Genomic DNA, 57,074 nt, shown 5'->3' on the forward strand with positions numbered 1-57,074 from the left:
ACCAGCAGGTCAGACACCCGAAGGCGTCGACAAACGAGGCGACCTTCCCCACCAGGCATCCTCACGCGGCCGACGACCACCACGCAAGACGTGAGCCATTGACAAGGCAACGCCGATAGGGAATCAGCGGAGGGAGTCCTGCCAGGCGGCGTGGAGGTCGGCGAAGTCGCCGCCGGAGGCGAGCAGTGCCGCCGGCGTCCCGTCCTGGGCGATCCGCCCGCCCGCCATCACCAGCACCCGGTCGGCGATGGCGACCGTGGAGAGCCGGTGGGCGATGATCAGCGCCGTGCGGTCGGCCAGCACCGTCTCCAGCGCCGCCTGCACCGCCCGCTCGGAGGGGATGTCGAGGCTCGACGTGGCCTCGTCGAGCAGCACCACCGCGGGATCGGCCAGCACCACCCGGGCCAGCGACACCAGCTGCCGCTGTCCCGCGGACAGCCGGCCGCCGCGCTTGCGCACGTCCGTGTCGAGCCCCTCCGGCAGGTCGTGCACGAAGTCCGCCCCGACGGCGTCGACGGCCGCGGCGATCTCCGCGCGGGAGGCACCGGGCCGGCCCATCGCGACGTTCTCCGCCAGCGAGCCGGAGAAGAGGAACGGCTCCTGGGTGACCATGACCAGCGCCCGGCGCAGGTCGGCGTCGGCGAGGTCGCGCAGGTCCACGCCGTCGAGGCGCACCGCACCCTGCACGGGGTCGTGGAACCGCGCGGCGAGCTTGGCCAGCGTGGTCTTGCCCGCCCCGGTCTCGCCGACCAGCGCGATCGTCTGCCCGGCCGGCACGGTGAGCGAGAGCTCGGGCAGCACGAGCCGCTCGGGCGCGCGCGGATAGGCGAAGGTGACCCGGTCGAAGGTCAGCTCGCCGCGCACCGGGGACGGCAGGGCGCGCGGGTGCGCCGGCTCCGGCACCCCGATCGGCGTCTCCAGCACCGAGGCCAGCTTCTCCAGCGCCGCGGCCGCCGACTGGTAGGCGTTGAGGAACTGCGCGAGCTGGTCGAGCGGGTCGTAGAAGCGGCGCAGGTAGAGCAGGAACGCGGTCAGCGCACCGAGCTCGAGCGCCCCGGAGGTGACCCGCAGCGCGCCGAGCAGCAGCACCAGGGCCAGCGTCAGGTTGCCCACGGCGCGCACGCACGCCACGAACCAGGACAGCGTGAGCAGGGCCGCGGCGTTGGCGTCGCGGTACCGGTGGTTGAGCTGCTCCATGATCGACTCGTTGCGGGCCTCGCGGCGGTAGGCCTGCACCGCGCGGATGCCGTTCATCGACTCGACGAACTGGACGATCACCCGCGCCACCCAGGTGCGCGTGAGCCGGTAGCTCGCCCGCGAGCGGCGCTGGAACCAGCGGGTGAGCAGGGCCAGCGGCACGAACCCGGCCAGCACCACGCCGGCGAGCACCGGGTCGATCAGCAGCAGCAGGACGGTGATCCCGGCCAGCGAGAGCAGCGCGCCCAGCAGGCCGTCGAGCCCCTGCTGGAGCAGGTCGTCGATCGACTCCAGGTCGCTGGTCAGCCGGGAGATCAACCGGCCGGAGGTGTACGACTCGTGCCACTCGAGGGCGAGCCGCTGCGCGTGCCGGAACACCCGGGCACGCAGCTCGAGCAGCACGTCCTGGCCGAGCCGCCCGGACAGCAGCAGGAAGGCCGCCCGCAGCCCGGCCGACCCCAAGCCGCAGGCGGCGTAGCCGGTGACGGCCCAGGCCAGCGGGGCCGGACGGCCGTCGAGGGCGGCGGGCACACCGGTGTCCACGGCCAGCGCGACGAGCAGCGGCCCGGTGAGCGTGACCGCGTTCTCCGCGACCAGGATCAGCAGCGCGAGCGCGACGGCCCACCGGCGGGGACGCAGCAGGTCGGCGACGAGCCGGCGGGCGCTGCGGGCCAGCCGCAGGCCGGCGGCGCGGGTGACCTCCTCGCTGTCGTCGCCGACCCCGCGCCACCCGACATCGGCGGCGGGGTCCGTCGGGGTGCTCATGCCGCACCCACCCGGTCGGCGTCCGGGCTGCTCAGCAGGTCCCGGTAGGTCGCGTTCGTGGCGAGCAGCGCGCGGTGCGTCCCGACGGCGATGACCCGGCCGCCCTCCAGGAGCGCGACCCGGTCGGCCAGTTGCACGGTGGACGGGCGGTGGGCCACCACCAGCGCCGTCACCCCGCCGAGCACGCTGCGCAGGGCGACCTCGACCTCGGCCTCGGTGTGCACGTCGAGGGCCGAGAGGGGGTCGTCGAGCACCAGGACCGGCGGGCGGCCGAGCACGGCGCGCGCCAGCGCGAGCCGCTGCCGCTGGCCGCCGGACAGGGACAGACCCTGCTCGCCGATGCGCGTCGCCAGGCCCCAGGGCAGCGCCTCGACGAACCGAGCGGCCCCGGCGATCCGGAGGGCCTCCCGGACGCCGTCGTCGCTCGCGTCGGGCAGGCCCAGGGCGACGTTCTCCCGGACGCTCGCCGAGATCAGCACCGGGTCCTCGAAGGCCGTGGCGACGGCGGTCCGCAGGTCGGCGAGCCGGAGCCGCCGGACGTCGACGCCGTCGAGCAGCACGGCACCGCCGGTGACGTCGGCGAGCCGGCCGACCAGCGAGGTCAGCACGGTCTTGCCCGAGCCGGTGGCGCCGACCAGGGCCATCGTCTCGCCGGGCTCGACGACGAGGTCCACGCCGCGCAGCACCTCGGACGTGGCCCCCTCGTGCCGGAACCGGACGCCGCGGAACTCGATCCGGCCGCGGACCGGACCGAGCTCGACCGGATCGGGCGGGTCGACGATCGCCGGCGCGACGTCCCGGACCTCCCAGTACCGCCGGGTCGCCGCGGCGGCGTTCCCGGCCTCGGTGAGCAGCCAGCCCAGCGAGGCGATCGGCCAGTACAGATAGGTCATGATCGTCACGGCGGCGACCAGGGTGCCGACCGTCAGCGCGCCCGTGGCCACACCCCACGCGCTGATCGCGAGGATGATCGCGATCGCGGCCTCGGGCAGCAGCACGAGCACGCACCACAGGGCCGCCTGCAGCCGCACCTTGCGCAGCTCCGTGCCCCGCAGCCCGCGGGCGCCCGTGAGGAAGCGCTCGGTGATCTGCCGGCCGCGGCCGAGCGCGCGCAGCACCCGGACGCCGAGTGCGGACTCCTCGACCGTCGTCGCGAGGTCGCCGTCCTGGTCCTGGGCCAGCCGCGCGACCACGGAGTAGCGGCGCTCCAGCCGCAGCGTCAGCGCGACGAGCGGCACGGCGACGACCAGGACCGCCACCCCCAGCAGCCACGACAGCGCACCCAGGATCGCGATCCCGACCAGTGCGGTGATCGTGTTGACGACGAGGAACACCCCGGCGAACGCCAGGAACCGGCGGATCGTGGACAGGTCCTGCACGGCCCGGGAGAGCAGCTGGCCCGACGGCCACCGGTCGTGGAAGGCGATCGGCAGCCGCTGGAGGTGCGCATAGAGGTCGGCGCGCATGTCGGCCTCGATGCGGGTGGTCGGGCGCGCGACGATCCGGCGGCGCACGAGCAGCAGGAGGGCCTCGACGAGGCCCAGCGCGAGGACGCCGCCGACCAGCCAGGGCAGCGGCGAGAGGTCGCCGCGCGCGATCGGCCCGTCGACGATCCGCCGGGTGACCAGCGGGACGACCAGCGCGGCGAGGGTGGCGCCGAGCGCCGCGGCGCCCGAGCCGAGCAGGGCACGGCGGTGCGGGCGGACGTAGGGGGCGAGGCGGCGCAGCGCGGCCAGGGTCGCCGCGGGCCGGATCGCGGCCCCCGTCGGCTCGGTCGTGGGAGGGTCCTGCGCCTGCACGGTGTCGGGAGAGGCAGGCATGGTCTCGTCCACGCTACGAAGTCGCCGGCTCCGGCGCATCCGAGTTGCGGCGGGTTCGCCGCGGGCTGACGCATCGATCACCACCCGACCGTGCGCCCTGAACCGCGGTCGAGGTCAAGGCGCGAGGCCACGCATGCGGGTGTCCGTGGCGGCCCCGTGTAGTAGACCTGTGGGCGGAGACCCCAGCGGAAGGACCAGCGTGGACCTCAAGATCGGTTACAAGGCCTCGGCGGAGCAGTTCGGGCCCCGTGACCTGGTGGAGTACGCGGTGCGGGCCGAGGAGGTGGGCCTGGACAGCGTGTGGGTGTCGGACCACTTCCTGCCGTGGCGGCACGAGGGCGGGCACGCCCCGTCGGCCCTGACGTGGATGGCGGCGGTGGGGGAGCGCACCCGGCGGGTGCGGATCGGCACGAGCGTGACCACGCCGACGTTCCGGTACAACCCGGCGGTGATGGCGCAGACCTTCGCCACCATGGCGCTGCTCTACGACAACCGGATCATCCTCGGCGCGGGCACCGGCGAGGCGCTCAACGAGATCGCGGTGTCGGGCATGGAGTGGCCGGAGTTCAAGGAGCGCTTCGCCCGGCTGCGCGAGGCGGTGCGGCTGATGCGGGCGCTGTGGACCGACACGAACGTCGACTTCGAGGGCGACTACTACCGGCTGGTCAACGCCTCGATCTACGACCGGCCGGACAAGCCGGTGCCGGTCTACATCGCCGCCGGCGGGCCGGTGGTGGCGCGCTACGCGGGCCGCTCCGGGGAGGGCTTCATCTGCACCTCGGGCAAGGGCATGGACCTCTACACCGAGAAGCTGATCCCGGCGGTGAAGGAGGGCGCGGAGAAGGAGTCGCGCTCCTTCGACGACATCGACCGGACGATCGAGATCAAGCTGTCCTACGACCGGGACGCGGACGCCGCGCTCGAGAACACCCGGTTCTGGGCGCCGCTGTCGCTGACCGCCGAGCAGAAGCACACGGTGGACTCGGCCGAGGAGATGGAGCGGCTGGCCGACGAGCTGCCCATCGAGCAGGTCGCCAAGCGGTGGATCGTGGCGAACGACCCGGACGAGGCCGTCGCGCAGATCAAGCCCTACCTCGACGCCGGGCTCAACCACCTCGTGTTCCACGGCCCCGGCCACGACCAGGAGCGGTTCCTCACCCAGTTCGCCGAGGACGTCGTCCCGAAGCTGCGCGCGCTGGCCTGAACCCGTGCGAGCGGGCCGGTGTCGGCCGCCTCACCCGGGGCGATCGTTCCCTCCGGTCAGAGCTGACCGTTAGCCTGCCGGGGTCGACGGGGACGCACCCCGGGTGAGGAGCGGTGGGATGAGCGGTGCGAGCGGGAGCCCGGTGGTGGCGCAGGACGGGCGGGTGCTGCGCTGCCGGGTGACGGCGGGCAAGGCGGGCGCGCTCGACGGCCCGGCCATGGCCGAGGTCGCCGAGGCGCTGCGCGGTCTCGGCACCGCCGAGGAGGCGGCCGAGCGCGGCGTCGGCGCGGTCCAGCTGGCCCACGACGGCGGCAACTTCTGCGCCGGCGGGGACGTCCGGTCCTTCGCGGCGGCGGAGGACCGCGGCGCGTTCGTCCGCGAGGTCGCCGACCTGTTCCACGAGATGCTCGAGGCGTACGTCCGGTGCGCCGTCCCGACCGTGGCCGGCGTGCAGGGCTGGGCCGCCGGGGCGGGGATGAGCATCGTGCTGGCCACGGACGTCGTGGTCGTCGGGGCCTCCACGCGGGTCCGGCCCGCCTACCCCGCGATCGGGTTCTCGCCCGACGGCGGCATGAGCTGGACCCTGCCGCGGATCGTCGGGCTCGGCCGGGCCCGGCACATCCTGCTGACCGACCAGGTGCTCGGCGCCGAGGACATGCTGTCGCTCGGCATCGCGTCCGTGCTGGTCGACGACACCGAGCTGGCGGCCGAGGCAGAGGCCACGGCCTACCGGCTGGCCCAGGGCCCCACCGCGGCGCTCGGCCGGATCAAGCGGCTGCTGGCCGGGACGTTCGACCACGACCTGCGCACCCACCTCGACGCCGAGGCCGCCTCGATCTCGGCCAGCGCGGCCGGGCCGGAGGGCGCCGAGGGGCTGACCGCGTTCGGGGAGAAGCGGGCACCGCGCTTCCACGGCTGACCCGCGTACCGCGCCGCCGACGCGCGTCACCGCGCGGGCGGCGGGCGTCCCGGTTTGCCGCGAGCGGGCCCGGGGGATACCAGGCGAGGCGACCGGACCCGGTGCGCCAGAGTCGATCCCCGGGGGCACTCCGCTCGTGAACGTGCACGGCCCGCAGCGCGGCGTCCCCGCCGCACCGACCGCCGCGTCGACCGGCGGCGCGTCGACCGCCGCGTCGACCGGCGGCGCGCCGACCGGTGCGGATGCGGCGGTCGCCGGCCGGCCGATGCGCGTGGTGCCGGACGAGCTGCGCATCGTCCGCACGGCGGTGCCCGACGAGCTCTCCGGCATCCGCACCGCGGTGTCCCGCTGGGGCCGGCGCGCGGGCCTGTCCGCCGACGTCCTCGTCGATCTGCTGCTCGCGGTCGGCGAGGCCGCGGCCAACGCCGTCGACCACGCGTACCGCGGCGGCCCGCCCGGCCCCGTCGAGGTCGACCTGCAGCTGCGCCGCCGGCGCACGGGCAGCGTCGTCGCCGCGCGGATCTGCGACCAGGGGCGTTGGCGCCCGGCCTCCGCGGGTGCGGTCCGGGACCGCGGCCGCGGGCTGCCGATGATCCGGGCGCTCGCCGCGCACCTCGAGGTGATCGCGACCGGCCGCGGCACCGAGGTCTGCCTCGAGCTCGCGCTCGGCGACTGACCGCCTCACCGACCCGGCAACGCTCGGGACCGACCGTTTCACCGACCCAAGCGACGGGGAGCGCTCGGGGAATCCGTCCGCCCCCGAGAACGCCGGAACCCCGGCCGCGGGCGACCGGGGTTCCGGAGCGGGTCCGTCGGGAGACCGACTCAGCGGCCGGGCACCGAGCCGCCGGCGACCAGGCGGCGCGGGGCGCCCGGCGTGGCCGGACGGGCGGCGCGCAGGCCGGGCAGGACCACCGCGGAGCGCTGCACCGGGCGGCGGAACCCACCCATCGCGGGCCGCATCGGCCAGGTGCCGGCGGGCGGGAACAGGCCCTCGAGGCCCGCGCTCTCCGGGCCGACGCTGGTGCGCAGCAGCTCCTGGAACGCGTCGTACTGGGCGACCGCCTCGACGACGTCGCCCTTCGCCAGCAGCGCCTCGATCAGGGCCCGGCGCGCGCTCTCCCGGCTGGGGGCGGCGGCGACGGCGATCCCGGCGGTCTGCACGGCGTCGGCGAACAGGCCGGCCGCGGTGAGCTTGAGGGAGACCTCCTCCAGCGCGGCGAGCCGGAGCTGGCGGAAGCGCTCCCGCTCGACGGCGATCCACGGGGAGGTCCAGGCGGGCAGGACGTCCTCGGTCAGCAGGTCGACCGCGGGACGCTCGGTGAGCCGGCCGCCGCCGGAGAAGGCGCGGACCAGCAGCATCGCGTCGGACAGGTCGACCTCGACCTCGTCGGCGAGCGCCAGCGGGGCGTCCTCGTCGGTCGGGTCGCCCACGAGCAGCCCGGGTACGTCGATCGCGCCCACCGCCTCGGCGAGCAGCCGGTGGGCGGCCTCGGCCGGGACGCCCGGCCACAGGTCGGCGGCGAGGCCCGCGCGGCGCTGCGGCCGGCGGTGCACCGCCAGGTACGCGACGACGCGGCGGGAGTCCACGCCCAACGGCACTGTGGTGCCGTCCGAGGTGAGACCGAACGAGCCGAGCACCGTGATGCGGTGGCTCGGACACTCCGTGAGGGATCGGCGGTGACCGTCAGACATGGTTATCCCGACTTGTGGTGGTGCTCGACTGGTGACCGTGGGCAGGCCTCGTGGGCGCCGTGCCGCCGAACAGTGTTCTCCCGACGGCCCGGATTGCCAAGGGGCTGTTTCGTCACAGTTACGATCTGCGAGTACCCAATTGACAAACCGCAGGTACAGCCGTAGTGGTGACGCCCGTCGCGATCTTAACGCACCCCTCGGAACACGATCGACGGGGTCCGGCGCTCGTGATCAGGGCGCCCGGCGGTCAGGGTGTCGCGTGCAACCGGACGTGCGTGCCCGCGCGGTCCTGCCACACGTGCAGCAGGTCGCACAGCTGCCGGGCGATCCACACCCCGCGTCCGCGCGGTTCCGCCGGGTGCGGGGCGGTCAGACCCGGCAGCGGCTCGTGCAGGTCGCCGGTGTCGTGCACCTCGCAGACCAGCCCGCCCGTCGTCGCCCACAGCTGGATCTCCGCCTGCGGCGCCCCGTGCTCGACGGCGTTCGTGGCGATCTCGTTGACGGCCAGCACCAGGTCCTCGGACCGGACCGGGTCGAAGCCCAGCGCCGGCGCGAGCCGCGCGACCATCCGCCGGACCTCGTGCAGCTGCCAGGAGTTGTACCGGTAGGTGACGTCCGGCGGGCCCAGGACCAGCGGCGCGGCGCGCTCCCGCCCGCGCAGGACCTCCAGCGGGCAGCGGTGCTCGGGGTTCGCCCGCGGGACACCGCCCTCGAGCACGTACGGGTGGTTGGCCCGGGCGCCCTCGAGCACCTCCAGGTGCAGGGGCCAGGCGGGGTAGAGGCAGACGAGGTCCACGGGCAGGTCCGCCAGCGAGACGTTGAGCGCGGCGTCGAGCTCGGTCCAGTACCCGCCGTCGACGCCGTCCTGCGCCGGGTCGTGCCCGCACAGGACGGTCACGCCGGCGTCGCTCTGCACGAGCGAGCGCAGCTCCCGGGCCCAGGTCGCGGCCGTGGTCTGCCCCGAGCCGCCGGACGGGCCGTACGGCGCCGAGAGCGCGACCACGCCCGCGTGCCCGACCGCCTCGAACACCGCCGTCTCGACGGCGGGCGGCACGGCGACGGCGAGCTGCTCGCCGCGGCGCACGGTGGCCCGGGCGAACGCGACGGTGCGGGCGAGCTGGTCCGCGGGCCCGTCGTGGAACTCCACGGCGTGCCGCAGCCGGGTGTGCGCGGGGACGCGGGACTCGACCTTCACGTGCCGGCCCCCTCGGTCGCGGGCTCGCGCGGGGCACCACCGTCCGCACCGCCGTCACCGTTCGAGCTCCCGGCACTCCCGGCACCGTCGACGAAGCCGGACGACCGGGCCGGGTCGGGCTCCTCCGGCCGGTCCTGCGGCGCCTCCGCGACCCGCCGCTCGCGCGGCTCGTCCGGCACCCCGCGCAACCTGGCCGGGGGCTGGCGGGCCTCCCGGACCACCAGCTGGGTGGCGAACGGCGCACCGCACCGGTCCAGCACCCGCTGGACGCCGGGCCGGACGTCACCGAGCACGAGCCGGTGGCTGCTCGGGAACTCCTCCGCCGCGTGCACCAGGGCGACGGCTCCGGCGACGTCGAGGAACCGCAGCGACGCCAGGTTCAGCTCGATGTCCGTGGGCGCGTCGGCGGACCGCAGCGCCCGGTCGAGCGTGTCCGTGATCAGCTTGTGGATCACGGGGCGGTTGCTGTGGTCCGCCTCGCCCGCCAGGCGCACCGCCGTGAGCCCGGTCTGGGTGATCCGCAGCAGGCCGTCGTCGTAGGCGGCGGGGGAGCTGAGCTCCTCGCGGTGCGCCGCGCGCATCCGCTCGATCTGCTCCTGCGTGTAGTGCGCGTGGTCGTAGAGGCACAGTGCGGCCAGCCGACGCTCCCGGACGACGTCGTCGAGGGCGGCGTCGTAGGCCGTCATCGGGATGCCGGCGGGCGCCTCGGCGCCGTAGCTCATCTGGCCGGTCATCCGGAAGCCCGACCAGCCCTGCGCCACGGACCCGTCGACGTAGGAGTGCAGCAGCGCCCGGACGTCCGCGACCGGCGAGCGGAAGGCCCCGCGCGTGACGTCCGCGGGCACCACCTGCAGCTGCCCGCTGCGGAGGGTGGCGGCGACCGGCATCCGGTCCTCGGTCAGCCGCTCCAGCACCTGCTCGGCGGTGCCGTCGTCGAAGTAGACGACCTTCTCGTTGCGCCGCAGGCCACCGGAGAGGAAGCGGGCGGTGAGCTCCCAGAGCTGCTCGTCGCTGACCGGCACGGCGCAGGCGTGATCGCCGGACGCCAGATCCTCTGCCGCTCGCACGCTCATGTCTCTCACTCGCTGCTCGTGACCAGGTCGCCACCCTACGGCCGCGACCGGGGGTCAACCGTCCCGCGATCGGGGGTACCCGCGCCGAACCGACACGACACCGCGACGAACGGCCCGGCCGGCGGTCGTGATCACGGGACCAGCGGCGGGACCTGCGCAGCGACCAGGTGGGGACCGGGTTCGGCGGCGGCCCGGCGCAGCGCGTCGGCCAGCTCCTCCGCCGTCGCGGCCCGGACGGCGGGGACACCCATCCCGGTGGCGAGGGCGACGAAGTCCAGCCGCGGCGCGCCGAGGTCGAGCAGCGACCGGGCGGGGGAGTCGGCGGGGAGCGACGCACCGACGCCGAGCAGCTCGCCGCGCAGGATCGCGTAGGCGCCGTTGTCGTAGATCACCGTGGTGACGTCCAGGTTCTCCCGCGCGTGCGTCCACAGCGCGGAGATCGTGTACATCGCGCTGCCGTCCGCCTGCAGGCACCAGACGGGCCGGTCCGGACACGCGACGGCGGCCCCGGTGGCCGCGGGGAGACCGAACCCGATCGCGCCGCCGGTCAGGGTGAGCCAGTCGTGCCGCGGCGAGCCGGCCGTGGCCTGCGGCAGCGAGGCACCCGAGGTCACCGACTCGTCGACGACGATCGCGCCCTCGGGCAGCAGGGCGCCGACGACCTCGGCGGCGGACTGCACGGTCAGCGGGCCGGAGGGCAGCGCGGGGCGGGCGGCCCCGGCGCGCGGCACGTCCGTGACGTCCCCGGCGACCAGGTCGGCCAGGGCCTCCAGGGCGACCGCCCCGGCCGCGCCGATCTCGGCGACGCGGTGCACGGTGGCGCCCTCGGGCACCAGGTCGCCGCGCTTGCCGGGGTAGCCGAAGAAGGTCACGGGCGAGGCGGCGCCGACCAGCACCAGGTGCGCCGTGCCGGCCAGCTGCTTGCGCGCGACGTCGCCCGGGTAGGCGAGCCGGCTGATCGGCGGCACCCCGGCGCCGCGCTCCATCCGCGTGGGGAAGCACTCGGCGAGCACCCGGGCGCCGGTCGCCGCCGCGATCCGGTGGGCCGCGACCAGGCCGCGCTCCCGCAGGCCGGTGCCGCCCACGAGCAGGGTGCAGGGCTCGCCGGACCAGAGCGCCTTGGCCGCCGACTCCAGGCCGTCGGCGTCGAGCGCCCCGCGGCCCGGCTCGGCGGGCGGCGCGACGACGCCGGGCGCGAGCCCGGGTGCCGAGGTCCAGGCGACGTCGGCCGGGACGAGCAGGGTGGAGACGGCCGGGGGCGGGCCGAACGCCGCGGCCACGGCGTCGGCGGTGTCGCCGCCCAGGTCGGTGGTGGCGAGGCTGCGGTGCACGCGGGCCGACACGGTGCCGGCCAGCGCGTCGACGTCCGACTCGAGCGGGGCGTCGAGCGGCTTGTGGTCCAGCGCGTGGTCGCCGACGACGTTGACCACCGGCGTGCCCGCCCGCCGCGCGTTGTGCAGGTTCGCGGTGCCGTTGGCCAGGCCGGGCCCGAGGTGCAGCAACGTGGCCGCCGGCTTGTCCGCCATCCTCGCGTAGCCGTCCGCGGCACCGGTCGCGACGCCCTCGAACAGCGTCAGCACGGCGTGCATCCGCGGCTCGGCGTCGAGCGCCGCGACCAGGTGCATCTCGGACGTGCCGGGGTTGGCGAAGCAGACGTCGACGCCGGCGTCGACCAGGGTGCGCAGCAGCACCTGCGCGCCCGTGCTCTCCCCGGTGCTGCCGGCTTCCGGTGCGGGTCCTGTCTCGGGTCCTGCCATGCCGCGACGCTACCCGGCGGTCACGCCGGGTTCGTGGTCACCGCCACCTCGGTGTGCGGGTTGCCCTTGATGGTCTGCAGGACCACGCAGTAGCGCTCGGTGAGCTTGATCAGGCTCGCGACCTGCTCCTCGTCGGCAGTGGTGTCGAGCGCGAAGGACAGCCGGACGTCCCGGAACCCGACCGGCGCCGCCTTGTCGACGCCGAGCGTGCCGCGGAAGTCCAGGTCCCCCTCGGCGTGCACGGTGCCGGAGACCTCCAGACCCATCGACGTCGCGACGGCGCGCAGGGTGACCCCGGCGCAGGCGACCAGCGCCTCGAGGAGCATGTCGCCCGAGCAGAGCTGGGTGCCGTCACCGCCCGTGGCCGGGTGCAGGCCCGCCTCCGCCAGCGCGGTCGCGGTGCGCACCCGGCACGCGACCCCGGTGCCGTCGAGCTCGCCGTCCGCGTGCAGCGTGACCACGGCGGACTCCGGGTCCTCCTTGTACTGCTCCTTGAGCGGGGCCTGCACGTCTCGCAGCCGGGTGGCGTCCATGTGGCCATCGTCGCCCGTGGGCGGGCGGATCTCCACCGGTACCCTCCCCGTCGTGAGAGGGGTGATCGGGCAGGAGCGCGTGCTCACCGTCCCCAACCTGCTCAGCGTGCTGCGGCTCGCCGGGGTCCCGCTGTTCCTCTGGCTCCTGCTCGGGCCGCACGCGGACGGCTGGGCGATCCTCGTCCTCGCCGTCGGCGGGGTCACCGACTGGGCGGACGGCAAGCTGGCCCGGCTGCTGAACCAGTACTCCCGGCTGGGCGAGCTCCTCGACCCCGCGGTCGACCGGCTCTACATCCTCTCGGCGCTGGTCGCGCTGGGGGTGCGCGAGATCGTGCCGTGGTGGGTCGTGGTCGTGCTCGTGGCCCGCGACCTCGTGCTCGGGGTCTGCGTGTCGGTGCTGCGCCGGTACGGCTACGGCCCGTTCCCGGTCGTCTACCTGGGCAAGGCGGCGACCTTCCTGCTGCTCTACGCCTTCCCGATCCTGCTGCTGGGCACCCGGACCGGGTTCTGGGGCGAGCTCGCGCGACCGTTCGGGTACGCCTTCGCGGCCTGGGGCGTGGCCCTCTACCTGTGGTCCGGGCTGCTCTACCTCACGCAGTTCGTGCTGGCGATGCGCGCGGGCCCGGTCCGCTCTGACCGATCACGGCCCGAGGTCTAGGCTGCGCAGCGTGACTGCCGAACGGACCGCCACGCCGGACGACCTGCGGTACACCGAGGCCCACGAGTGGGTCCGGGTCCTCGACGGGAACCGGGTGCGGGTCGGCGTCACCGACCACGCCCAGGAGCAGCTCGGGGACGTCGTGTTCGTGCAGCTCCCGACGGTGGGCGACACCTTCGCGCAGGGCGACGCGCTCGGCGAGGTGGAGTCGACCAAGTCCGTCTCGGACATCTACGCGCCGCTCGCGGGCGAGGTCGTCGCCGTGAACTCGGCCCTCGAGGACAGCCCGGAGCTGATCAACTCCGCGGCCTACGGCGAGGGCTGGATCGTCGAGCTGCAGCTCGGCGACACCGGAGCCGACGAGGTCGCGGGCCTGCTCGACGCGAGCGCCTACCGGCAGCTCGTCGAGGGCGCCTGAGAGCCGTCCCCCGGCCCCCGCGCACGGCCCCGGCACGATAGGTTCGGGCGGTCGTGCCGAGGCGGCCCGCACGACAGCAAACCCCCGCGGCGCCGGAGCGGCGCGGCCGGGACCGCACCACGCAGGAGGAGACCCCGAGGTGACCACGAACGACGGGCCCGGCGTCCCGCCGGAGCGTTCCCCGGAGACCACGTCGGTCTTCCGGGCGGACTTCCTGGCCGACGTCGAGCCGCCGGCCCGGGAGCAGCCGGTCTCGGGGGTCGACGCACTGCCTCCCGGCTCGGCGCTGCTGGTCGTGCGCCGCGGCCCGAACGCCGGATCGCGCTTCCTGCTGGACCGGCCGACCACGAGCGCGGGCCGGCATCCCGACAGCGACATCTTCCTCGACGACGTCACCGTCTCCCGGCGGCACGCGGAGTTCCGCCGCGACTCCGGCGAGTTCGTCGTCGTCGACGTCGGCAGCCTCAACGGGACCTACGTCAACCGGGAGCCCGTCGACACGGCCGTCCTCGCCAACGGCGACGAGGTCCAGATCGGCAAGTTCCGGCTCGTCTTCCTCACCGGGCCCGAGCCCGGGGCGGAGGGCTGACCGGGCGCGGGGGCGTTGCGGGGCGGAAAAGTCCGCGCCGACGCCCGTCCGGAGGCGCGCGAAGCACGGATCGCGCGTGTAGCGTCGAGCATGTCGGACCCCAGGGTGAGGAGGCGGGCGCATGAGCGAGATGCGCGTCGTGGGAGTCAGGGTCGAACTGCCCGCCAACCAGCCCATCCTCCTGTTGCGGGAGACGCAGGGCGACCGCTACCTGCCGATCTGGATCGGCTCGGTGGAGGCCACCGCGATCGCGCTCGAGCAGCAGGGGGTCAAGCCCGCCCGTCCGCTGACCCACGACCTGCTCAAGGACGTGATCGGTGCGCTCGGGCGGCGGCTGGAGCAGGTGCGGATCACCGATCTTCAGGAGGGCACGTTCTACGCCGAGCTGATCTTCGACGGCGGGATCAAGGTGTCCGCGCGGCCGAGTGACTCGGTGGCGCTCGCGCTCCGCATCGGGGTGCCGATCCACGCCGACGAGAGCGTGCTCTCCGAGGCCGGGCTGGTCATCCCGGACGAGCAGGAGGACGAGGTCGAGAAGTTCCGCGAGTTCCTCGACTCCGTCTCGCCCGAGGACTTCCGGGGAGCCCAGCCGGGCTGATCCGGGGTTCGTCAGGGGTCGCGGGCCGGTGCGGAATCGCCGGTCGCGGCCGTCGGAAGGGCCCCGGTGGGGCGTCCGCCCTCATCCGGGGTACGGCCGATCGCCGACACGCCCGGGTGAGCAGGGTGTGCGGCGGCGTGGCGCGTTGACCGTCGGCGTCCGCGCGCTTACCGTCGGCTCCGTCAGCAGGTGAGTGGTCGTCGGGACAGGAGGTCCCGACCGGCGGAGGGAGTGCCGTGGACGGGTCGTCGTCGTCCGACGGGCCCGAGCAGGGCGAGCTCTTCCCGGACCCGCTGGTCGGAGAAGGCCTCGACGGCCTGCCGGACCAGCTCGTCGGGTTCCGTGGCCCCACCGCCTGCCAGGTCGTCGGCATCACCTACCGGCAGCTGGACTACTGGGCCCGCACCGGGCTCGTCGTCCCGTCGATCCGCGGGGCCGCGGGCTCCGGGTCGCAGCGCCTCTACTCGTTCAAGGACGTCCTGGTCCTCAAGGTCGTCAAGCGCCTGCTCGACGCCGGGGTGTCCCTGCAGAACATCCGCGTCGCGGTCGAGCACCTGCGCCGCCGCGGGATCAGGGATCTGGCCCAGATCACGCTGTTCTCCGACGGCACGACGGTCTACGAGTGCACCTCGCCCGAGGAGGTCGTCGACCTGCTGCAGGGCGGCCAGGGCGTGTTCGGCATCGCCGTCTCCGGCGCGATGCGGGAGATCAGCGGGTCGATCAAGGACTTCCCGGTGGAGCGTGCCGATGGCGGCTCGGTCGACGAGGCCCCGGAGGACGAGCTCTCCCGCCGCCGCGCCCGCCGCGCCATCAGCTGACGCACCGGGCGCGGCCCGTGCCGGGGTGTCGGCCCACCATCCCCGAGGTCAGGCGGCGGGGCGGAAGGGGTCGTGCTCCGCGAGGAGCTTCTCCAGCCGCGCCTGGTCCACCCGGTTGACCACCGTCAGGCGTTCCTGCTTGTCCCGCACGGTCTTGGCGAGGGTGAACGCCGAGGTCGTCACGTAGAGGACCGCGACGGCGAGGAAGGCGCGCACCCAGGGGTCGGCGGGCAGGTAGATCACGCCGACCGTCACCGCGGCGAGCGAGACGACGAAGGACGCGACCGCCTGCAGGTGGAAGGCCGCGGTGGTGGACGGGACGGGGGCGGGATTGCGGTCGGCGCTGCTCATGCGCCGAGTCTGGCGGTGATCCCGGCCCGGTTCCTCGGTGGAACTACGGGTCCGGGGCTACCCTTGGCGGGTAGTCGCCGATCCCGCGCGGGAGAGACCCGGCCGAACTCGGGCCGGGCGCCGAAGGAGCAACTCCTCCCCGGAACCTCTCAGGCACCCGAGACCGCGCGGGGCAGACGCCTCTGGAAAGCGACGCCGGCGTGCCGGCGTCCGCCGACGGGGAAAGCCCGGCCGCCCGGCCGGGTGAATCTCTCAGGCACCCGGCATCCGGGTGGGGACAGAGGGGGAGGGCAGCACGACCCGCATGCCGTCCTGCCCGCCGCCCGAAAGGTCGTCGCCGTGACCGACGCGTCCGCCCCGTCCACCGGTTCCCCCTCCCTGGCCGAGCTCGAGGCGGGGGTGCCCTTCGCCGACCGGCACGTCGGGCCGCGGCCGGCCGAGCTGGAGCGCATGCTCGCCGCGATCGGGGTCGGCTCGCTGGAGGAGCTGGCTGACCGCGCGCTGCCGCCGAGCATCCGGGACTCCGGCGAGGTGCCGACGAGCATCCCCGCGCCCGCGTCCGAGACCGGGATGTTGGCCGAGCTGCGGGAGCTCGCCGACCGCAACACGGTGACCGTCTCGATGATCGGGCTGGGCTACGCGGGCACGGTCACCCCGCCGGTGATCCGCCGGCACGTCCTGGAGAACCCCGCCTGGTACACGGCGTACACGCCCTATCAGCCGGAGATCAGCCAGGGCCGGCTGGAGGCGCTGCTGGCCTTCCAGACCATGGTCGCCGACCTGACGGGGCTGCCCGTGGCCGGTGCCTCGCTGCTGGACGAGGCGACCGCGGCCGCGGAGGCCATGACCCTGCTGCGGCGCGCGGGCAAGGCGAAGAGCTCCCGCTTCGTGGTCGACGCCGACACCTTCCCGCAGACGATCGACGTCCTGCGCACCCGTGCCGAGCCGCTCGGCATCGAGCTCGTGGTCGCCGACCTGGCCGAGGGCCTGCCCGAGGGCGAGCTGTTCGGCCTCCTGCTCTCGTACCCGGGCGCGTCCGGCCGGATCACCGACCCCCGGGCGGTGATCGAGGAGACCCACGCCCGCGGCGGCCTGGTCGCGGTGGCCGCGGACCTGCTCGGGCTCACCCTGCTCACCCCGCCCGGCGAGCTCGGGGCGGATGCCGCGGTGGGCACCACGCAGCGCTTCGGCGTCCCGCTCGGGTTCGGCGGGCCGCACGCCGGCTACCTGTCGGTGCGCCAGCAGTTCGCCCGCCAGCTGCCGGGCCGCCTCGTCGGCGTGTCCCGGGACGCCGACGGCAACCCGGCCCTCCGGCTCGCCCTGCAGACCCGGGAGCAGCACATCCGGCGGGAGAAGGCGACGTCGAACATCTGCACCGCGCAGGTGCTGCTCGCCGTCGTCGCCGCCTGCTACGCCGTCTACCACGGCCCCGAGGGGCTGACCCGGATCGCCCGGCGCACCCACCGGATGGCCGCGGTGCTCGCGACGGGGCTGCGCGCGGGCGGCGTCGAGATCGCGCACGACGCGTTCTTCGACACCGTGGTCGCGCGCGTGCCGGGGCGAGCGGACGCGATCGCCGACGCCGCGCACGCCGCCGGGATCTCCGTGCGCCGGATCTCCGCCGACGAGCTGGGTCTGGCCTGCTCGGAGCTGACCACGACCGCGCACCTGCGGACCCTGTGGGAGGCGTTCGGCGTGGCGGCGGAGGTCGCCGAGCTCGACGCGGCCACCCCCGACGCCCTGCCCACCGGCCTGCACCGGGAGTCGGGGTTCCTCACCCACCCGACCTTCCACCAGCACCGCTCCGAGACCGCCCTCATGCGCTGGCTGCGCCGCCTCGCCGACGCCGACCTCGCGCTCGACCGCACGATGATCCCGCTGGGCTCCTGCACCATGAAGCTCAACGCGACGGCGGAGATGGAGCCGATCACCTGGCCGGAGTTCGCCGAGCTGCACCCGTTCGCCCCGGAGCAGGACTCGGAGGGCACCCGGGAGATGATCACGCAGCTCGAGCGGTGGCTCGCCGAGCTCACCGGGTACGCCGCCGTCTCGGTGCAGCCCAACGCCGGCAGCCAGGGCGAGCTCGCCGGGCTGCTCGCCATCGCCGCCTACCACCGCTCGCGCGGCGAGGCGGAGCGCAACGTCTGCCTGATCCCGTCGAGCGCCCACGGCACCAACGCCGCGTCGGCGGTCATGGCGGGGATGCGCGTGGTCGTCGTGGCCACGGACCCGGCCGGCAACGTCGACCTCGGCGACCTGCGCGCGAAGATCGCGGAGCACGGGGCGGCGCTCGCGGCGCTGATGATCACGTACCCGTCGACGCACGGCGTGTACGAGGCCGAGGTCCGCGAGGTCTGCGCCGCGGTGCACGAGGCGGGCGGCCAGGTCTACGTCGACGGGGCCAACCTCAACGCCCTGCTCGGGCTGGCGCGGCCGGGCGCGTTCGGCGGCGACGTCAGCCACCTGAACCTGCACAAGACCTTCTGCATCCCGCACGGCGGCGGTGGGCCGGGCGTCGGGCCGGTGGCCGTGGCCGAGCACCTCGCGCCGTTCCTCCCGGGCCGCGGCTCCGGCGAGCACGCCGTGGGCCCGGTGTCGGCGGCGCCGTACGGCAGCCCCGGCGTGCTGCCGATCTCGTGGGCGTACATCCGGATGATGGGCATCGAGGGGCTGCGGCGGGCCACGCTCACCGCGGTCGCCGCGGCGAACTACGTCGCCGCCCGGCTCGGTGAGCACTACCCGGTGCTCTACGCGGGCCGCGACGGCGCGGTGGCCCACGAGTGCATCCTCGACCTGCGCGGGATCACCAAGGAGTCCGGCGTGACGGTCGACGACGTCGCCAAGCGCCTCGCCGACTACGGCCTGCACGCCCCGACCATGTCGTTCCCGGTCGCCGGCACCCTGATGGTGGAGCCGACCGAGAGCGAGGACCTCGCCGAGATCGACCGGTTCGTCGACGCCATGATCGGGATCCGGGACGAGATCCGCCGCGTGCAGGCGGGGGAGTGGCCGGTGGACGACAACCCGCTGCGCGGGGCGCCGCACACCGCGGCCTGCCTGGTCGACAAGTGGGATCACCCGTACCCGCGCGACCTCGCCGCCTACCCGACGGGCGCGACGCCCGGGGTGCACGACCGCAAGGTGTGGCCGCCGGTCCGGCGGATCGACCAGGCGCACGGCGACCGCAACCTCGTCTGCTCCTGCCCGCCGATCGAGGCCTACTCGTCCTGACCTGGGCCGGGCGAACGGCGCTCTCGCTCACTAGGGATGAGCGAGGGTGCCGTTCGTGCAGGTCACGGGAGGGTGAGCGAGCGGCGCTCTCGCTCACTAGGTATGAGCGAGAGTGCCGTTCACCGGGTTCGTGAGGGCGGTGCAGAGGTCCAGGAGGCGGGTGCGGAGCGGGGCGGCGCGCTCGGCGAAGGCCTGCTGGGCGCGGGCGTACTCGGCGCGGCCCTCGGGTGTCTCGATCCGGATGGGCGCGTAGCCGCGGTCGGCGAGGTCGTAGGGGCTGGCGCGCATGTCGAGCTCCCGCACCTCGGCGGCGAGCGCGAAGCAGTCGCCCAGCAGCTCCGCCGGGGCGGCCGGGAGCAGCTTGTACGCCCACTTGTAGAGGTCCATGGTCGCGTGCAGGCAGCCCGGCTGCTCCAGCGCGACCTGGTCCTCGCGGGCCGGCTGGAGCCGGTTGAGCGGGCGCGCGGCCGCCGTGAAGAAGCGGAAGGCGTCGTGGTGCGTGCAGGTCACCGGCAGCGACTCGACGACGGTGTCCGTGCCGGCCGGGCCGAGCCGCAGCGGCACCGCACCGTGGCGGGGCCGCTCGGTGCGGTAGACCATCGCCCACTCGTGCAGGCCGAAGCAGCCGTACCGGGCGGGCCGGGCGGTCGTCGCCGCGACCAGCCCGTGCACGAACCCGGCCGTGCGGTGCAGGCGGTCGGGCAGCAGCGCGGGATCGAGGACCACCCCCGGGCCGTCGGGCCGGTAGCCGGGCCGGTCGGCGAACTCCCGGACCTCCCCGAGCAGCCGGACACCGGGACCGGGCTGCCACTGCTCGAGCCGGGCGGGCCGCAGCGAGTAGTAGGTGAAGAGGAAGTCCTGCACGGGGTGCGGCTCGCGGCGGCGCCGGCGTTCGCGGTGCGGGAGGGTCCAGCGCTCCATCCGGGCGCGGTGGGCGGCCGCGCGGGTGCGCCACTCCTCCTCGCGCAGCTCCTCGGTCACCACGTGGGGATCAGGCGCCGCTGGTGTGGGTGGCGTCGCGGACCGTGCCGACGTAGTGCTCGATGAGGTCCTCCATCGCCACCATGCCGACCGTGCCGCCGCGCCGGTCGACGGCGCGGGCGAGGTGGGCGCGGGTGGTCCGCAGGGCGGCCACGGCCTCGTCGAGCCGGGCGTCGGCGGGCACCTCGGGCAGCCCCCGGACCCGGCCCAGGGGGATGACGGCGTCGGGATCGTCGATCACGTCGAGCACGTCCTTGACGTGCAGGTATCCGGTGAAGCGGCCGTCCGGGGCGCGCAGCGGGAACCGCGAGAACCCGGTCTTCTCCACGGCGCGCTGGACGTCGCCGACCCGCGGCCGGACCGGCAGCGACACCAGCTCCTCCGACGGCACCAGCACGTCCCCGACGGTGGCCTCGGCGTTGCGCAGGGTGCGGGAGATCCGGGTGGACTCCTCGTCGTCGAGCAGGCCCTCGCGGCGGGAGTCGGCGATCATCTCCGACAGCTCGCCTGAGGTGAACGCGGTCTCCAGCTCGTCCTTCGGCTCGATCCGCAGCAGCCGCAGGGTCAGGTTGGCCATGTGGTTGAACAGGTCGATGAAGGGCCGCATCACCGTGGTGAACAGCAGGAACGGCGGCACCAGCAGGATCGCCGCGCGCTCCGGGCCCGCGATCGAGATGTTCTTCGGCACCATCTCGCCGAGCAGGATGTGCGCCACCGAGACCAGCGCGAGGGAGAGCGCGAACGCGATCGGGTGCAGCGCGGCCTCCGGCAGCCCCACCCACTTCAGCGGTGCCTCGATGAAATGCGCGACCGCGGGCTCGCCGAGCCGGCCGAGCAGCAGCGAGGCGATCGTGATTCCGAGCTGGGAGGCCGCGAGCATGCGGGCGAGGTCGGCGCTCGCGCGCAACACCGTGCGGGCGCCCGCGACGCCATTGGCCGCCATCGCCTCCAGCCGGTCCTTGCGGGCGCTGATCAGCGCGAACTCGGCCATCACGAAGAACGCGTTCGCCCCGAGCAGGAGAATTGCCGCGAGGACGGCGAGGAGGTCGCTAGCCACGGGTCACCGCCTCGGGGGCCAGGCGCGCGAGCCGCAGCTCGGCCACGCGGTTGCGGTCGCGGCGCATCACGGTGACCCGCCAGCCGTCGACCGAGACGTCGTCGCCGACGTCCGGGATCCGGCCCAGCTTCTCCAGCACCATTCCCGCCAGGGTCTCGTAGTCGCCCTCGGGCATGTGGAAGCCGGTGGCCTCGACGACCTCGTCACCGCGCATCAGCCCGGAGACGAGCCAGCTGTCCCGGCCGAGCGGGCGCACCCGGGCCTGTTCGGCCCGGTCGTGCTCGTCCCGGACGTCGCCGACGATCTCCTCGATCAGGTCCTCGAGGGTCACCAGCCCCGCCGTGCCGCCGTACTCGTCGACGACGACGGCGGTCTGCAGCCCGGACTCGCGCAGCCGGGAGAGCAGCTCGTCGCCGTCGAGGGAGGCGGGCACGATCTCCGCGGGCTGGACGAGCTCGCGGACGGGGGTGCTCGCCCGGGCACCGGGCTCGACCCCGAAGGCCTGCTTGACGTGCACGAGGCCGAGCACGGCGTCGGGGTCGCCGTCGTGGACCGGGAAGCGGGAGTGGCCGCTGCGCCGGGCGAGGGCGACGAGGTCGGCGACCGAGTCGGCGGCGTCGAGCGTGTCGACCCGCACGCGCGGGGTCATCAGGTCCTCGGCGACCCGGTCGGTGAACCGCAACGACCGGTCGAGCAGCGCCGCGGTGCCCTCGTCGATCGTGCCGTGCTCGGCGCTGGACCGGACCAGCGAGCTGAGCTCGTGCGGCGACCGGGCCGACCGCAGCTCCTCGGCGGGTTCGACGCCCAGCCGGCGGACGATCGCGTTGGCCGAGCTGTTGAGCAGGTCGATCAGCCACCGGAAGGCACGGGCGAAGGAGCTCTGCAACCAGACGACGGCGCGCGCGGTCTCGAGCGGCTTGGCGATCGCGATGTTCTTGGGCACCAGCTCGCCGAACACCATCGACAGCGTGGTGGCGATGACCAGCGAGGCGATCGTGGCCGCACCGGCCGAGACGGCCTCGGAGACACCGACGGCCTCCAGGCCCGGTCGGATGAGCTCGGCGATGGCGGGCTCGGCGATGTAACCGGTGGCCAGCGTGGTGACCGTGATGCCCAGCTGGCTGCCGGAGAGCTGGAAGGACAGCGTGCGGTGTGCGCGCTGCACCGCCCGGGCCCGCCGGTCGCCGACCGCCGCGACGTGCGAGTCGACCTGGCTGCGCTCCAGCGCGGTCAGCGAGAACTCCGACGCGACCGACACCGCGGTGCCCAGCGTGAGGGCGACGACGGCCAGCAGGCCGAGCAGGGGGAGGACGACGGTCACCGGCACCACCGGTGACGATGACGCTCGGGCACGGGGTGGCGTCCCCGGGGTCGGTGCAGCCGGGCCGGGCCCGGCTCGCTACTGCCTGACGGTCCTGCGGACGCGGACGGCAACGGGACTCCTGTCGGGCTCGGGTGCACGCGCCTCGGACGGCGGTACCGGCGGCGCTCGACCGAGTCTAGGGCGACCGGTGCCGTCCCGCGCCCGACGGTGGCCGGAGCGGCGCCCGGTTCCTCCGTACGGACGCGCGCCCGTGCTCCGCCACCGGGCCTATGCGGCCCGGACGACGACCTCCCGCGCGCCCCGGACCTGCCGGATCCGCTCCGCCTCGGCGTCGACCGCCCCGTTCTCCGCCCGCGACAACGGGCGGAAGGCGTCGACGGTGATCTCCAGCACGCGGCCCCGCGCCCGGGTGCGCCAGACCCCCACGATGTCCCCGTCGACGGCCACGACGCCGGGCGGCCCGAGCGCCTTCCACACGATCGAGCGGTGCTCCTTCGCGGGCACCAGCACCTCCCGGTCCCGGCCCTGCAGGTACGGGTCGGAGGGCGGCAGCAGCCGGACGGTCCCGGCCGGGTCGGGTGCCGGCCCCGCGAGCTCGTCGAGCAGCGCGGGCGGGCAGAGCGCGGCCCGCCCGTCGACGGTCACGGGCACGAGGTCCACCGGCAGGGCCGGCCGCGCGGCGGACACGGAGGTGCCGAGGAACCCGGCGACGTCGGCGGCCGAGGCGGGGGCGAAGAGGTCCAGGTAGGCGGTGACGACCGGGGCGGGCCCGGCGTCGTCGTCCGCGGGCGGGCCGGGCCAGCCCGGGATCGCCTCCAGGACCACGGGTTTCGTGCTCGGCCGCAGCCGCGCCCCGGCCGGCAGACCCGCGAGTCGCAGCAGCTGCTCGCCGACGTGGTGCACCCCGCACGGCCCGCACCACGGGGACAGCCGCTCGGGGACGATCCGGGTCACCTCGGTGCTCAGCTCGCCCTTGACCAGCGGGCCGCCGGCGAGCACGGCCCCGACGGCCTCGGCGACGGTGCGGATCGCGCCGCGGGCGGCCGCGCCCACCGCCGCCAGCCGGGCGCGCTGCCAGCCGAGCCGCGCCGCGGCGTCGGCGTCCGAGACGGGCCAGCAGGCCGCCGCGAGCATGGGCAGGTCCTCGTCCGGGTGCAGGTGCGGGGCGCCGCGGTGGGACCACACCACGCTCGCGTCCGCCGGGACGTCCTCCGGGACCTCGCGCAGCCGGGCCGCCAGGGCCAGCGGCAGCGACCCCGGCGGGGTGTCCTGCACACCCAGGCGGAGGACCCGCAGTTCCGCCGGATCGACGGTGGTGCGGGCCGCGAGCCCGTGCGCCGCGAACCGGTGGGCGAGGACGCGGCGCCGACCCAGCGCGGGAGTCGTCCCGGACATACCGTGCATCCTGCACGGCAACCCGCCGCGCCGTCTGATTGATCACGCCCGGCAGCGGAGTGGTTCACTTCACGTCGCCGGGTCGACCGGCCGAATCGACGTCTAGGTTGGACCTCCATCGCACCCGAAGAACCCGACAGGACCGAGGTCCCGATGCCCGCGACGGTGCAGGCCACAGACCAGACCGACCGCCGTGCCGCCCGGCACGTGCTCCCGCCCGGTCTCCCGGGCTCGCCCGTCGGCCCGCGCGACGGCGGTCACTCGCCCTTCGTCGACTTCGACCGCGCCTCGTGGGCCCGGCTGGGGGAGACGAGCCCGCTGCCGCTCACCGCGACGGAGCTGGAGCGGGTGCGCTCCCTCGGCGACGCGGTGGACCTCGACGAGGTGCGCGAGGTCTACCTGCCGCTGTCCCGCCTGCTGAACCTGCACGTGCAGGAGGGCGCGCGGCTCTACCGCGCCTACCGGACCTTCCTGGGCGGCACGGCGGCGCGCACGCCGTTCGTCATCGGCATCGCGGGCTCGGTGTCGGCGGGCAAGTCCACGACCGCGCGCCTGCTGCGGCTGCTGCTCGCCCGCTGGCCCCAGCACCCGCGGGTGGAGCTGGTCACCACGGACGGCTTCCTCCACCCGAACGCGGAGCTGGAGCGCCGCGGGCTCATGCAGCGCAAGGGCTTCCCGGAGTCCTACGACCGGCGGGCCCTGCTGCGGTTCGTCACCGAGGTCAAGGCGGGCCGCGCCGAGGTGACGGCGCCGGTCTACTCGCACCTGGTCTACGACATCGTGCCGGACGAGCGGCTGGTCGTCCGGCGCCCGGACATCCTGCTGATCGAGGGGCTCAACGTCCTGCAGCCGGCGTCGGGCAGCACGGCCCTGACCGTCAGCGACTTCATCGACTTCTCGGTGTACGTCGACGCCGCCACGCAGGACCTGCGCCGCTGGTACGTCGACCGCTTCCTCAAGCTGCGCGAGACGGCCTTCCGGGACCCGGCCTCGTACTTCCGCCGCTACGCCGAGCTGGACCACGACGCCGCCGTGGCGCACGCGGAGAACATCTGGGCGTCGATCAACGGGCCGAACCTGGAGGAGAACATCCTCCCCACGCGCGGCCGGGCCAGCCTGGTGCTCACCAAGGGCCCGCAGCACGACGTCACCCGGATTCGGCTCCGGAAGGTCTGAGACCCACCTGGTCCCGGCACCTCTGCACTGTCCGAACTGTCCGGCTGGCAGGATGGGCGGATGACCGCGGAGCACGTCCCGCCGCCCGAGCGCTCGGTCGAGAACCCCGTCGTGGACCCCGCCGTGGACCCCGCTGCGCACCCGCCCGTGGACCCCGCCGTGAACACGGTCGACGACATGGCCGACCCGGAGCTCACCGAGGAGGCCACCCGGCTCCGGCTGGCCGTCGGACGGTTGCACCGGCGGATCCGCATCGACGGCGGGGACTCGCTGCCCCCGCTGCAGCTCTCCGCGCTGGTGACGATCGCGATGCACGGCCCGCTGCGGCTCTCCGAGCTGGCGAAGCGGGAGGCCGTGACCGCTCCGACCATGTCCCGGGTACTCGGCGCGCTCGACGACCAGGGCCTCGTCGTCCGCACGCCGGACCCGCAGGACGCGCGCGGCGTACTGATCACGTTGTCCGACACCGGACGGGTCCGGCTGGACGAGATCCGCACCCACCGCACCGCGCTCGTCGCCCGCCGGCTGCAGCGCCTCGACGCCGAGCAGCGCGCCGTGATCCGGGCCGCGCTGCCCGCCATCGAGGCCCTGCTGGAGGACGAGTAGCTCAGGCCGGCTCGCCGTCCACGAGCACCTCGACGCCGTCGCCCCAGAAGCTGAGCAGGCCGGCGACCCGGCCGGACTCCGGCAGCGGCGTCTCGTACTCCCACGCGGCGTCGGTGATCTCGGTGCCGTCCGGCAGGACCGCGGTCCAGTAGCGCGCCTCGCCCTTGTACGGGCAGCGGGTGCGGGTGTCCGAGGGGCGCAGCTCGACCCGGACCGCGTCCCTCGGCAGGTACCAGCGGTTGGGCAGCCCGGTCTCGGACAGCACGGCCGGCGCGTCGGACTCCGCGAGCACCGTGCCGCCGTGCCGCACCTGCACCCGGCGGCGGGTCGGTCGCACGTCGACGCGGGTGTACGGGTCGGTGAGGTGCGCGAAGACCTGCTCCTCCTCGTCGTACCAGGCGTCGAGGGCGTCCCAGTAGAAGGCGACGTAGCCCTTCAGCCACGGGGCCTCGGGCTTCGGCTCCGGGTAGGACCACACGGCGTTCGAGGCGGTCCGGTCGCCCACGACGAGGGAGTGGTAGCTCGCGTCGCCCTTGAACGGGCAGTGGGTCGAGTGGTCGGTGGGGACCAGCACGTCCTCGTCGACGTCCTCGAACGGCACGTACAGCACCGGCAGCAGCGCGGTCTCGTGGACCAGCATCCCGCGGGTGGTGTCGACGACCGTCCGGCCCGCGAACTCGGCGCGGACGCGGCGGGGGAAGGGCTGGGCGAAGAGCTTGTGGGCCGGGCCGTGGATCGCGTAGTTGACCGTGGCGGGTGCGTGAGGGGCCAGGGGGCCGTCGCGTCGGGTGAGTCCCATGTCACGCCCAACCCCCGTTACCGGTACCGCATTCCGACGTGCGCGGGACGTGGAGTTGCAGAACGAAACATTGCGGTCCGCAATGCGAGTACGATCGATTCATGCCCGAACGACCGATTTCAGCGGAGGGGTGAACCCCGTGACGTCGACCACTGGTGCGGTCGCGCCCGAGGAGCCGGGACAGCACTCGCTGCATCGCCTCGAACACGAGATCACCGTCCTCATCCGCCGGACCCTGGAGCCCGTCTGGTCCGGCGGTTACGGCGCGCACGAGGCCGTGGACCGCTACACGTACCCGGTGCTCGCGGCACTCGACGAGAACGGAGCGCAGTCGCTCACCCTGCTCACCGCCCGGCTGGGGGTGAGCAAGCCGACGGCGAGCCGGCAGGTCTCCCGGCTCTCCCGCGCGGGGCTGGTGGACGTCCGGCCGGACGAGCGGGACTCGCGCTCCGTCGTCGTCTCGCTCACCGCCGAGGGCCTGGCCCAGCGCGAGCTGGTCCGCGCGGCCCGGCTGCGCCCGCTGCAGGCCGTGCTCGAGGCCTGGCCGCAGTCGGACCGGGAGGCGCTCGGCACGCTGCTGGCGCGGTTCAACGAGGACCTCGACACCTACCGGGAGCAGGGCGGGCGGTGAGCGGCCCGGGCCGTGGCGGACCCACTCGACCGGTACCGCCGGACGGCCCTGGTGCGAGCGGCGAACGGGCGACACGCTGTGGTCGGCACGGCCCGGCACGGAGGACCCCCGTGATGCCATAGTGGGGGTGCCGGCACGTCCCGGTCGCGGTTCGTACCGCGCCCGGCGTCCGGGCGCTCCGACAGGGGGAGGAGGAGCCGGTGGACACGCTCGTCGCGCTGGTCGGGCAGCTGCTGTCCGTGCTGCGCGACACCGTGGCCCCGCAGGCGTGTCCGGGGGTCTGGGCCTGGGCGACGTCGGCGCTGGGCCTCGGCGTCGGGCTGCTGCCGGCCGCGGGGGCGCTCCTCGTGGCGCTGCTGCGCCGCCGGTTCGGCGCCGCCTACCGCGGGGGCCGCGGGGTGCTCCTCGCCGGCATCGGCCTGCTCACCGCCGGGCTGCTCCCGCTGCTGGTGTTCGTGGCCGCGGGGCGCGTGTTCGCCGCCTCGACCGGCCGGGGAAGCGTGCCGGGCCTCGGCACCGCCGCCGCCCGCTCGCTCCGCTCCACCGAGTGCTTCGTCGGGCCGCAGAGCACCTACCTCGGCTCCGGCACGGTGGGGGACGCGTTCGACCCGACCGACGGGGTCCGGCTCGGCGTCGCCGCGCTGCTCCTGGGCATCGTGCCGCTGTTCACCGCGCTGTTCGTCGGGATCGGGGCCCGGCTGTCGTTGCGCCGCGGGCCCGCCTGGCCCGCCAAGTTCTTCTGGGGCCCGACCCTGGCGCTGGCCGTGCTCACGGCCGGCGTGCCCGCGGGGACCGCGGAGCACCTGTGGGTCGGGGCCTGCCTGGGCGCCTTCGTCGGCGTGCTGCTCCTCGGGGCCGTCCCGCCGCCGTCGCGCGAGACCGTCCGCCGCTCGCTGCAACCCGCGGGCCCGGCCCGCGAGAAGCGGCAGGCCGAGACCGGGGAGGAGCGGCTCGCCCGGCTCAAGGAGCGGATGCACCCGATCGTCCAGCTGCCCTCGCCGGAGGAGCGTCGGTCCGCCCCGACCGGCCCGCGGCCCCCGTACGCGGACTTCGACAGCAGCCGCCTGCCCGTCGCCCCCGACCGGCCGGCCACGGCGGTACCGCAGCCGCGCGCCGGCGGTCCCGCCCCGCTCGCCGCGGCCCCGGGCGCGCTGCCGCCGGTACCCGGACGCGCACCCGGCGGTCCCGCCGCCTTCGGCCCGCCGCCCGGCCGGCCCACCGGACCGGGCGGCACGCTCGCCGCCCCCGGCCCGTTCGCCGGCGGCCCGGGTGCGGCGATGGGCGCCGCTCCGCCCGGGACGGCCCCCATGAACGGCCGCGCCCCGCGGTTCCGGCTGATCCAGCGGATCGGCGCCGGCGGCTTCGGCCGGGTGTGGCTGGCCCACGACGCGAAGGTCGGCCGCACGGTCGCGCTCAAGGCCGCGCACGCGCCGGACGGCGAGACCGAGGAACGCATCCGCCGCGAGGCGGCGGCGCTGGCCGCGGTCCGGCACCCGCAGTGCGTGCAGATCCTCGACCTGGTGCACGCGCAGTCCGACCCGGGCCTGGCGCAGCTCGAGGGCCTGGTCATCGTCATGGAGTACGTCGAGGGCGTCCCGCTGTCGCGGCTGGTGCAGGAGCGCGGCCCGGTCGACGACGTCTCGGCCGCCCGGATCTGGAGCGGCGTCGCCGGGGCGCTCGACGCCGCCCACAGCCGCGGGGTGCTGCACCGCGACCTCAAGCCGGGCAACGTGATCGTCGACGGCGCCGGGTTCCCGCACCTGATCGACTTCGGCATCGCGCGGCGGACCGGCGACTCCACGCTGACCATGACCGGCTTCGTGCTGGGCACCCCGGACTACCTCGCGCCCGAGGTCGCCGCCGGGAAGAAGGCCACCCCGCGGTCGGACGTCTGGCAGCTCGCCGCCACGGTGTCCTTCGCGCTGACGGGCTACCCGCCGCGCGGCGGGCACGCCGATGCGATCTCCGGGCTGCGGGCCGCGGCCGTCGGAGCCAAGCTCACCCACCTGCCCCGGCGCACCGCACACCTCCCGCTGCTCAAGCAGTCCCTGCGCAACGACCCGGACCGCAGGCCGGACCTGGCCACCACCCAGCGCTCCCTCGAGGAGTGGCTGCGGCGGGCGGGCGTGCCGGTCGCCGGCCCGGTGGGGGCGGGCACCACCCGGCAGTGACGGCCCCCGCGGGCGCTCCCGCCCTCCGGTCCGGCCGGGACCGGATCGCCGGCGTCGACGTGGCGCGCGGGCTCGCGCTGATCGGCATGATGGCCACGCACGTCCTGCCGCTGCACACCGCGACCGGGGAGACGCTCACGGGCGCGGTCGCGGCCGGACGGGCGTCGGCCCTGTTCGCGCTGCTCCTCGGGGTCGGGATCGCGCTCGGCACGGGCGGGGAGCGCGGACTGCACCGGCCGGACACGACGGGCCCCGCGCCGGCCCGGCTCCACCTCGCCGCCGTGGCGGGGCTGACCGTGCGGGCGGGGCTGGTGGCACTGCTCGGGCTCGTGCTCGTGGAGCTCCGGCCGCCGGTCGCCGTGATCCTCGCCTACTACGGCCTGCTGATCCTGCTGGCGGTCCCGCTGCTGCGGCTGCGCGCGGGCGTGCTCGCGGCGGGTGCCGTCGTCACGTGCGGGGCGACGCCGGTGCTCAGCGTCCTGCTCCGCGAGCACCTGCCGCCGGGCCCGGGCGCCCAGGTCGGCCTGTCCTCGCTCGACGAGCCCGGTCCCGCGCTCGTCACCCTGCTGGTCACCGGCTACTACCCTGTCCTGATCTGGTCGACCTACCTGCTCGCGGGCCTGGCCGTCGGACGACTCGACCTGCGCCGGACCCGGACGGCATGGTGGCTGCTCGGCGGGGGCACCGGCCTCGCGGTCGCGGCGACCGTCACGTCCGCGCTCCTGCTGGCGGCCGGCGGGGGCGACGCGATCACGGCGACGTCGGGCGACGACGCGCTGCGGGCGCAGCGCTACGGCACCGTCCCGGTCGACACCTGGTGGTGGCTCGCCGCCGAGATCCCGCACTCGGGCACCCCCCTCGACCTCGCCCAGACCACCGGGGCCGCCCTCGCCGTCCTGGGGGCCGCGCTGCTGGTCACGGGCCGGTTCCCGCGGCCCGTCGTCCCGCTCGCGGCCATCGGGGCGGTCCCGCTCACCCTCTACGCGCTGCACGTCGCGTCCCTCGCGGTCCTCGGCGGGACCGGCCCCGGGACGCTGCTGTGGCACGTCCTCTGGTGCCTGGCGATCGGGCTGGCCGCACGGCACCTGCAGATCCGCGGCCCGGCCGAGGCTCTGGTGTCCGCGGCCTCCCGCGCGGCCCGCCGCGGCGTCCTCCGGTCCGCCGGCTGAACCACCCTCCGGTGATACTGCTGCGGCCGCGTTGCTGCTGACCGGCTGCTCCGGCGGCACGGACGAGGTCACCGGCGGGACGCCGTTCGAGACCACCGGCTGTGCCGCGGAGCAGGTGCCGGGGAACCAGCTCGGCGTGCAGACGATGACCGGGCGGCGACCGGGCAGTGACCGGGCAGTGATCGGGCAGTGATCGCGGCGGGACCGTGCCCGGCTGCGGGTGCCGGGCCGGCGGTGCTGGGATGACGGCCGTGACCGAACTCCTGCTGCTGTCGAACTCCACGAACCACGGCGCGCCGACGCTCGCGCACGCCCCGCTCGCGGAGTTCTACGAGGGCCGCGAGGTCCGGTTCGTGCCGTACGCCCTCGCCGACCACGCCGGGTACGCCGAGGCGATCGGGGCCGCGTTCGCCCGCGCCGGCGCGCAGCTGCGCAGCGTGCACACCGAGCCGGACCCTGCGGCCGCCCTGCGCGCCGCGGAGGCGGTGTGGGTGGGTGGCGGCAACACGTTCCGGCTGCTCCGGGCCCTGCAGCGGCTCGACGGTCTCGCGGCGATCCGTGCGGCCGTCGCCGACGGGGCCCGGTACGGGGGCGCGAGCGCCGGGACCAACCTGGCCTGCCCGACGATCCGCACCACCAACGACATGCCGATCGTCGAACCGGCCGGGTTCGCCGCGCTGGGCCTCGTCGCTTTCCAGGTCAACCCGCACTATCTCGACCCGGTCCCGGGGTCGGTGCACATGGGGGAGACCCGGGAGGAACGGATCGCGGAGTTCCTCGAGGAGGACGAGCCGGAGAACGCCGTGCCCGTCGTCGGGCTGCGCGAGGGCGGGTGGCTGCGGGTGTCCGACGGGGCGGTGACGCTGCACGGCTCGGCGCGGGTGTTCCGCCGCGGCGTCGAGGCGGAGGAGTGCCGGACGGGTCCGCTCAGCCCGTGACCCGCGCGCCGGGCCGGCCCACTGCGAGCCGCAGCCCGACCTCCACCAGCACCCAGCCCACCCGGCGGCGCAGGGCCGAGGGGGGCGTCGGTACCCGGGGGCCGGGGACCCGCCGCGCGATCCGTCGCAGCCGGGCGACCTCGGCGGCGCGGAGCAGGTCCGCCTGCCGCTCCCGGGCGAGTCCCTCGGCGACGATCGGGTGCAGGACGGGGCCGGTCATACCCGAGTTCGTACCCGTCGTGCGGCAGCGGGGCGATCGCTTTTCCCCGCGGGCGAGGGGCGTTCGCGCAGGGCGTGCGGACGGCACGACGCCCGGCCCGCTGGGCGCGGACCGGGCGTCGGGGTCAGGGAGCGGACGGGGTCGTCAGGCCCAGCGGACGACGTCGGCGTGGTCGAGGCGCGGCAGGCGCGGGTACCAGGCGTCCGGGCCGGGGTGGCCGAGGTTCACGACCAGCAGCGCCTTCTCGCGGCCGCCCGGGTAGAACTCCCTGGTCACGGCGTCGTGGTCGAAGCCGGCCATGGGGCCGGTCGCCAGGCCGTGAGCGCGCGCGGCGAGCAGGAAGTAGCCGATCTGCAGGGTGGAGTTGAAGCGCGCCATGTCCTCGCGGCCCTCGCGGCCGGAGGCCTCGAAGGCGTCCTTCATCTCGGCGCGGGCGGGGAAGGTCTGCGGCACGTACTCGTGGAAGTCCAGGTCCGCGGCCAGGATCGCCACCACCGGGGCCTTCTCGGACTTGGCCCGGTTGCCCTCGGCGAGCAGCGGGAGCAGCCGCCGCTTGCCCTCCTCGCTGCGGACGAACGTCACGCGCAGGGGCTGGGTGTTTGCGGCGGTCGGAGGCCACTTCGCCAGCTCCCACACCGCACGGAGGGTCTCGTCGGAGACCGGCTCGGGGGAGAAGGTGTTGGCCGTGCGGGCCTCGGTGAAGAGCGCTGCGCGGCCCGCGTCGTCGAGGACGGGGAGGGTCACGGGGCTGTCAGTCACTGTCGTCACGAAATAGTCAAACGCTCAACTCTCCTGGGTGTTCCGATCGGGACCGGTGGCGTCGGTCACGCCGGGGGGACCGGTCCGCCGGGCCGGAGCGTCGCGCTCCGGTAGGCTCCCCGGCGTGCACGTGACCCGGGAACCCGCTGCCGCCCTGTGCTGCCGCGACGCGGTCGCGGAGGCGCTCGCGTCCGTCCGGGCCGAGGGGCTGGAGCCCAGCAGCACGGGACTGTCGGTGTGCGAGGCCATCGCCCGCGGGGAGCTGGACCCCGAGCAGGCCGTCGCCCGGCTCACCGCGCACTACCGCGCGCACGACCGGTCGCCCCGACCGGCTTGAGCTGGGACCCCTACCTCGATCTCCGCTCGGGCGTCCTGCGCAACCGGCTCGGCCTGACCGATCCCGTCGCGCTCGCCGCCGCCGAGGCCGACTTCACCGCCGCCCGGCTGGCCGGCCTGGAGCTGCGTCCCGTGCCCGGCGGCTACGACCTGCCCCACCTGCAGGCCTTCCACTGGCACGTCTTCGGCGACGTCTACCCGTGGGCCGGGCAGCTGCGCACCGTCGCGCTCGGCAAGGGCCGACCCTTCTGCCCGCCCGACGAGCTCGAGGACCGGGCCGCCGCGCTCTTCGGCGACCTCGCCCGGAACGACCACCTGCGGGGCCGCGATCGCGCGGAGTTCGTCACCGGGCTCGCCGCGCTCCTCGCCGGGATCAACGACCTGCACCCCTTCCGCGAGGGCAACGGGCGCACCCAGCGGGCCTTCCTCGCGCAGCTCGCGCGCGACGCCGGCCGCCGGATCCGCTGGGCGGCACTCGATCCCGCGGAGAACGTGCGGGCCTCCGTCGCCGCCCACGAGGGCGATCCCGGCCCGATGCGGGCGATGCTCGACCGGCTGATCACAGCGGAACCGGAATGACGTCGGCGAACGAGCCGTGTCAGGTTAACCTGACACCCATGACCGTGGATCCGTGGCGCGAGGCCCGGGAGGCGCTCGAGCGCCTCGCCCGCCGGACCGGCCGGGACGGTGCCCTGGACGCGCTGTCGGACATCGGGACCCTCCGCCGCCTGCTCGACCGGGCGGAGCTGGAGGCGGTGCGGGACGCGCGGGCCGGCCGCAGATCGTGGGCGGAGATCGCGACGCGCCTCGGCATCACCCGCCAGTCCGCCTGGGAACGCTGGCGCGAGATCGACGAGGACGGCGAACGTTCCGGGACCGTCCCGGCGCCGCTGCAGCGGGCCTTCGACGAGGCGGCCCGCGAGCTCGTCGCCCACGTCACCGTGCCGGACGTCGTCGGCCTGACCTGGGACGCCGCGCGGCTGCGACTGCAGGAGGAACGGCTCGACATCGTGAGCGCCGATCCCGAGCTCCCGCCCTTCCTCGGCCCCGAGGCCACGGACTTCCGGGTCGTCGACCAGAAGCCGGCGGCGGGGGAGCGGGCCGCCGCCCACACCGCGGTGACCGTGTGGCTGCGCCCCGGGCCCGGTTCCGCCGGGGTGCCGGCACCGCTGCAACCCCCACCGGACCCGCGGGCCCGCCGCGGCGCCCTCGACGAGACGACGGGCGAGAGCGTTCCCTGATCCCCGGCGCCCGCGCGCGATCGGGGGGACACTGGACGGGATGTCCTCCCCGCACCCGCAAGCCGGCCGCGCAGAGCGGCTGCGTGCCGCCGCGGCCCGCGACGGCGACGCCTGTGTCTGGTGCGGACGGCCGTGCGTCGGCCTGGTCGTCCCGACGACCGACCACCTGGTGCCGAAGGTCAAGGGTGGGCCGTCGTGGGTGGAGAACGAGGTGGTCGCGTGCCGCCGCTGCAACGCCGCGCGTGGGCACCGCAGCCCGGCCGAGTGGTTCGCCGAGTGTGAGCGGCGCGGGTGGGAGCCGAACCTCGCCGCCGTGCTCGGTGCGCTCCGGGCCCTCGACGCCGCGATCGCCACGCGCGGTGGGCAGCGCCGGGCCCGGCCCTACCTCGCCGCCCAGCTGCGCCGGCTGGCGCGCGCCGAGCAGGAGCGCCGGGCGTCCTAGTCCTGCGAGCTCTGTGAGCTCTCCGAACGGTCCTCCGGCGCGAAGCCCTCGCCGAACGTCCCCGGCTGCCGGTCGGGCAGCGCGAGATCGGCCACCAGGCCGTAGTGGTCGCTCGGCGGGGTCCCCTCGGGCCCGCCGGAGGTGAAGGCGCGCTCGCAGGCCGCGACCCGCAGGGTCGGGCCGTGGCTCATGCCGCGGACCAGCACGTAGTCGATCCGGCGCGGCCGCACCAGCGGCATGTCCCCGGCCGCCACCAGCGGGTTCTCCGGGGTGAAGGTGTGCCCGGGCTCGCCGGGGTGTGCGGACTCCCAGGCGTCGTGGTAGCTCACGCTGACGGCCTCGAGAGACTGGCGGCCGGTGAGGAACCGGATGCTGGCGGCGTCGGGAGTCGCGTCGAGATCCCCGAGCAGCACGGCGTGGACCGTGCGTCCCGCGGGCTCCGTCGCGGAGAGGTCGGCCACCCGCCGCTCCACCAGCTCCGCCGTCGCCACGGCCTGCAATTCGCGCTCCCGCTCGAAGCCGAGCTGGTAGCAGGGCTTGTGGTGGGCGAGGACCAGCGGCCCGAGACCGGGCACGTCGAGCTCTGCCACCACCGCCCCGCCCCACGGGAACTCCCGGGCCCGCGCGGTGACGTCGAGGTCCAGCCGGTGAACCTGGGTGAACGGCCACCGGCTGCCGAGCACGGCCGTGTCGCCGCCCTCGGCGACGGCGGGATGCGGCGCCACGTGGTACGCCGGTCCGAGCAGCTCGGCGGTCTCGTCGACCTCGCCGGTGCGCACGACCTCCTGCAGCGCGACGACGTCGGGATCGAGCCGCCGCAGCTCCTCGCGGATCGCCGCGCGGCGGCGTCTCCCCTCGGCGTACTGCGGGGACAGGGTGTTCAGCGTGACGACCCGGATCCGGGCCGTGGGGGGCGACGGGCTCACGCCGACCATGCTGCCCCGACGACCCCGTCCCGATCACGCCGCTCGCCCAGGGCTCCGGCGGGCCCGCCGGCTGCTCAGGACGGGGTGCGGCAGCGGGAGCTGGTCATGCAGCGCGTCGGGCTGCGGGGAGGCGGCGTAGCCGCAGGCCGTGCCCGAACAGGCGGCCGTCGCCGCTGACGATCGGAGTGCCCACGTAGGCGTTGACCTCGATCGGGGCGGCGCCGGGGGAGCGCCCGCCCGGCCCCGGGAGCGGGCCGGGCGGGCCCGCGGTCACCCGCCGGTGGGCACCTCGACGACGGCGATGTGGTTGCCGTCGGGGTCGCGCATCATGAACAGCTTCGGCGCCCCGGGCGTGCTGTCGTCCGGAGCCGGGTCGAGGTCGACCCCGCCGATCGCGCTGAGGCGGGCGTGCTCCGCCGCGACGTCCGGGGTCTCGACGCCGATCGAGCTGCCCCCGGGCTGGTCGTACATGGGCGGGTTGAGGGCCAGCCGGGCCGTCGAGCCGCGCGGGGCGACCTCGAGCCAGCGGTGCTCGCCGTTCGGACCGAAGCGGGTGTCGCTGCGGACCTCGAAGTCGAGGACCGTGGTGTACCACTCCTTCGCGGCGTCCTGGTCGGCCACGGTGAACATGGCCACGCCGATGTTCGTGACGGTGGTGCGGGACCTGGTCTCGTTGCTCATGCCCCTACGACTCCGCCGCGGGCCGGAACTCATCGCCCGTCCGCGGACTCCTCGTGCCCGATCGCGTCGACGTTCTCGCGCAGCCGCGCCGGCGCGGAGGTCCCGGGGATGAGCAGGATGGTCGATGATCGCTGCAGTCGATGCCGGCGCCGCTGGCACGATCCGCTGCGACGCGAGGAGTTACCGTGATCACCGGTCTGCACACGATCGTCTACGCGGAGGACGCCGAGCGGGCGCGCGCGTTCCTGCGCGACGTCCTCGGGCTGGCCTTCGTCGACGCCCACGACGGCTGGCTGATCTTCGCCGCGCCGCCGGCCGAGATCGCCGTGCACCCGGCGGGGCCGGACGCCCACGGCCGGCACGAGCTGTACCTGATGTGCGACGACGTCGAGGGCACCGTCGCGGAGCTCACCGCCCGGGGCGTGGAGTTCACCGGGCCCGTCGAGGACCAGGGCTGGGGGTTGCTGACGCGCCTGCGGATCCCGGGAGGCGGCGAGCTGGGGCTCTACGAGCCCCGGCATGCGAGCCCGATCGTCTGACACCGGGCAGAGCACAGCGCACCCGACTACGTCGTGCGGGTGAGGCGATCACCTAGGGACGCGGTCCCTTGCACGGCAGGGCGCATGGTCCCGGGCGTGGAGGTGCATGAGGATCTGCTTGGTCTCGGTGATGCGTTCGCGGCTGCTGCGTAGGGTCTGGTGGACGAGGCTGCCGGCTTCCCAGGTGCGCTCGAGGGTGGCCACGAGCTGCTGCTGGAGGGTCTGGAAGTCGGTCCGGTAGTCGACCTGTTCCCGGTCGAGCGCCGCTTGTTGACGGTCCGCCGAGGAGTCGTCGCGGTCGTGGGCGGCGCTGCTTCGGTCCTGGGCCGCGGCGGAGCGGTCTCGCGCGGAGTCCTGGCGGTCGCGGGCAGCCTGGGCGCGCAGGGCGTGGTTGCTCTCGAGCAGCGTGATCGTGTCCAGGAGGAGTTGCGCGGCGGCGTTCGCCTCCTCCCGGGGCAGGAGCACCGCCCCGGGCGCGTGCTGCTCCCGTGGGCCGGTGTCGTCGCCGGGGCGTGTGCTCGCGTCGTCGCCGCCGGGGCGTGGGGTGAGGCGCTCGGCCAACGTGCGAAGGTGGGCGAGCAGCTGGCCCGGGTGCGGGTTCGCGTCCGTGTCCCGCGCCTGGGCACGGTCGTCCCGGTCGGCGGCTGCGGAGTCCCGGAGGCGGGAGAACTCGTCGCGGTGTTCGGCGATTTGGTCGCGGTCCGCTGCGGCCTCATCGCGTCGGTCGGCAGCCAAGCGGGGGTCGCGAGAACCGAACGCGTCGTCCATGGCATCGCTCCTCGGGCATCGAGGACGTGCAGAGAGTGGTCGTCAACGATAGCCCGGTGCGGCCGGCAGCGCACCGGCCCGGCGTGTCGGTCCACCCGAAGCTCATCGCAGAGCTCGGCTCACCCACTGTCGCAACGAAGCTTTCCACCGGGCTGCGGGTCCTCCTCAGGAGGCCCGTTCAGCCGGTGGGCGCGTCTTGTGTCCCGATATCCGGCTGCCGTCGCGAGGTGTTCCGTCCGTTCGATACCGTCGGTGACATCGGCGAGGGCGTCGACCACATCGAGACCGAGCACTGCCAGGCTTCCGGCCTCGGCGCACTTTCGGGCGTGCCGGAGTCGGCGGCAGGCCTGGTGCACGTTGCCCGCTAAACGGTCGGCTTTGGCCAGGACGAGCGACGCTCGCGTGGCGGCGGGCATGTGGCCCGCCCGGTCAGCCGCCTCAAGCAGGGGCTTCATGACCTCGTGCGCCGGCGCCGGGTCGCCCAGCTCGAGCGCCGCCTCCGAGTAGGCCGCGAGGGCGTCCTCCGCGCCGAGGAACGCGCGGCCGGCTGGCACGGTGACCAGCCCAATCAGGTCCGCCATCTCCTGGACATGTGCCGCGGCCGATCGCTCGTCGCCGGCGCGCAGGGTGGCGCGGCACAAGTGGCCGACGCTCCACAGCTCAACCGTCGACGAGTTGCAGGCTCGCGCGATACGGCGGCCCTCCTCGAGACGGTCGATCGCTTGACCGGGTTCGTTCAGGTCGAGATGCAGGGCACCGAGCTCGGTCCGTGCCCACGACAACATCCAGTCTGCTCCGACACGCGTGGCCAGCTCGCACGCGTCGACACAGCGGGCCCAGGCTGCATCGAGTCGTCCGCGCCACCGGTCCAGCCGTGCCGCCAGCGCCAGCAGCAGCGGCCGCTCGGCCCGGTTCCCGATACGGTCGTTCAGGGCAAGCCCCTCCTCGACCCGGGCGTCGGCGACGTTCCATTGCCCGCGCGCAGCCGGGACGTAGGCGGATTCGAGCAGCACGAACTGCAGGTACCACTCGCCATCCGGACGCAGTTGAGGCTCCGCGCCCGCGGTCAGCCGCTCCAGTTCGTCGAGGTCACCGAGGTACCAGGCGACGAGCTTCGCGCCATCGACCGCGCGGGCGGCCTGTTTCGGGTCACCGAGTCCGGGCGCGATGTCCAGGGCTCGGCGTGCGAACGACTCCGCGTCGGCGAACCGCAACTGAGATGCCGCGACCACGGCCAGGCGATTGAGCAGGCCGATCTCACGGACGGAGTCGCCGGCCTGCGCAGCGAGCCGGGCGGCCTGCTCGTAGTACCGGATCGCCATCCGTTTGGACGCGCCGGTCTCTTCGATCACCCCGAGACCCTCGAGCGCCGCGAGCCGGGTCGCTGACGCGTCGGCGGTGAAGGCCAGTGCTTCCGCCTCCGCCAGCACCGGCCGCGCCTCGTTGGGCAGCCCACTCTGGCGCAGCGCGGTCCCGAGCCCGTAGGTCAGCGCAGCGACCGTGGCCGGCGCCAACCGGGCCCGGCGACCGAGGTCGAGGCCGGCCCGGAACTCTCGGCGCGCGAGCTCCAGCGCGTGCATGCGCAAGGCGTGCTCGCCGGCCAGCCGGTGGTACTCCGCGGCAGGGCCGAGGTGGCCGGCCTGCTCCCAGTGCCGGGCCAGCGCGGGGTAGACGTCGCTCTCACCCGGGCGCAGCCCGGACTCGATGGCACGCGCAGCCCGCTCGTGCAGCTGCGCCCGGCGCCGGTCTGTCAGGTTCCGATAGACGGCATCGGCCGTCAACGCGTGGTTGAACCGCAGCTCATGGGAGGGCCAGCGGCGCAGCTCCTGCAGCATCGTGGTCCGCAGCAGGCTCTCGACGGCCGTGTCCAGCGAGCCGACATGTTCCGGGGCGCTGACCCGTGCGAGCAGCCCGGCCGAGAAGGTCTGGCCCAGGACCGATGCGGCGCCGAGTACCGACCGGTGTGTCGGGGGGAGGGCATCCAGGCGGCTGACGATGATCCGTTCGACGCTGGGCGGCAGGTCGACCGAGACCGCTCCGCTCACCCGCCACCGGCCGTCCTCGGCAGTCAGCACACCGGACGTGACAAGGGACCGGATGATCTCTTGCAGGAAGAACGGGTTCCCGTCGGCCACCTCGGCGATCCGGTGCTCGACCTCGCTCGGGAGCGTGTCCTCGCCGATCAGGGCCCGCAACAGCTCGACGTCGTCCCCGTTGCGCAGCCGGGCGAGCTCGACCTCATGGCAGCGGTGCGGCTGCCGGCGCCGCGCGGTGTCGCGCACTGTCCACGACCGGTGATCCGGGTCCGGACGGGCGGCCAGCAGGAAGGCGATCGGGCCTCCGGCGAGCACGTCGAGAAGGTGCTCGAGGAGCTCGAGGGAGGGTGGGTCCGCCCAGTGCAGGTCGTCGAGGGCCACGACGACCGGCCGCGCGGTGGCCAGGCCGCCGAGCAATGCCGTGAGGGCAGCGGCGATGCTGCGCCGCAGCGGCTCGGGATCAAGGCGGGCGATCCGTTCGCTTTCCGCGCCCGCCCCGGTCACGCCAGCCAGCAGCATGAGGACCGGAAGCACCGTCGCAGCGTCTACGCCGGGCAGCTCCTCGAGCTGGCGCCGGGCCGCGACCTTGACCCGGAGCTCGTCGAGCGGGGAGCTGCCAAGCCAGCCGCGGACGAGCCGACGGAACAGGTAATAGGGGACGCGGTCGTCATGGGGCTCGCATCCGGATTCCAGCCACAGCGGCTCGGGCGACACGGCGCGCGCCGGCCTCTTGAGCTCGTTGATCAGCCGCGTCTTGCCGATACCGGCTTCGCCCCCGACGAACAGCACATCGCCGCGGCCGTGCACGACCCCGTCGAGCCACCCGCGGGCCCGAGCCAGCGGCTCCTGGCGACCGAGCAGCGGTGCGGTCATGTCCGGCAGCCCCTGCAAGCGGCCCGGACCGCGTGTCCGGACGGCAACGGACGCCCGGCGCTCTGAAATCGGTGCGCCCCAATCGAACAGGGGCTCGACGAGCCATCGTACGTTGTCGGTGACGATCGGGGCGCCGGGAGGCCCTGCGGCGAGGAGCCGTGCGCATCGCCGCTCCGCGCCACCGCTCAGAAGCGTCCGTCCCCCCTCGACCTGCGCGCTGCACACTGCGATTCGGGCGCACGGGGGGGCGACCGACCAGCTCACGGCCACGTCCGCGGTGAGCGCGCCCAGGTCTGCCGCGCATCGCAGCGCACACCTGACGGCCCGCGCCGCGTCGTTCTCTGCTGCGGGAACGCCGAAGAGTCCGAGCACGGCGGCCCCGGTGGAGTGATGGACGGAGCCTGTGAACTCGGCCATCGCGAGGCTAACGCGTCGACGTGCCTCCTCGACCAGGAGCGCGACGGTCCGGTCGTCGGTCGCCGATCGGAGAGGCTCCAGGCCGGTCAGCGCCACCGCCACCACCACGGTCGTCCGTCGCTCGCCGGGGGCCAGGTACCGCTCGTCCTCCTGCTCGTCCTCCCGGTCGGCCACCGCCGGCGGTGCCGACACGGGTGCCGAGGTCGACCTCACGGCAGTGCCAGGCATGGCGAGGTCGCCGGCCAGGATCGCGGCTTCGAGCTCCTGCAGGCCGGGTCCGGGGTCAAGACCGAGCTCGTCGGCGAGGAGCCGACGAACCCGCTGGTAGGCGCGCAGGGCGTCGGCCCGCCGTCCGGCCCGGTACAGACACACCATGAGCTGGTTCCAGAACGCCTCGCGCAGCGGATGTGACCGCACCAGGTCGTGCAGCTCGGACACGAGGTCGGCGCCCTGGCCGAGGTCGATCTCGGCCGCGATCCGGTTCTCGATCGTGAACAGCCGGCGCTCCTCGAGCCGGACCGCTTCGGCGTCTGCGAACGGCTCGCCCCTCAGGTCGGCGAAGGCTGGTCCCCGCCAATGGGCCAAGGCGTCCCGCCAGCGGTCGACCGCGGCCCTCGGGTCCCCGGCCTGCAGCGCGGCGCGCCCGGCAGCTTCGTCGCGTATGAAGCGGTGCACGTCGATGAGCTCGGGAGCAAGATCCAGCAAGTAGCCGCCGGCCTCGCAGCGCAACACCGCCGGTTTCCGCCCGGCCGGTCGGTCCGGTTCGACGGCGGCCCGCAGCCGCGACATGTACTGCTGCACACTGTGCCGAGCGCGGGACGGCGGGTCGTCCGGCCAGACCAGATCGATCACCCGCTCCACGGGGACCGGCCGGCCCGCGGCGGAGACCAGCACAGCCAGGACGAGCCGTTGCTTGGGGGAACCGAGGTCGATGCTGTGCCCGTCCACGATCACCCGGACCGGTCCGAGCACGTCGACGCGTACCGCACGACCGTTGGGCTGCGGACCCGTGGCCGCCGGACCAGGTCCGTCGGTCTCCACCGGAACATTGAACAGTAGGGAGCGGTGTACCACCACAAGCACGCCGGACAGCGCCGAGCCGCACCGTTGAGCGCTCCACCCAACAGCCGTGCAACACCGTCGACGAGCCTCGGCTGGCAATGCCCGAGCGGCTAGGAGGAGCGCCATGACCACCACGAGCGACCTGAGGACCGTTCTCGACGCCACCGCTGAGGCGGTGGCGCGGGACCCGAAGGCGGCGGCGGTGACCTTCGCGGCGGACAGCGACCTCGTCGGTGTCACCGAGGTCGACGTGCACATCGGCAAGCACGTCGTCAAGATCGACGAGCCGGAGGCGCTCGGTGGCACGAGCCTCGCGCCAAACCCGGTCGAGTTCTCCCTGGCCGCCCTGGGGTCGTGTCAGGCCATCACCTATCGGTTCTGGTCAGAGAAGCTCGGGATCCGCATCGACCGGCTGCACGTCGAGGTCACGGGCGACCTCGACGTGCACGGGGTGTTCGGCCTCAAGGACGGGGTGCGCGCGGGCTTCGGCGAGGTCGACGTGCGGGTGCGGGTCAGCGGGCCGGAGCCGGCCGAGCGGTACGAGCAGCTGCGCGCCGCCGTGAACGGGCACTGCCCTGTGCTCGACATCTTCACCAGCCCGGTTGCCGTCACAACTTCGATGACCACCGAGCCCTCCGGCACAACGAGGGCCTGAGCCGAGGCATCAATGAGGACACGGTCCGGCGGTGTCTGCGGCGCAGGCCGAGAGGCCCGTCATTCGGAAGCTGACGTCCGAGGCCGATCCCGCGTCCGGCGTGCCGGCCGAGAGCCGTTGACGTCCCACGAAGGCGTCCATGCGCGAGGACCGCGGCATGCAGGCGGAAGACCCTAGCGGGTGCAACGGTCAGGGATCGGATCCTGAGCACGAACAGACAGAGGTCGGTGCCCGGTCTGCGTCGGGCTTCTGACCAGGAGTCGTGGTCCAAGGCGGCCGTCGGGCGTCCAAGGCGGCCGTCGGGCGGCCCCTCGGTAGCGGGCTCCTTCAGGGTCTTCACGAGATCGGCGATGACCGCGACAACGCGCCACGGCGCGGGAGCTGGCGTGAAGGGAGCCGGAGGATGCGAGCACGCGAACCGGATGTCGTCGGGCACGTAGAGCGGGACGGAGTGACGGTGGGATACGAGGTATTCGGCAATGGGGAGCCGACGATCGTGCTGCTGACCTCTTGGGCGATCGTGCACGCCCGTCAGTGGAAGGCGCAGGTGCCGTACCTGGCGCGCCGGTACCGGGTGGTCACCGTCGAAGGCCGGGGGAACGGCCGCGCCGACCGGCCGCGGGCCCCTGACGCCTACGCCGACCGTCAGTACGTCGCCGACGCGATCGCGGTGATGGACGCCATCGGGGCCCGGCGCGCGGTCGTGGGCGGCCTGTCGCTCGGCGGGCGGCACGCCCTGCAACTCGCCGCCTGGTACCCGGACCGGGCAGCCGGGGTGATTGCAATCGGCGCCGCGCTGCCCTGGGCGCTGCCCGACGGGTTCGAGGACGTCCGGGACCACTATGAAGGTGCCGAGAAGCTGAACATCCACTACTGGCGCCAGGACTACCGCGGCTTCGTCGAGTTCTTCATGTCGGCAGCGTTCACCGAGCCCCACTCGACCAAGCAGTGGGAGGACGGCGTCGAGTGGGGCCTGGCCACTGACGCCGAGACCCTCGCGCTGACCGCGCCGGCGGCCGGGGGAGCCCAGTCGCCCACCGCCGACGAGGCCGAGGCGACCTGCCGGCAGGTCCGCTGCCCGGTGCTTGTGATCCACGGCGACCAGGACGCGATCGTCCCCTATGCCACCGGCGTCGCTCTGGCCCGGTGGACCCAGGGTGAGCTCGTCACCGTCCGAGGCGGGGGGCACGCGCCCCCAATGCGGGACCCGATCCGGACGAATCTGGTGATCAGTCGGTTCGTCGAGCGGGTCGCGGCGGGCCGGGCCAACGCCCCGATCGCGTGGACCCGAGCGCGCAGCCGCGCCCGGCGGGCGCTCTTCGTGTCATCCCCGATCGGCCTCGGGCACGTCGGACGTGACCTCGCGATCGCCGACGAACTGCGTCGCCAACGACCGGACGTGGAGATCGACTGGCTGACCCAGGAGCCGGCCACGCGCGTGCTGCGGGACCGGGCCGAACGCGTACACCCCGCGTCGAAGTGGCTAGCCAGCGAGAGCGGCCACTTCGAGTCCGAGGCCGGCGAGCACGACCTGCACGCGTTCCAGGCGCTACGCCGGATGGACGAGATCATGGTGGCGAACTTCCATGTCTTCCACGACCTGGTCTCCGCGGAGTCCTACGATCTGTGGGCCGTCGACGAGGGGTGGGACATCGACCACTTCCTGTTCGACAACCCCGAGCTGAAGTGCGCCGCCTACGCGTGGCTAACCGATTTCGTCGGGATGCTTCCGATCACCGACGGCGGCGCCGCCGAGCGGGCGCTCACTGCTGACGTCAACGGGGAACGCGTGGAACGGATGACGCGCTATTCACGGCTTCGCGACCGGTCAATCTTCGTCGGCAACCCGGCCGACCTGGTGGACAGCCCACTCGGTCCCGGGCTACCCACAGTCCGCGAGTGGGGGCTCGAGCGGTACGCGTTCGCCGGCTACGTCACCAAGGCCGCGCCACCACAGAACCGCGAGGCGCTGCGCGCGGAGCTGGGCTATCGCCCGCACGAGCGTGTCTGCGTCGTGACAGTGGGCGGCACCGGGGCCGGAGGGGCCCTGCTGCGGCGGGCCACCCAGGCGTTCCCGCTGGCGGAGAAGCACGTGCCCGGCCTGCGTATGGTCGCGGTGGCCGGCCCCCGAATCGACCCGGCGTCGGTGCCCGCCCCGGACGGCGTCGAGGTGCACGGGTTCGTGCCCGAACTGCACCGGCACCTCGCCGCATGTGACCTGGCCGTCGTGCAGGGCGGGCTAACCACCACGATGGAGCTGGTGGCGGCCCGGCGGCCCTTCCTGTACTTCCCTCTCACACATCATTTCGAGCAGCAGATCCACGTGCCGCAACGGCTCGCCCAGTACGGGGCCGGGCGGCGCATGGACTATGCGGTCACCAGTCCGGACCTGCTCGCGGAAGCGATCGCGCAGGAGATCGACCGGCCCGTCGACTACCGGCCGGTTGAGACCGATGGAGCGGCCAGGGCAGCAGCACTACTCGCTGAGCTCATGTAGCCGGCCGCGAGGTGACGGGGCACTGGTCCTTGCGTCTGATGCGAATACCACGTCTACGGCAGAACTGTCATAACGTAGATTATCGGCTTAGACGAAGGGAGCCGTGCAACGTACTCGTCCGTCTTCGGGACGGGCCTCGCTGCAGCCCCGCTGGCTTGCCGTGTCCGAATCCTGAGGCTGAATTCGTGCCGGGAGAGGCGTGGTCTGCGCTCAGATGAGTTGCTCGCGCAACTCGTCGGTCGTGGAACGCAATCGGTCGAGCACCTCGCCGAGCATGCTCTCGCGGTCGCGCCTGCTCACTCCGCAGCCGATGTTGAGCGCCGCGATGACCGAGCCGTCCCAACGGCGCACCGGGACGGCCACGGAGTGAAAGCCGGGCTCGACCTCATGCGCGACGTAGGCCCATCCTCGAGCGCCGGCGCTCGCCACCGCGGCGCGGATCCGCTCGGGCTCGGGGACAGCGGCCAGCCGTGCGTCGAGCGCGGACTCGGGCAGGTTCGCGAGCAGCACCCGGCCCAACGCGGAGTGCAGCGCGGGCACTCGGTAGCCCACTCCGTGCCCGACCGCCAGGAGCTGGTGCGGAACGGCCCGCGCAATCATGACCGCATCCCCGCCGTCGAGCACGGCCGCCGCGCACGCCTCGCCGAGTTCGGCCGCGACTCGCTCGCAGGCGGGCTGCAGGATGGTGCTGACCGGGTTCGCACGCAGGAACGTCGCGGCCAGCTCCAGCACTCGCGGCGTGAGGGCGAAGGTGCGGCCTTCCGCGGCGACATAGCCGAGGTGCACGAGGGTGACGACGGCCCGTCGGACGGTCGCGCGCGGCAGGCCCAGACGCCGTGCCAGGTCGGCCAGAGTGAGCCGCTCCCCCTCACCGAACGCGCGGAGCACCGCAACCCCCCGGGCAAGAGCCTCGGAGAAGTCCGCGGGAGCGATGCCGTCCAGCTGCCGGTCGCGACGTACCTGGGCGTCGTCCAGACCCAACCGCGCCATTGCGCCCTCCCTCCCCTGGCCTTACTCTACTACATAGGCGAACCGTCGTTCGTTAATCGAACGGGAGCGGCCGATGCAGGCCGAAGACGACGTCACCATGACGCGCACCGGGCCGGGCACACGGTGTGGGGCGCTGATGCGCCGGTACTGGCAGCCGGTCGCGCTCAGCGAGGAGCTGGCCCCCGAGCGGCCGCTCGTCGCCTCTCGTCTGCTCGGCGAGGACCTGGTCGTCTTCCGCAACCCCGACCACACGCTCGGCCTCCTGCAGCGCGCCTGTGCGCACCGCGCCGCCGATCTCGCCTACGGCCGGCTGGAGGACGGCGGCGTGCGCTGTCACTTCCATGGTTGGCTCTTCGCCCCTGACGGAAGGTGCCTGGAGGTGCCCGCCGAGCCGGTGGGCAGCCCGTTCGCGTCGAAGGTCCGTATCGGCGCCTACCCGGTGCGCGAGCGCAACGGGATCCTGTGGGGCTATCTCGGTCCCGGCACCCCGCCCGAGTTGCCGTCCCTGGACTGCTTCGCGGCTCCGGACGCCTACACGTTCGCGTTCAAGGGCTACCTGGACTGCAACTGGTTGCAGGCCCTCGAGGTGGGTATCGACCCGGTACACGCGTCCTATCTGCACCGCTTCGAGACCGACGATGATGTCGAGGCGAGCTACGGCCTGCAGTTCCGCGGGGTGTCGCTGGGGTCCGACATGCCGATGACCAAGATCCTCCGCGAGTACGGCCGGCCGGAGATCATCAATTCTCGGACCGACTACGGGCAGCGGATCGTCGCGCTGCGCGTGCTCGACGGGGTGGGACAGGACGGCAGCGCCGCGCACGTCCGGATCACCCACCAGGTCTTCCCCCACGGGATCACGATTCCGCTCAGCCCCACCATGTCGATCACGCAGTGGCACGTGCCGATCGACGACGTCTCCTGCTACTGGTACGCGATGTTCACCAGCCTCGACGAGCCCGTCGACCGGGCGACGATGCGCCGCCAGCGTGTCGAGGCGGTGACGCTGCCCGACTACAAGCCGGTACGGAACCGGGCCAACGGATACGGCTTCGACCCGCGCGAGCAGCGGATGCTCACCTATACCGGCCTCGGCCCGGACATCAACGTGCACGACCAGATGGCCGTGGAGGGGCAGGGCCGCATCCACGACCGCACGCGCGAGCGGCTCGCCCGCTCCGACCGCGCGATCATCACCTACCGACGCATGCTGCTCGAGGCGATCGCCGCCGTGGCCGAGGGCGGGTCGCCGGAGATCCTGCTCCGCGACACCGGTGATGTCGACAGCCGCGGGCCGATCCCGCTGGACGCGATCGGCCCCACCGAGGAATGGCAGCAGGTCTGGGGCGAGGCGATCGCCGCACAGCGCGCGGCGAGCCCCTGGGCGAAGGACCTGACGGCGGCACTACCGACCGGCCCGGCCGGAGGAGTGGGCGAGGTGGAGACCGATGAACCCTGACGCCGCCGACGTGCTCTCGCGCGTGGAGCGCGACGCCATCGACACGATCCGGCTGTCCTTCCCCGACCCGCACGGTCTGCTGCGCGGCAAGACGGTGGACGCGGGTGCGCTGTCCGGAGCGTTCCGCGACGGCATCGCCACGGTGACGACGCTCCTGTCCAAGGACACCTCGGGGCGCACGGTGTTCCCGACGTTCTCGCCCGGTGGCGGTGTCGGCCTGGCCGAGATGGCGGGTGCGGGCGACATGCTGATGATCCCGGACCCCTCCACGTTCCGCGTGCTGGACTGGGCCGGGCCCACCGGCTGGATGCTCTGCGACCTGGTCTTCCCGTCCGGTGCGCCGGTGCCGTTCTGCTCCCGCACGGCGCTGCGGCGCGCCGTGGCCGCTGCCGCCACGCGGGGGTTCGAGGTGGTGACCGGGCTGGAGGTGGAGTTCCACGTGTTCCGCCTCGCCGACCCCGACCACGTCGTGCCGGGCCAGCCGCCCGATCCACCCGCGGTTCTTCCACTCACCGGCGGCTACCAGCTGCTGTCCGAGGACGCCGGTGACCGTTGGGAGCCGGTCCTCGCACTGTTCCGCGACCACCTGGCCAGGGTGGGAATCACTCTGCACAGTGCGGAGGTGGAGTTCGGACCGAGTCAGCTGGAGGTGACTCTCCCGGCGGTGGCCGGGATGGCGGCCGCCGACACCATGGTGCTCCTGCGCAGCACGCTCCGGCAGGTCGGACGACGCCACGGCTACCACGTGACGTTCATGTGCCGTCCGCAGCTGCCGGCGACGTGCTCGTCGGGCTGGCACCTGCACCAGTCCCTGCGCGACTCCGGCGGCAACGCCTTCGTCCCCGACGACCCCGCTGCGCTGCTGTCGAAGACCGGGCGGCAGTTCGTCGCAGGGCAGCTCACGCACGCCCGCGCGGCCTGCGCCTTCGCGGCCCCGACCATCAACGGCTACAAGCGGTTCCTCGGCGCCCCGATGGCTCCCGACCGCGTGGTCTGGGCACGCGACGACCGCTCGGCGCTGGTCCGGGTCGTCGGCGACGCCGAGGCCGGGACGACCCACATCGAGAACCGGATCGGCGAGCCCGCCGCCAACCCCTACCTCTACCTGGCCTCGCAGCTGCACGCCGGACTCGACGGCATCGACCACGCGCTCGATCCCGGCCCACCCGCCGACATTCCGCTGGCCACCGACGCGCCCCGGCTGCCGGGCTCGCTCGGCGAAGCGCTCACCGCGCTCGAGGCCGACACCGTGCTCACCGCGGCCATGGGGGAAGCGCTGACCGCGCACCACGTGGCCCTCAAACGCGCGGAGATCGCACGGTTCGAAGCCACCGTGACCGACTGGGAGCACCGCGAGTACTTCGACCTGCTCTGACCCGAAACCGTCACGCTCGGCGCCGGTCGGTTCAGAGGGTGCTGCTCGAGCCACCCAGGTGCCCCGAGACCCGGCACATGAAGACCCGCCGGGTCCCGGGCGTGAGTGGACCTGTCGTCGGACGACCCGCGCGAGGTCGGAGCCGCGGTTGCCGGAGCGGACGACGCGGCGGGAACGGACGCGTCGTCCGACGTGTACCGCCGATCCCCTCGGGTACGGGCGGTCATGCGAGCAGACCGCACGATCGAGCTCGTCCGCACCGGCTATCCCTGGGGCGCGCGGGTGCGCGGGGGCCGGACGGGCGTCCGGACCCGGGTCCTGGGGCGCTCGGCCGTCCTCGTCGGCGGGGCCGAGGGCGTCCGGCGCTTCTACGATCCGCGCCTGCGCCGGCGTGGCTCCTTCCCACCACCGATCAAGCTCCTGCTCTTCGGGCCCCGCACCGTCCACGGCCTCGACGACACCGAGCACCGGCTGCGCAAGGCTCTCTACCTCGACGTGATCACCGCCGAGACGACCGCGGAGCTGGGCCGGCGGGCGGAGCGGCTGTGGGAGGAGGCCCTCGACGGCGCCGCCGGCGGTGCGCCGGTCGTCCTGTTCGACGAGGCGGTGCGGGTGCTCGCCGAGGCGGTGCTGCCGTGGGCGGGCGTCCCGCTTGCCGAGGGCGAGCTGCCGCTGCGGGCGCGCCAGCTCGCCACCGTCCTCGACGGCTTCGCCACACCGGGACGGCCGTACGCCCGCGCGGTGGCGGCGCGCGTCCCGCTCGGCCGCTGGGCCCGGCGGCTCGTGCGTGGGGTCCGTGCGGGCACCGTGTCCGCGCCCGGGAGCAGCGCGTTGTACGCGGCGGCCTGTGCCCGGGACGAGAAGGGCACGCTGCTGCCCGAGCGGGAGGCCGCGACCACGCTGCTCAACGTGGTCCGTCCGACGGTCGCGACCGCCTGGTTCATCGCCTTTGCAGGCCTGGCCCTGCACGAGTACCCCGAGTGGCGGCGGCGGATCGCCTCCGGCGACGAGGCCGCGCTGGGGGCCTTCGCGCAGGAGGTCCGGCGCTACTACCCCTTCGTGCCGGTTCTCACGGCGCGGGCGCGGACGAGGCAGACGGTGCTCGGGCTGCCGATCCGGCGTGGCGGGCTGGTCCTGCTCGACGTCCACGGCACCGATCACGACCCGGCGCACTGGACCCGGCCGGACCGGTTCGACCCGGAGCGGTTCCTCACCGGCGAGGTGGACCCGGACGCGCTCGTGCCCCAGGGCGGCGGGGACGTCTCCACGGGGCACCGCTGCCCCGGCGAGGGCGTCGTGCTCACGATGATCGCGGTGGCCGCACGGGTGTTGGCCCGCAGGCCCCTGGAGCTGCCGCCCCAGGATCTCAGGTACGACCTGTCCCGGGTTCCCACCCGCCCGAGCAGCGGCGTCGTCCTCCGGGTGGGTCAGGACGGCGGCGCGGAGGAGGCCGGCCGGGTCCAACCGTGAGGTCCCTCCGACTGGCTACTGACGCGCTTCACGACGGGATCTCCCCGGGTCCGAGCCCCGTCACGATCCGCTGGATCAGGTCGCTCTACCGGGAAGAGGGCCGGTCGGCGGCAGAGAGCCAGCGGTCGGCCAGATCCGACACCCACGTGCCGGCGAGCCGCGGATCGGCGGGCGGAGCCTCGACGACCACCAACTCGTCCACACCGAGATCGGCGAGTCTCGCGACGTCGTCGACCTGCGGACTGCGCAGGGCGACGGCGAGCCACAGCCCGGCGGGGTCGCGCCCCGACTCCCGGCACCGCGCCCGCACGAACTCGACCCGGTCGGCGACGTCGGCGACGCCGTCGAGGTTGAACCCGTACCAACCGTCGCCCCTCGCCGCCACGCGGCGCAGCGCCGCGTCACTGTTGCCGCCGAACACGATCGGGATGGTCCTGGCCCGGACCGGCTTGGGATTGACCCGCACCGAGTCGAAGCGGACGAACTCGCCCGCGAACGAGGCGACGTCCTCGCGCCACACGGTGCGCATCGCGGCGACGTACTCCTCGGTGCGTGCCGCCCGGCGCGCGAACGGCACCCCGAGCGCATCGAACTCCTCGCGCGACCAGCCGACGCCCACGCCCAGGGTGAGCCGGCCGCCGGACAGCGAGTCGAGGGTCGCCGCCTGCTTGGCCACGACCACCGGATTGTGTTCCGGCAGCAGCAGCACCCCCGTCGCGATGCCGATCGTCGAGGTGGCCGCGGCGACGAAGCTCAGGCCGACCATCGGGTCGATCCAGTCGGCCGCCGCCGGTACGGCGATGCGGCCGTCGGCCGAGTACGGGTAGCGCGACGAACCGCTCTCCACCATGACGACGTGCTCGCCGGACCACAGCGTGGCGAAGCCGCAGGACTCCGCGGCGACCGCCACCGCGTCGATGACCGCCCGCTGGGCGCCGGCCCCGATCCCCAGGGCGTGCAGACCGACCTCCACCGGGCGAGCGTCCCACACGACTCGACGGCACCGCTCGGATCGCCGCGCCGCGGCGCGGCAGGGCGAGGTCGTGGTGTCCGAACGGCGGTGACGAGCGGACCGGTCGGCACGTCGAGCAACCCAGCGCCTCGGGCACGAGCTGCGCGACGAAGGCGTCGGCGCACCTCAGCGACCCGGCCGATACCCTCGGCCCACCTCGAGTCGGCCCGACGCGATGGTGCCTCCGCATCGCCCGAGCCCCACAGGACGGGTGAGCGAGACATGTCCGACGCGGTGCGCGTGCTGCACGACGTGCAGCCCCTGATCAGCGACGACACCTCCGTTCCGGACGGCGTCGTCTGGCGGCTGACCGAGCCGGGCCGGCAGCTGGACGCCAACGTCCTCCACCTCTCCCCCGGCCGGACGATCGACACCCACACCGAGCCCGACCTCGACGTCCTGCTGGTCGTCGTGGCCGGGACCGGACGGGTGGAGTCCGCCGGGGACGCGGTGACGCTCACCGCCGGGAACCTGGTGTGGCTGCCGCGGGGATCCACGCGCCGGCTCGTCGCCGGCGCCGGGGGCCTGTCCTACCTCACCGTGCACCGCCGGCGGTCCGGCATGCAGATCGGGTCCGGTCCACCGCCGGCGCCGTGACGGCGCGGCACCACCGGCGACGAGTCGCTGCCGGGCAGGCTCACGACGGGCGGTGCTTGGCGACCGTGAGCAGGACGGAACTGTCCTCGAGCGCCTCGAGCGTGTGGCGGGCGTCGGGCACGACGATCAGATCGCCGCGACGCCCCTCCCAGCTCGTGTCGCCGGCCCGGAGCCGCACGCGGCCGTGCAGGACGTGGACCGTCGCCTCGCCGGGGTTCTCGTGCTCGGCGAGCTCCGTCCCGGTGACGAGCGCGATCACCGTCTGGCGCAGGAGGTGCTCGTGCCCGCCGTACACGGTCCGGGCGCTGCGGCCGCTGGGTCCCGCGCCCGCGCGCTGCAGCTGCTCGCGCGCGACGGCATCCAGGCTGAGCTTGCTCGTCATCTCGTCCTCCTCGACGTCGGGCCGCGCGGTCCGGGACGACACAGCCGGTTATAGCGCCTGCGGCGACGTCGATGGGACATCTAGCCCGTCGGCGGGGGCTCCAGCTGCCGCACCGACACCAGCGGCACACCGAGGTCGCGGATCCTCGCCAGCGCGCCGTGCAGCGCGGCCTGGTCGGCGAGCGGACCGGTGAGCACGGTCTGTCCCGCCGGGCCCGCCGTGGCCTCGAGACCGCCGAGCCACTCCGACCAGTCCTCGTCCAGCACGGCGCCGATCCGGATCTCGTAGTACACCGGCTGCCGGGCGGCGCCGCTCATCCGGAGTTCGCCAGGGCGGAGCGCGGCGGACGTCCGGGGGCCCGTTTGCGGGCGATCACCGTGCCGCGGTCGATGATCTCGCCGCCCCAGACCCCCCACGGCTCCGCCCGGCGCAACGCCGCGGCCAGACACTCGGTCCGGACCGGGCACGGCCGGCACAGCACCTTCGCCCGTTCCAGGTCGACGGGCGAGACGGCGAACCACAGGTCGGGGTTCGCGCGCTGGCACGGCAGGGCGAGCCCGGCCCCGACCGGGGCCGCGGTGACCCGTGGGCGGCGCCGGATCCATGTCGGAGCGCTCGGTGGGGCGACGGTCGGGATGCCTGGTGTGGGCATCGCCCACCTCCTTCCGTTCCCCGCCGACGGTAGGCACCCGGGCCGCCGCCGGGATCACGCGAAGGTGGGACGCGAGGTGGTAACTCGGGCCACCACCGCCGCCCGCCCGGGCGGGGTCGGGACCGGCGGGATCAGGACAGCAGCCCGAGCAGGCGTGCCCGGGCGACCGCCTCCGTGCGGTTGGTGGCCGCGAGCTTGTCGAGCACGTGCGTCACATGGCGTTTGACGGTGTCCACGGAGATGACCAGGTCCTCGGCGATGGCGCGGTTCGGCCGGCCGTCGGCCAGCAGGGTCAGGATCTCGGTCTCCCGGGCGGTGAGCGGCTCGACCAGACCGGGAACGGCGACCGCGCCCCGACGGGCGGTGGGGAGCAGCGGATCACCGCTCCGGTCGAACGCCGCGCTCAGGGTGGACAGGAAGGCCCGTGGCACGGCCCGGCCGCCCTCGAGCCGTTCCAGACGCCGGCCGACGAGCAGGTCGCGCAGCAGGGCGGCCAGGGCTGCGCCCTCGTCGACGAACACCCGCAGGTGGCGATGCTCCGCGGCGAGGGCGAGCGCCTCGACCAGGAGCGGCGCGGCGCCGGAGGGATCGTCGAGTTCCGCGCGGGTCAGGGCCTGGAGGACGCGCACCTCGATGATGCTGCCCGTGCGGTGCTGGGCCGCGGCCAGGTCGTACCACCGTGCGAGCAGCCGGGCGGCCTGCCGTGGGTCCCGGCCGACGAGGAGGCGGGCCAGGAGGAGGTACTCCGCCTCGCGCGAGTGGTGCGGTTCGTCGTCCGGGGTCGGGCACCGGGTCCGCACCCAGTCCTCGACCTCGCCGATCCGTCCGCGGGCGAGGGCGATCCGGGCTCGCTCCACCCCCACCGACGTCGCGATCGGCGCGGCGACACCGGACCCGGCCGCGAGCCGTCCTGCCTCGTCCAGGGCCTCGGTCGCCCCCTCGTGGTCACCGCGGGCGTGCCGGACGCGCGCGGCCGTGACCAGCGCGGTGACCTGCCAGCGGGGCAGGCCGAGCCGGCGGCACAGGTCGACGGCGGTCTCCGCGTGCTCGGCCGCCGCGTCGAGCTCGTCGCGCAGGTACGAGATGTGGGCCAGGCGCGCGTGGGCGACGCCGGCGTCCGGCAGGTGTGTGCGGTCGGCCGGCCGGCCCCAGGTGTCGAGGGTGGTGCGGTAGATCCGGACGGCGTCGTCGAGGCGGCCCTGGACCGTCCGCATCCAGCCGGTCAGGGACAGCGTGCGGGCGGCGAAGAACGGATCGGCGCCCACGGCCCACGGATGGGCGGCGAGCTCGTGGAGCAGCGGCTCGGCGGCGTCGACCGCACCCTCGAGCACGAGGCCCGCCGCGAGGTCGTACCGCAGGAAGTAGTCGAGGTAGCCGTCGGTGCGGCCGACCAGGGCGAGGCCGTCACGGGCGTGTCGGACCGCTGCCGCGCCGCTGCCGGTCCGCAGGGCGAGCTCGGCCCGCACCAGCGCGACGACCGCGGGCACGGGTCCCAGCCCGGGCTCGCCCGGCCCGGTGTCCTGTCCGCGCCCGACGCCGGCGAGCACCGGTTCGACCTCCTCGACGTGCCCACTGACCAGCGCCGCGAGCGCCTTCGTCGCGCGCAGCTGAGGGCGCGCACGCAGCAGCTCGTCGGGCAGCGCCGCGAACCACCGGTACAGGGTCGCCGCCTCGCGCCGGCGGAGCCTCGTCTGCGCGTGCTCGCCGACGATGTCCGCGGCCCGCTCGTGGTCGCCGATCGCGAGCAGGTGGTGCACGGCCTGGTCGGCGAGCCGGTGACGGGCGTACCAGTCGCCGGCCGCGCGGTGCAGCTCCGCGACGCGGTCCGGCTGCTCGCGGGCCAGCCGAGCGCGCAGCAGGTCGGCGAACAGGTGGTGGTAGCGCCACCACCGGCGGGAGTCGTCGAGCGGGTGAAGGAACAGGTTGGCCTGCTCGACCTGCTCGAGCAGCTGCTGGCTGTCGTCGCGTCCGCGGACCGCGTCGCACAGCGGCCCCGACAGCCGTTCCAGCACGGAGGTCTCCAGCAGGAACTGCCGCACCGCGCCCGGCTGGCCGTCGAGCACCTCCTCGGTCAGGTAGTCGAGGACGAAGCGGTTGCTGCCGGAGAACTCGGTGACGAAGAGCTCGACGTCCGCACGGCCGGACAGCGACAGCGCGGCGAGCTGGAGCCCGGCCGCCCAGCCCTCGGTCCGGGCCGCGAGGGCCGCGGTGGCCTCCTGCGGCAACGACCGGGCGGTGGCGGCGCCGAGCAGCGCGGCCGACTCCGCCTCGGTGAACCGCAGGTCCTCGGCGCGCAGCTCGGCCAGCCGGCCGCGCGCCCGCATGCGGGCCAGCGGCAGCGGCGGGTCGGCCCGGCCGGCCACCACCAGCCGCAGCGCGGGCGGGAGGTGCTCGAGCAGGTAGGTCAGCGAGGCGTGCACCGGTGCCGAGTCGACGACGTGGTAGTCGTCGAGCACCAGCACCACCGTCTCGGCGCTCTCGGCGAGCTCGTTGACCAGCGCCGCCACGGCCGCGTGGTACGAGGGCGTGGACAGCCCGCCGGACCGCGCGACGACGGCCGCGGCGAGGCCGGGCCGCGCGACGTCCAGTGCGGCCGCGACGTGGCGCCAGAAGCGGACCGGGTCGTTGTCGGCCTCGTCCAGGGACAGCCACGCGACCGGCGTCCCGGCCCCGACGGCCCACTCGGCCATCGCGCTCGACTTGCCGAACCCGGCCGGGGCGGCGACCACCACCAGCTCCCGGCGCACCGCGGCGGTCAGCCAGGCGGAGAGCCGGGGCCGGGCGACGAACCCGTCCCGCAGGGAGGGCACGTGGAGCTTCGTGGCCAGCAGGAGGTCGCGGTCCGCGCCCGTGCCCACCCCGTCGGCGCCACGAGACCCGGTCACCGGGACTGCACCATCACGATCGGTCTCCTGGTCGCTCCCTCGCCGTGACCGTGCGCCGCCCCCGTCGACCCTGTCAAGTGCCCGCCGGGGAGGACGGGCGCGTCCCTCCCCTCCCCCGCGGAGAGACGCCGCCGACCCGGCCAGGGCGACCGGGCGCCCTGCCCGCGGGCGACTCAGGCGTCCACGTAGGCGGCGAGGTGCTCGCCCGTCAGGGTCGACCGGCTCGCCACGAGGTCGGCCGGCGTGCCCTCGAAGACGACCCGGCCGCCGTCGTGGCCGGCCCCCGGTCCGAGGTCGATGATCCAGTCCGCGTGCGCCATGACCGCCTGGTGGTGCTCGATCACGATCACCGACTTGCCGGAGTCGACCAAGTGGTCGAGCAGGCCGAGCAGCTGCTCGACGTCCGCGAGGTGCAGACCGGTCGTCGGCTCGTCGAGGACGTACACGCCGCCCTTCTCCCCCATGTGCGTGGCCAGCTTGAGCCGCTGCCGCTCGCCGCCGGACAGCGTGGTGAGCGGCTGCCCGATCGTCAGGTAGCCGAGCCCCACCGCGGCGAGCCGCTCGAGGATCTTGTGCGCGGCCGGGGTGCGCGCCTCGCCCGCGCCGAAGAACTCCACGGCCTCGGACACCGGCATCGCGAGCACCTCGCTGATGTCCTTGCCGCCGAGGTGGTACTCGAGCACGGCGGCGTCGAACCGCTTGCCCTCGCACAGCTCGCAGGTGGTGGCGACGCCCGCCATCATCGCCAGGTCGGTGTAGATCACGCCGGCGCCGTTGCAGGTCGGGCAGGCGCCCTCGGAGTTGGCGCTGAACAGTGCCGGCTTCACGCCGTTGGCCTTCGCGAACGCCTTGCGGATCGGGTCGAGCAGCCCGGTGTAGGTCGCCGGGTTGCTCCGCCGCGAGCCGCGGATCGCCCCCTGGTCGATCGCCACCACGCCGTCCCTCCCGGCGACGGAGCCGTGGATGAGCGAGCTCTTGCCCGAGCCCGCCACCCCGGTGATCACGCACAGCACCCCGAGCGGGATGTCGACGTCGACCGCCTGCAGGTTGTGCGTGTCCGCCCCGCGCACCTCGAGCGCCCCCGCCGGGGTGCGGACCGCCGGCTTCAGCGACGCCCGGTCGTCCAGGTGCCGCCCGGTGAGGGTGCCGCTGGCCCGCAGCTCCTCCACGGTGCCCTCGAACACCACCTCGCCGCCCCCTGAGCCGGCGTGCGGTCCGAGGTCGACGACGTGGTCGGCGATCGCGATCGCCTCCGGCTTGTGCTCCACGACGAGCACGGTGTTGCCCTTGTCCCGCAGCGCCCGGAGCAGGTCGTTCATCCGCTGGATGTCGTGCGGGTGCAGGCCGATCGTGGGCTCGTCGAAGACGTAGGTGACGTCCGTGAGCGAGGAGCCCAGGTGGCGGATCATCTTGGTGCGCTGCGCCTCGCCGCCCGACAGCGTGCCGGACGGCCGGTCGAGCGACAGGTAGCCCAGCCCGATCTCGACGAAGGAGTCGAGGGTCTCCCCCAGTGACGCCAGCAGCGGCGCCGCGGACGGCTCGTCGAGCCTGCGCACCCAGGTGGCCAGGTCGCTGATCTGCATCGCGCAGGCGTCGGCGATGCTGATGCCCTTGATCTTCGACGACCGGGCCGCCTCGGTGAGCCGGGTGCCGTCGCACTCCGGGCAGGTGCTGAACGTGGCCGCACGTTCGACGAAGGCACGGATGTGCGGCTGCAGCGCGTCGATGTCCT

53 protein-coding genes and 2 riboswitches (1 of these 55 running past the window's edge) are annotated in these 57,074 nt (G+C 74.4%); of the genes, 27 read left to right on the top strand and 26 right to left on the bottom strand.

What is annotated here, in order from left to right; translation table 11 throughout:
* Positions 1–123: 123 nt before the first annotated feature.
* Both ABD990_RS04675 and ABD990_RS04680 read right to left on the bottom strand, forming a co-directional pair.
* Positions 124–1,962, bottom strand: a complete 1,839-nt coding sequence (locus tag ABD990_RS04675) for an ABC transporter ATP-binding protein (protein WP_345378581.1) — start codon at positions 1,960–1,962, stop codon at positions 124–126.
* Positions 1,959–3,782, bottom strand: coding sequence for an ABC transporter ATP-binding protein (locus ABD990_RS04680; RefSeq protein WP_345378582.1), 1,824 nt, complete (start codon positions 3,780–3,782; stop codon positions 1,959–1,961). Before ABD990_RS04680 ends, ABD990_RS04675 begins: the two co-directional genes overlap by 4 nt.
* Before the next feature lie 199 nt (positions 3,783–3,981).
* Between ABD990_RS04680 and fgd the strand changes: the two genes are divergently transcribed.
* The 3 genes from fgd (at position 3,982) to ABD990_RS04695 (ending at position 6,581) form a co-directional block, all read left to right on the top strand.
* Positions 3,982–4,986, top strand: a complete 1,005-nt coding sequence (fgd, locus tag ABD990_RS04685) for a glucose-6-phosphate dehydrogenase (coenzyme-F420) (protein WP_345378583.1) — start codon at positions 3,982–3,984, stop codon at positions 4,984–4,986.
* A 118-nt stretch (positions 4,987–5,104) separates the two neighbouring features.
* Complete coding sequence (locus ABD990_RS04690; RefSeq protein WP_345378584.1) at positions 5,105–5,905, top strand: enoyl-CoA hydratase/isomerase family protein; 801 nt, start codon at positions 5,105–5,107, stop codon at positions 5,903–5,905.
* Positions 5,906–6,041: 136 nt separating this feature from the next.
* On the top strand, positions 6,042–6,581 hold the full coding sequence (locus ABD990_RS04695) for an ATP-binding protein (protein WP_345378585.1): 540 nt from the start codon (positions 6,042–6,044) through the stop codon (positions 6,579–6,581).
* A gap of 149 nt (positions 6,582–6,730) precedes the next feature.
* Here the strand turns inward: ABD990_RS04695 and ABD990_RS04700 are convergent, their stop codons facing one another.
* From ABD990_RS04700 to ABD990_RS04720, 5 genes are all read right to left on the bottom strand, one after another.
* The gene (locus tag ABD990_RS04700; protein ID WP_345378586.1) at positions 6,731–7,495 is read right to left on the bottom strand and encodes an AfsR/SARP family transcriptional regulator; all 765 of its coding nucleotides are present in this window, start codon (positions 7,493–7,495) and stop codon (positions 6,731–6,733) included.
* A 352-nt stretch (positions 7,496–7,847) separates the two neighbouring features.
* Positions 7,848–8,795, bottom strand: coding sequence for an ATP-binding protein (locus ABD990_RS04705; RefSeq protein WP_345378587.1), 948 nt, complete (start codon positions 8,793–8,795; stop codon positions 7,848–7,850).
* The gene (locus tag ABD990_RS04710) at positions 8,792–9,817 is read right to left on the bottom strand and encodes an MEDS domain-containing protein (RefSeq protein ID WP_425569427.1); all 1,026 of its coding nucleotides are present in this window, start codon (positions 9,815–9,817) and stop codon (positions 8,792–8,794) included. The genes ABD990_RS04705 and ABD990_RS04710 overlap by 4 nt, the downstream gene beginning before the upstream one ends.
* 182 nt (positions 9,818–9,999) lie before the next feature.
* Positions 10,000–11,625, bottom strand: a complete 1,626-nt coding sequence (locus ABD990_RS04715) for an acetolactate synthase large subunit (RefSeq protein ID WP_345378590.1) — start codon at positions 11,623–11,625, stop codon at positions 10,000–10,002.
* Positions 11,626–11,645: 20 nt separating this feature from the next.
* A complete protein-coding gene (locus ABD990_RS04720) occupies positions 11,646–12,158 on the bottom strand; it encodes an OsmC family protein (RefSeq protein ID WP_345378591.1) in 513 nt (170 codons plus the stop codon).
* Between the two features lie 52 nt (positions 12,159–12,210).
* Here ABD990_RS04720 and clsA point away from each other — a divergent pair, with 52 nt between their 5' ends.
* The 5 genes from clsA to ABD990_RS04745 all read left to right on the top strand — a co-directional run bounded on the left by clsA (position 12,211) and on the right by ABD990_RS04745 (position 15,239).
* On the top strand, positions 12,211–12,816 hold the full coding sequence (gene clsA, locus ABD990_RS04725; RefSeq protein ID WP_345378592.1) for a cardiolipin synthase ClsA: 606 nt from the start codon (positions 12,211–12,213) through the stop codon (positions 12,814–12,816).
* Positions 12,817–12,826: 10 nt separating this feature from the next.
* Positions 12,827–13,234, top strand: coding sequence for a glycine cleavage system protein GcvH (gene gcvH / locus ABD990_RS04730; RefSeq protein ID WP_345378593.1), 408 nt, complete (start codon positions 12,827–12,829; stop codon positions 13,232–13,234).
* A 139-nt stretch (positions 13,235–13,373) separates the two neighbouring features.
* Positions 13,374–13,823, top strand: a complete 450-nt coding sequence (gene garA, locus ABD990_RS04735; RefSeq protein ID WP_345378594.1) for a glycogen accumulation regulator GarA — start codon at positions 13,374–13,376, stop codon at positions 13,821–13,823.
* A 121-nt stretch (positions 13,824–13,944) separates the two neighbouring features.
* Positions 13,945–14,421 (top strand): bifunctional nuclease family protein, encoded by a 477-nt coding sequence (locus ABD990_RS04740; protein WP_345378595.1) that lies wholly within the window; start codon positions 13,945–13,947, stop codon positions 14,419–14,421.
* 236 nt (positions 14,422–14,657) lie between these two features.
* Positions 14,658–15,239, top strand: coding sequence for a MerR family transcriptional regulator (locus tag ABD990_RS04745; protein WP_037038967.1), 582 nt, complete (start codon positions 14,658–14,660; stop codon positions 15,237–15,239).
* A gap of 48 nt (positions 15,240–15,287) precedes the next feature.
* Here ABD990_RS04745 and ABD990_RS04750 read toward each other — a convergent pair whose 3' ends face one another.
* A complete protein-coding gene (locus tag ABD990_RS04750; RefSeq protein WP_345378596.1) occupies positions 15,288–15,590 on the bottom strand; it encodes a YiaA/YiaB family inner membrane protein in 303 nt (100 codons plus the stop codon).
* 78 nt (positions 15,591–15,668) lie between these two features.
* A riboswitch (glycine riboswitch) is annotated at positions 15,669–15,766 on the top strand.
* A riboswitch (glycine riboswitch) is annotated at positions 15,767–15,881 on the top strand.
* Between the two features lie 48 nt (positions 15,882–15,929).
* Here ABD990_RS04750 and gcvP point away from each other — a divergent pair.
* Positions 15,930–18,821, top strand: coding sequence for an aminomethyl-transferring glycine dehydrogenase (gene gcvP, locus ABD990_RS04755; protein WP_345378597.1), 2,892 nt, complete (start codon positions 15,930–15,932; stop codon positions 18,819–18,821).
* A 96-nt stretch (positions 18,822–18,917) separates the two neighbouring features.
* Here the strand turns inward: gcvP and ABD990_RS04760 are convergent, their stop codons facing one another.
* From ABD990_RS04760 to ABD990_RS04775, 4 genes are all read right to left on the bottom strand, one after another.
* Positions 18,918–19,742 (bottom strand): 3-methyladenine DNA glycosylase, encoded by an 825-nt coding sequence (locus tag ABD990_RS04760; protein WP_345379034.1) that lies wholly within the window; start codon positions 19,740–19,742, stop codon positions 18,918–18,920.
* Positions 19,743–19,812: 70 nt separating this feature from the next.
* Entirely contained in the window at positions 19,813–20,859 is a 1,047-nt protein-coding gene (locus ABD990_RS04765; protein ID WP_345378598.1) for a hemolysin family protein, read from the bottom strand.
* Positions 20,852–22,180: a hemolysin family protein gene (locus tag ABD990_RS04770; protein ID WP_345378599.1), complete on the bottom strand. Its 1,329-nt coding sequence runs from the start codon at positions 22,178–22,180 to the stop codon at positions 20,852–20,854. The genes ABD990_RS04765 and ABD990_RS04770 overlap by 8 nt, the downstream gene beginning before the upstream one ends.
* 270 nt (positions 22,181–22,450) lie before the next feature.
* A complete protein-coding gene (locus tag ABD990_RS04775; protein ID WP_345378600.1) occupies positions 22,451–23,578 on the bottom strand; it encodes a winged helix DNA-binding domain-containing protein in 1,128 nt (375 codons plus the stop codon).
* Between the two features lie 153 nt (positions 23,579–23,731).
* Between ABD990_RS04775 and coaA the strand changes: the two genes are divergently transcribed.
* Together coaA and ABD990_RS04785 are read left to right on the top strand one after the other, a co-directional pair.
* Entirely contained in the window at positions 23,732–24,754 is a 1,023-nt protein-coding gene (gene coaA / locus ABD990_RS04780) for a type I pantothenate kinase (protein WP_345378601.1), read from the top strand.
* 60 nt (positions 24,755–24,814) lie between these two features.
* Positions 24,815–25,360, top strand: a complete 546-nt coding sequence (locus tag ABD990_RS04785) for a MarR family winged helix-turn-helix transcriptional regulator (RefSeq protein ID WP_345378603.1) — start codon at positions 24,815–24,817, stop codon at positions 25,358–25,360.
* 1 nt (position 25,361) lies between these two features.
* Here the strand turns inward: ABD990_RS04785 and ABD990_RS04790 are convergent, their stop codons facing one another.
* On the bottom strand, positions 25,362–26,159 hold the full coding sequence (locus ABD990_RS04790; protein WP_345378604.1) for a DUF427 domain-containing protein: 798 nt from the start codon (positions 26,157–26,159) through the stop codon (positions 25,362–25,364).
* Between the two features lie 139 nt (positions 26,160–26,298).
* Here ABD990_RS04790 and ABD990_RS04795 point away from each other — a divergent pair, with 139 nt between their 5' ends.
* From ABD990_RS04795 to pepE, 5 genes are all read left to right on the top strand, one after another.
* On the top strand, positions 26,299–26,790 hold the full coding sequence (locus ABD990_RS04795; protein WP_345378606.1) for a MarR family winged helix-turn-helix transcriptional regulator: 492 nt from the start codon (positions 26,299–26,301) through the stop codon (positions 26,788–26,790).
* A 200-nt stretch (positions 26,791–26,990) separates the two neighbouring features.
* Positions 26,991–28,961, top strand: coding sequence for a serine/threonine-protein kinase (locus ABD990_RS04800; protein WP_345378607.1), 1,971 nt, complete (start codon positions 26,991–26,993; stop codon positions 28,959–28,961).
* Entirely contained in the window at positions 28,958–30,130 is a 1,173-nt protein-coding gene (locus ABD990_RS04805) for a heparan-alpha-glucosaminide N-acetyltransferase domain-containing protein (protein WP_345378608.1), read from the top strand. Before ABD990_RS04800 ends, ABD990_RS04805 begins: the two co-directional genes overlap by 4 nt.
* A 31-nt stretch (positions 30,131–30,161) precedes the next feature.
* Positions 30,162–30,323, top strand: coding sequence for a hypothetical protein (locus ABD990_RS04810; RefSeq protein ID WP_345378609.1), 162 nt, complete (start codon positions 30,162–30,164; stop codon positions 30,321–30,323).
* A 58-nt stretch (positions 30,324–30,381) separates the two neighbouring features.
* Entirely contained in the window at positions 30,382–31,068 is a 687-nt protein-coding gene (gene pepE, locus ABD990_RS04815) for a dipeptidase PepE (protein WP_345378610.1), read from the top strand.
* Here pepE and ABD990_RS04820 read toward each other — a convergent pair.
* Positions 31,058–31,288 (bottom strand): hypothetical protein, encoded by a 231-nt coding sequence (locus ABD990_RS04820; RefSeq protein ID WP_345378611.1) that lies wholly within the window; start codon positions 31,286–31,288, stop codon positions 31,058–31,060. The two genes, pepE and ABD990_RS04820, sit on opposite strands and share 11 nt — an antisense overlap.
* A 144-nt stretch (positions 31,289–31,432) precedes the next feature.
* Positions 31,433–32,047 carry a malonic semialdehyde reductase gene (locus tag ABD990_RS04825; protein ID WP_345378612.1) on the bottom strand — a complete coding sequence of 205 codons (615 nt, stop codon included), beginning with the start codon at positions 32,045–32,047 and terminating at the stop codon, positions 31,433–31,435.
* 124 nt (positions 32,048–32,171) lie between these two features.
* Here ABD990_RS04825 and ABD990_RS04830 point away from each other — a divergent pair, with 124 nt between their 5' ends.
* Genes ABD990_RS04830 through ABD990_RS04845 form a run of 4 tightly spaced genes read left to right on the top strand, consistent with a single transcriptional unit; the run spans position 32,172 to position 34,066 of the window.
* Entirely contained in the window at positions 32,172–32,384 is a 213-nt protein-coding gene (locus ABD990_RS04830) for an antitoxin VbhA family protein (protein ID WP_345378613.1), read from the top strand.
* On the top strand, positions 32,381–32,962 hold the full coding sequence (locus ABD990_RS04835) for a Fic/DOC family protein (RefSeq protein WP_345378614.1): 582 nt from the start codon (positions 32,381–32,383) through the stop codon (positions 32,960–32,962). Before ABD990_RS04830 ends, ABD990_RS04835 begins: the two co-directional genes overlap by 4 nt.
* Positions 32,963–33,000: 38 nt before the next feature.
* Positions 33,001–33,624, top strand: a complete 624-nt coding sequence (locus ABD990_RS04840) for a PASTA domain-containing protein (RefSeq protein ID WP_345378615.1) — start codon at positions 33,001–33,003, stop codon at positions 33,622–33,624.
* Positions 33,625–33,664: 40 nt separating this feature from the next.
* On the top strand, positions 33,665–34,066 hold the full coding sequence (locus ABD990_RS04845) for an HNH endonuclease (RefSeq protein WP_345378616.1): 402 nt from the start codon (positions 33,665–33,667) through the stop codon (positions 34,064–34,066).
* On the opposite strand, the gene ABD990_RS04850 is transcribed toward ABD990_RS04845, so the two are convergent.
* Positions 34,063–34,992 carry an endonuclease/exonuclease/phosphatase family protein gene (locus ABD990_RS04850; RefSeq protein ID WP_345378617.1) on the bottom strand — a complete coding sequence of 310 codons (930 nt, stop codon included), beginning with the start codon at positions 34,990–34,992 and terminating at the stop codon, positions 34,063–34,065. The genes ABD990_RS04845 and ABD990_RS04850 overlap by 4 nt on opposite strands.
* Before the next feature lie 270 nt (positions 34,993–35,262).
* Positions 35,263–35,673, bottom strand: a complete 411-nt coding sequence (locus ABD990_RS04855; protein WP_345378618.1) for a VOC family protein — start codon at positions 35,671–35,673, stop codon at positions 35,263–35,265.
* Positions 35,674–35,858: 185 nt separating this feature from the next.
* On the opposite strand from ABD990_RS04855, the gene ABD990_RS04860 reads away from it, so the two are divergent.
* Complete coding sequence (locus ABD990_RS04860) at positions 35,859–36,212, top strand: VOC family protein (RefSeq protein ID WP_345378619.1); 354 nt, start codon at positions 35,859–35,861, stop codon at positions 36,210–36,212.
* Between the two features lie 48 nt (positions 36,213–36,260).
* Here ABD990_RS04860 and ABD990_RS04865 read toward each other — a convergent pair whose 3' ends face one another.
* Together ABD990_RS04865 and ABD990_RS04870 are read right to left on the bottom strand one after the other, a co-directional pair.
* Complete coding sequence (locus ABD990_RS04865; protein ID WP_345378620.1) at positions 36,261–36,980, bottom strand: hypothetical protein; 720 nt, start codon at positions 36,978–36,980, stop codon at positions 36,261–36,263.
* Positions 36,981–37,099: 119 nt separating this feature from the next.
* Positions 37,100–41,347 (bottom strand): ATP-binding protein, encoded by a 4,248-nt coding sequence (locus tag ABD990_RS04870; protein ID WP_345378621.1) that lies wholly within the window; start codon positions 41,345–41,347, stop codon positions 37,100–37,102.
* A 145-nt stretch (positions 41,348–41,492) separates the two neighbouring features.
* Between ABD990_RS04870 and ABD990_RS04875 the strand changes: the two genes are divergently transcribed.
* Positions 41,493–42,023 carry an OsmC family protein gene (locus ABD990_RS04875; protein ID WP_345378623.1) on the top strand — a complete coding sequence of 177 codons (531 nt, stop codon included), beginning with the start codon at positions 41,493–41,495 and terminating at the stop codon, positions 42,021–42,023.
* Positions 42,024–42,285: 262 nt separating this feature from the next.
* Positions 42,286–44,520 (top strand): alpha/beta fold hydrolase, encoded by a 2,235-nt coding sequence (locus ABD990_RS04880; protein ID WP_345378624.1) that lies wholly within the window; start codon positions 42,286–42,288, stop codon positions 44,518–44,520.
* 210 nt (positions 44,521–44,730) lie between these two features.
* Here the strand turns inward: ABD990_RS04880 and ABD990_RS04885 are convergent, their stop codons facing one another.
* A complete protein-coding gene (locus tag ABD990_RS04885; RefSeq protein WP_345378625.1) occupies positions 44,731–45,510 on the bottom strand; it encodes an IclR family transcriptional regulator domain-containing protein in 780 nt (259 codons plus the stop codon).
* 73 nt (positions 45,511–45,583) lie between these two features.
* Here ABD990_RS04885 and ABD990_RS04890 point away from each other — a divergent pair, with 73 nt between their 5' ends.
* The 3 genes from ABD990_RS04890 to ABD990_RS04900 all read left to right on the top strand — a co-directional run bounded on the left by ABD990_RS04890 (position 45,584) and on the right by ABD990_RS04900 (position 49,814).
* Positions 45,584–46,969: a Rieske 2Fe-2S domain-containing protein gene (locus ABD990_RS04890; protein WP_345378626.1), complete on the top strand. Its 1,386-nt coding sequence runs from the start codon at positions 45,584–45,586 to the stop codon at positions 46,967–46,969.
* Positions 46,959–48,344 carry a glutamine synthetase family protein gene (locus tag ABD990_RS04895; protein ID WP_345378627.1) on the top strand — a complete coding sequence of 462 codons (1,386 nt, stop codon included), beginning with the start codon at positions 46,959–46,961 and terminating at the stop codon, positions 48,342–48,344. Before ABD990_RS04890 ends, ABD990_RS04895 begins: the two co-directional genes overlap by 11 nt.
* A 225-nt stretch (positions 48,345–48,569) precedes the next feature.
* Positions 48,570–49,814, top strand: a complete 1,245-nt coding sequence (locus ABD990_RS04900) for a cytochrome P450 (RefSeq protein ID WP_345378628.1) — start codon at positions 48,570–48,572, stop codon at positions 49,812–49,814.
* Between the two features lie 85 nt (positions 49,815–49,899).
* On the opposite strand, the gene ABD990_RS04905 is transcribed toward ABD990_RS04900, so the two are convergent.
* Complete coding sequence (locus ABD990_RS04905) at positions 49,900–50,787, bottom strand: LLM class F420-dependent oxidoreductase (protein WP_345378629.1); 888 nt, start codon at positions 50,785–50,787, stop codon at positions 49,900–49,902.
* Positions 50,788–51,048: 261 nt separating this feature from the next.
* Between ABD990_RS04905 and ABD990_RS04910 the strand changes: the two genes are divergently transcribed.
* Positions 51,049–51,423, top strand: a complete 375-nt coding sequence (locus ABD990_RS04910) for a cupin domain-containing protein (RefSeq protein ID WP_345378631.1) — start codon at positions 51,049–51,051, stop codon at positions 51,421–51,423.
* Positions 51,424–51,463: 40 nt separating this feature from the next.
* Here the strand turns inward: ABD990_RS04910 and ABD990_RS04915 are convergent, their stop codons facing one another.
* From ABD990_RS04915 to ABD990_RS04935, 5 genes are all read right to left on the bottom strand, one after another.
* Positions 51,464–51,805 (bottom strand): cupin domain-containing protein, encoded by a 342-nt coding sequence (locus ABD990_RS04915; RefSeq protein ID WP_345378632.1) that lies wholly within the window; start codon positions 51,803–51,805, stop codon positions 51,464–51,466.
* 80 nt (positions 51,806–51,885) lie between these two features.
* Positions 51,886–52,122, bottom strand: coding sequence for a hypothetical protein (locus ABD990_RS04920; protein WP_345378633.1), 237 nt, complete (start codon positions 52,120–52,122; stop codon positions 51,886–51,888).
* Complete coding sequence (locus ABD990_RS04925) at positions 52,119–52,457, bottom strand: WhiB family transcriptional regulator (RefSeq protein ID WP_345378635.1); 339 nt, start codon at positions 52,455–52,457, stop codon at positions 52,119–52,121. The genes ABD990_RS04920 and ABD990_RS04925 overlap by 4 nt, the downstream gene beginning before the upstream one ends.
* A 131-nt stretch (positions 52,458–52,588) precedes the next feature.
* A complete protein-coding gene (locus tag ABD990_RS04930) occupies positions 52,589–55,342 on the bottom strand; it encodes a winged helix-turn-helix domain-containing protein (protein ID WP_345378636.1) in 2,754 nt (917 codons plus the stop codon).
* 173 nt (positions 55,343–55,515) lie between these two features.
* On the bottom strand, positions 55,516–57,074 hold the 3' portion of the coding sequence (locus ABD990_RS04935) for an ATP-binding cassette domain-containing protein (RefSeq protein ID WP_345378638.1). 844 nt of this gene lie beyond the right edge of the window; 1,559 of the gene's 2,403 nt are visible here — the last part of the coding sequence; its start codon lies beyond the right edge, outside the window — the gene reads right to left on this strand; its stop codon occupies positions 55,516–55,518.

The sequence above is a fragment of the Pseudonocardia yuanmonensis genome (assembly GCF_039542425.1).
Classification (GTDB): Bacteria; Actinomycetota; Actinomycetes; order Mycobacteriales; family Pseudonocardiaceae; genus Pseudonocardia; species Pseudonocardia yuanmonensis.

Bases quoted from the DNA above. Each gene is read 5' to 3' on its own strand.
- ABD990_RS04675 (WP_345378581.1), bottom strand. From the start codon at position 1,962: ATGAGCACCCCGACGGACCCCGCCGCCGATGTCGGGTGGCGCGGGGTC.
- ABD990_RS04680 (WP_345378582.1), bottom strand. From the start codon at position 3,782: ATGCCTGCCTCTCCCGACACCGTGCAGGCGCAGGACCCTCCCACGACC.
- ABD990_RS04690 (WP_345378584.1), top strand. From the start codon at position 5,105: ATGAGCGGTGCGAGCGGGAGCCCGGTGGTGGCGCAGGACGGGCGGGTG.
- ABD990_RS04715 (WP_345378590.1), bottom strand. From the start codon at position 11,625: ATGGCAGGACCCGAGACAGGACCCGCACCGGAAGCCGGCAGCACCGGG.
- ABD990_RS04720 (WP_345378591.1), bottom strand. From the start codon at position 12,158: ATGGACGCCACCCGGCTGCGAGACGTGCAGGCCCCGCTCAAGGAGCAG.
- ABD990_RS04740 (WP_345378595.1), top strand. From the start codon at position 13,945: ATGAGCGAGATGCGCGTCGTGGGAGTCAGGGTCGAACTGCCCGCCAAC.
- ABD990_RS04750 (WP_345378596.1), bottom strand. From the start codon at position 15,590: ATGAGCAGCGCCGACCGCAATCCCGCCCCCGTCCCGTCCACCACCGCG.
- ABD990_RS04760 (WP_345379034.1), bottom strand. From the start codon at position 19,742: ATGGAGCGCTGGACCCTCCCGCACCGCGAACGCCGGCGCCGCCGCGAG.
- ABD990_RS04775 (WP_345378600.1), bottom strand. From the start codon at position 23,578: ATGTCCGGGACGACTCCCGCGCTGGGTCGGCGCCGCGTCCTCGCCCAC.
- coaA (WP_345378601.1), top strand. From the start codon at position 23,732: ATGCCCGCGACGGTGCAGGCCACAGACCAGACCGACCGCCGTGCCGCC.
- ABD990_RS04785 (WP_345378603.1), top strand. From the start codon at position 24,815: ATGACCGCGGAGCACGTCCCGCCGCCCGAGCGCTCGGTCGAGAACCCC.
- ABD990_RS04790 (WP_345378604.1), bottom strand. From the start codon at position 26,159: ATGGGACTCACCCGACGCGACGGCCCCCTGGCCCCTCACGCACCCGCC.
- ABD990_RS04820 (WP_345378611.1), bottom strand. From the start codon at position 31,288: ATGACCGGCCCCGTCCTGCACCCGATCGTCGCCGAGGGACTCGCCCGG.
- ABD990_RS04840 (WP_345378615.1), top strand. From the start codon at position 33,001: ATGACCGTGGATCCGTGGCGCGAGGCCCGGGAGGCGCTCGAGCGCCTC.
- ABD990_RS04845 (WP_345378616.1), top strand. From the start codon at position 33,665: ATGTCCTCCCCGCACCCGCAAGCCGGCCGCGCAGAGCGGCTGCGTGCC.
- ABD990_RS04855 (WP_345378618.1), bottom strand. From the start codon at position 35,673: ATGAGCAACGAGACCAGGTCCCGCACCACCGTCACGAACATCGGCGTG.
- ABD990_RS04865 (WP_345378620.1), bottom strand. From the start codon at position 36,980: ATGGACGACGCGTTCGGTTCTCGCGACCCCCGCTTGGCTGCCGACCGA.
- ABD990_RS04875 (WP_345378623.1), top strand. From the start codon at position 41,493: ATGACCACCACGAGCGACCTGAGGACCGTTCTCGACGCCACCGCTGAG.
- ABD990_RS04885 (WP_345378625.1), bottom strand. From the start codon at position 45,510: ATGGCGCGGTTGGGTCTGGACGACGCCCAGGTACGTCGCGACCGGCAG.
- ABD990_RS04890 (WP_345378626.1), top strand. From the start codon at position 45,584: ATGCAGGCCGAAGACGACGTCACCATGACGCGCACCGGGCCGGGCACA.
- ABD990_RS04895 (WP_345378627.1), top strand. From the start codon at position 46,959: ATGAACCCTGACGCCGCCGACGTGCTCTCGCGCGTGGAGCGCGACGCC.
- ABD990_RS04900 (WP_345378628.1), top strand. From the start codon at position 48,570: ATGCGAGCAGACCGCACGATCGAGCTCGTCCGCACCGGCTATCCCTGG.
- ABD990_RS04910 (WP_345378631.1), top strand. From the start codon at position 51,049: ATGTCCGACGCGGTGCGCGTGCTGCACGACGTGCAGCCCCTGATCAGC.
- ABD990_RS04915 (WP_345378632.1), bottom strand. From the start codon at position 51,805: ATGACGAGCAAGCTCAGCCTGGATGCCGTCGCGCGCGAGCAGCTGCAG.
- ABD990_RS04920 (WP_345378633.1), bottom strand. From the start codon at position 52,122: ATGAGCGGCGCCGCCCGGCAGCCGGTGTACTACGAGATCCGGATCGGC.
- ABD990_RS04925 (WP_345378635.1), bottom strand. From the start codon at position 52,457: ATGCCCACACCAGGCATCCCGACCGTCGCCCCACCGAGCGCTCCGACA.